We start from the raw sequence: 55905 nt of genomic DNA, 5'->3' as shown, positions 1-55905 counted from the left end.
CTACTCCCCTACTCCCTACTCCCCTAAACATTCAGCAACAAATACTCCCGCTCCCACGGGCTGATCACTTCCATGAAGGTTTCGAACTCGGCCCGCTTGATCGCTGCGTAAGTGGCGGCGAAGGATGTGCCGAGGATAATGCCGAGCTCCTTGTCGGCCTCGAACAAATCGACCGCTTCCAGCAAGCTGCGCGGCAGGTCGATCTCGTCGGCATTGGCCGTGGTCAGAACCGGCGGTTCAGCTTTGATCTTTCTGGTCATGCCGATCAGCCCGCAGGCAAGCGACGCGGCAAGCGCCAGATAAGGGTTGGCGTCGGAAGACGGGATCCGGTTTTCGACGCGCCGTGCTGCCGGATCGGAGCGCGGCACGCGGAAGGCGGTGGTTCGGTTATCGTAGCCCCATTTGTTGTTGACCGGAGCCGAGGCCTGCTGCGTCAGCCGGCGGTAGGAATTGACGTAGGGCGCGAACATCACCAGCGCGTTCGGCACGTGCTTCTGCATGCCGCCGATGAAATGGAAGAAGGCGTCCGTCTCGGAGCCGTCCTCGGCCGAGAAGATGTTCTTGCCGGTCTTCTTCTCGATGACCGACTGGTGGATATGCATGGCCGAGCCCGGCTGCCCCTGGATCGGCTTGGCCATGAAGGTGGCGTAGATCTCATGCTTCAGCGCCGCCTCGCGAATGGTGCGCTTGAACATGAAAACCTGGTCGGCGAGCTCGATCGGATTGCCGTGTCGCAGATTGATCTCGAGCTGGCCGGCGCCTTCCTCATGGATCAGCGTGTCGATCTCCAGGCCCTGACGTTCCGAGAAATGGTAGATGTCGTCGATCAGTTCGTCGAATTCGTTGACGCCGGCGATCGAATAGCCGGCGCCGCCGCCGATCGGTCGGCCCGAGCGCCCGACCGGCGGCGTCAGCGGATAGTCCGGGTCGGGATTCTTGCGCACCAGATAGAATTCGATCTCGGGAGCCACCACCGGCTTCAGGCCGCGCTCGTCATAGGCGGCAAGCACGCGCTTCAGCACGTTGCGCGGCGTGAACTCGACCGAGCGGCCGTCCTGGTGGACGAGGTCGCAAATCACTGCTGCCGTCGGATCTTCTTCCCAAGGCACAGCCGTCAGCGTTGAGAGATCGGGCAAAAGCTTCAGGTCGCCATCGTCCTCGGGATAGTGGAAGCCGTTGCCGTCCTCGGGATAGCCGCCCGAGATCGTCGTCATGAACACGGCCGAAGGCAGCGCCAGCGAGGTGTTGGAGGTGAATTTCTTCGACGGCATCATCTTGCCGCGCGCGACGCCCGCCTGGTCGGGAGTGATGCACTCGATGTCCTCGATGCCGCGCCATTCGAGCCAGGCGCTGGCTTCCTTCCAGTTCTTCACGCCGCGTTCGTTTTTCAGGAATGCAGGCGTGCGGGCGCGTCCCCCCCGGCTTGACGGACGGACTTCCTTTTTTTCAGGCGGCATCATTCACCAGATTGTGTTGCGGATTTCGAACTATAGCCGGGCGCAACGGGGAAAGGGAAGGGGAGGCGCCGGGCGGCTTGCTCAGGGAGCCGCTCTTTGCGAACCGGGCTGCAGCCTCTGCCGGTCGTTTGCGTCGAGCCATCGCAACAGCGCCGCCGCATAGACTTTGCGCCAACCTCGCTGGGGCGTCGACAGGAACCAGGCCTGGCGTATGTCCCAGCTATCGCCGGCCAGATCGCGCAGCTTGGTGTTGATGATGCCTTTTCCTGACAGCGGGTAGACCGAGAACTCGGAAAAATAGATTTCGCCGTCGATCTCGTAGAAGTCGCAGCGCATGTGATCGAACGGTGCCGTCAGCCGCTCCGCTATCTCGCGCATCCGCAGAAACGATGGCGGCAGATCGATCTTCACCCATTGGCTGCCGCTGCCCGGCGGCACGGGTGCGTGATTGCCGTCGCGGTCGAAATGACTTTTCAACTCGTTGCCCCATCTGTCCCGCCGTGCGGCGTAGACGTAAGCCGTCTTCCCGTTCGAGATATGAAATTTATACTCCAGCGGGACCGGCACATCGTCCTCGAGAAGCATCTCCTCAACGAAGATGAGCCGTCTCGCGCCCTTGTAGGCCCATTCACCGAATTTCCTGCCGTAGCGATTGCGCATCCAGCGCGCCGTTCGCCGCCGCAGCTTCGGCCTGTCCACCTCGCCGTTGCGGATCATCATGTTCCAGCGGCAGCCATGATTGGCCTTCACCACGACATTTCCGGTAAGCAGCGCCGGTGGGATCTGCGTGGCGTCGCGGCCGCTCCACAACACTTTCGCGGTTTTGAGTTCCGGGCATGTTGACAGGGCGTAGTCCTTGGACGCCAGCTTGTCGCATGCCGTGGCATAGACGGGATTATGGTCGAAGATCTTCCGCCACAAGAACTTGTCGACGTAAGACCTAGGCCTGGCCGGGTCGGGAAAGACGCCGCTGTGATCATAGGTTCTTTTCCAGATCAGCGGATGGCGAAGCAGGCACCATGCCACGGTTGCGGCCAGGACCGCGCGATCGGCCATGCCCGCTGCCATTAGCCTGCGCTTCCGCGCCCGGCGGCGCCAGGCCGGAAGCGGACGAACACATCACGGGTCATGTTGCGCGATACGCGGGTGCGGCCGACCACTTCCAGCCGCGGGTCGAGCGTCTCTTCCGCGCGCTCCGACCACAAGCGGGCCAACGAATACGGTTCCCATAGAACGAGCTGGAGATCGGGTGGGGCCGTGTCTGCGACGCGCGACACGACAGCTGCTTTGGGCGAGACCATGCTGGCGATATAGACAAGCTGGGCGGCGCGATAGTCATAGTCGCGCCCGTTGCGGAATTCGGCGCGCATTCGGACGTAGCCGAGTTTGGCTGCCAGAATATTCGCTGTCTCGACCGCTTCCGGCACAATATCCAGCCCGACGATCTCGGGAACCGGTGTCTGATCGCAGATACGGAACATGGTGAACGGGCGGCCGCCGCAGCCGACCATCACGGCGCGCGTGCACCGGCTGAAGTCGACATGCTCGAAGACCTCATCCAGGCGCTTGTAGGCGTCTTTCGAGGACATGACGCCGATGGTCGTTTCCTCCGCCGCTATCTGCCCGAACGAGGTTGGATGCTTCAGCTCCAGCATCTGCCTTATTTCGGCGACGTCTTGCGCATGAACCATTTCGATGAAGGCTCGCGTAAGCATGGGTCGGTAGGCAAACAGTTCCGGGTGGCTGTCTAGCAGCGCTTCGCCCGCCTCATGGCCCATGGCGACGCCAATATCGCGGATGCCGTTGATTAGTTCCGTTGGCGTGCGCTCACGAGCGCTCGCCATGAAGCCTTCCAGCTCGTCTTTCCACGAATTCAGCATGCACCCCCGCTTTGCCGATCTCCGGCTAGAGCTAGCAGTGCCCGGCGAACGCGTCTACACCGCGTTCCGAAGGAGGATGACGTGACAATATCCGCTCTTACCACGATCGGTTTCGATGCCGACGACACGTTGTGGCAGAACGAGCAGTTCTTCCGCATGACTGAGAAGCGCTTTGCCGCAATGCTGGCGGAGCACGGAGACCACGACCAAATCGCGGCAAGACTGCTCGAGGCGGAAAGGCGCAATCTCGCCCTCTACGGCTTCGGCATCAAGGGCTTTACCTTGTCGATGATCGAGACAGCGGTCGAGGTTACCGGCGGGGAGGTGCCTGGTTCGATCATCGGCGAGATACTGGCTGCCGGCCGCGAGATGCTCAGCCACCCGATCGAGCCGCTGCCGCACGCGCGCGAGACGATCGAGAAGCTGGCGGGTTCCTACCATCTGGTGCTGATCACCAAGGGCGACCTCTTCGATCAGGAGCGCAAGCTTGCGCAGTCGGGAATGGGTGACCTTTTCGACGCAGTTGAGATCGTCAGCGACAAGAGCACCGCCACCTATGCCCGCATCTTCAGCCGCTATGGCCGTGGTCCGCAGAACAGCATGATGGTTGGCAATTCCCTCAAGTCCGACGTGATTCCCGCTATCGAGGCCGGCAGTTGGGGCATCCATGTGCCGCACGAATTGACCTGGGCGATCGAACAGGCCGAGGCCCCTGTCGCGGCGCCGCGTTTCCGTCAGATTGCAGATCTTGGCGAGTTGCCGAGCCTTGTCGCGGCTATCGCAAAGGCCGAGTGAACGCTCGAGCCTTAGCCGCGCCCGACCAGGCGATCCACCACCGGTTGCAGTCTCTCGGGCGTGATCGGCTTGGCGACCACCGCATCGACCACGCTCGACAGGCCAAGGCTCTCCGGCGTGCCATTCCTGGTTGAAAGCAGTATCACCGCCGGCAGCGGCTTGCCGGAGGCGCGCCGCAGCGCGTCGATTGCCGACATCAGCCGGTCGCAATCCTTGTTGTCTGGGCCGCCGTCCAGGATGACGGCGCAGGGCAACTGGCCGGTGAGCGTCTTCTCGGCGGTTTCGGGCGTTTCCGAGATCGGTTTCAATCCCGATTTCTCGACGATTTTCGATACCACGACTCGGTTGATCGACGATTTTCCGACAACGAGCACCTTGGAAAAATTCGCCTCGATCGCGCCGGTCCAGGCTGCCGGTTTCGGATGTTTTTCGGAGTGGTCGTCACGGTTGGCGGGACACATCGGCGGGCAGGCACTCTGGTTCAATGCAGGGTTGAAACCTGAGGCACAATTGGGTGAGATCGCGGCCGGTGTCAAGCTGAAACGATCGAGGTCGAAAATATAGCAAGAAATTCCGGAATTCAGCGCAAGTCGTACCTCCTGGCGACGAAGGCAAATCGAAAAAATGCGATAGTCTCCCGGACGTATAGCGTACGGAAGACTATCGCCGAGACTGTTGACGTTACGTCAAGTATGACTCTGCTGGGTAACGATCACCGGGATCAAAAGGTCTCCCCAGTTGCCGTCGCCGCCATGGTGCCTGGCCGAACGCACCAGCTCCACCGAGACGCCGGCCTCGACTGCCTTCATGACCGACTGGTTTAGCCTGTGCAGATCGTTGGCGAGCATGCGGATCGTCGCCTGCTGGTCGACGCTCATCGCGCTCGATTGCTCTTCTGCCCTTTCCTTGACGCGGCTTATCGATGCCATCGCTCTTCTCCTCGATGTAGATGCCCTGCGGGCGTTTCCTCTGGTTGTTATCCGTTACTCGGCCGCCGGCCTGAATTGGGCGTGCTCGGTCGATTCATGCATCGCGGTGGTCGACGACTGGCCGCCGCTGATCGCCATCGACACGGCGTCGAAATAGCCGGTGCCGACCTCTCGCTGGTGCTTGGTCGCGGTATAGCCGCGGGCCTCGGCCGCGAACTCGGCCTCCTGCAATTCCGAATAGGCGGCCATCTGACGGTCCCTGTAGCCGCGCGCCAGCTCGAACATGCCGAAGTTCAACTGGTGGAAGCCGGCGAGCGTGATGAACTGGAACTTGTAACCCATCGCGCCGAGCTCCTTCTGGAACTTCGCGATCGTCGCGTCGTCGAGGTTCTTCTTCCAGTTGAAGGACGGCGAGCAATTGTAGGCGAGCAGCTTACCCGGATGGTGCCTGCGCACGCCCTCGGCGAATTTTCTGGCCTGCGCCAGATCCGGCTTCGAGGTCTCGCACCAGATCAGGTCGGCATGCGGCGCATAGGCCACGGCGCGCGCGATGCAAGGCTCGATGCCGTTCCTGACATTGTAGAAGCCCTCGACCGTTCGGCCGGCGTCGTAGTCGACGAAAGGTCTGTCGCGCTCGTCGATATCGGAGGTCAAAAGCTTCGCTGCCTCTGCGTCCGTGCGCGCCACGACCAGCGTCGGCGTGCCCATCACGTCGGCTGCAAGGCGCGCCGCGTTGAGGTTGCGGATATGCGCCGCGGTCGGGATCAGAACCTTGCCGCCGAGATGGCCGCACTTCTTTTCCGACGCCAGCTGGTCCTCATAGTGGACGCCCGCGGCGCCGGCCTCGATGAACGCCTTCATGATCTCGAAGGCGTTGAGCGGCCCGCCGAAGCCGGCTTCCGCGTCGGCCACGATCGGCGCGAACCAGGTCTCGACCGACAGCCCGTTGCCTTCGGATGTCTCGATCTGGTCGGCGCGCTGCAGGGTGCGATTGATGCGCTTGACCAGTTCCGGCGCCGCATTGGCCGGGTAAAGCGACTGGTCTGGGTACATCGCCGAGGCGGTGTTGGCATCGGCCGCCACCTGCCAGCCCGAGAGATAGATCGCCTTCAGGCCGGCCCGAACCTGCTGCATGGCCTGGTTGCCCGACATCGCGCCCAGCGCATTGACGAAATCCTCCTCGTGGATGAGCTTCCACAGCCGGTTCGCACCCATCTCGGCCAGCGTCTGGCGAATCTGCACGGAGCCGCGCAACCGCTTCACATCCTCCGGCGAGTAGGGGCGCTCGATGCCGTCGAAACGGCCTTCCGGCGCGGAAGGGACGAGGTTGTAAAAATCGGTCATTGGTCACTCCGGGTCGTTTTGGGAACTGCGTCAGCGCTGCATCGCAAAGGCATATTCTGCGACGTCTTGCGTATGACATCGTTTACATTGCAGCGCGAAAGGCACCTAGAAAAACCGCAAGATGCCTCGGAAAATAAGGGAAAAGCTGTGTTGCCATTGACAAGTCAGCTCTGTAAATTTGTCACGATTGTAAAAGCGGCGAAGCGCGCACCGCACTCGACGTTCATGTAAATTCTTGTCAAGGATGGCAGGGATGGCCGACCAGAAGATCTTCGCCGGGCCGCGGCTGCGCCGGCTGCGCAACGCCAGGAGCCTGACCCAGACGGCGATGGCCGAGGGGCTGGGCATCTCGCCATCCTATCTCAACCTGATCGAGCGCAACCAGCGACCGCTGACGGTGCAGCTCATCCTCAAGCTTGCCTCCGTCTACAAGGTCGATCCGCATGAATTGCAGGGAGAGACAAAAGGCTCGATCGCGGCCTTGCGCGAGGCCTTCAGCGATCCGCTTCTTGCCGGCGAGCTGCCCGGCGATCAGGAACTGATCGACCTCGCCGAAACAGCGCCGAACGCTTCGGCGGCGATGGTGAAACTCTTTCGCGCCTATCGCGAGCAGGCCGAGCGCCTGTCCGATCTCAACCAGCTTCTGGCGAAGGAGGGCAGGGCAACCGCGCTGTCCGGCACCCGCATGCCTTCCGACGAAGTCCATGACGTGTTTGAGCGCCGGCCGAACCACTTCGCTTCGCTGGAAGAGGAGGCGGAGGCTTTCACATCGGTCCTTGACCCCGGTGATGATCTGTTCGGCGCGCTCAAAGCCTGGCTGAGGCGCGAGCACGGCATCGTCGTCAAGGTGCTGCCGGTCGCCACCATGCCCAACTGGCGCCGCCGCTACGATCGCCATTCGCAGCGTCTCTTCCTGTCCGAGCGGCTGTCGCCTTTCGACCAATTGCGCGAAGTCGCGATGGAGGCGAGCCTCATACGCATGTCGGTGGCCATCGCGGCTGAGATCCAGGCGCTGAAGCTCGGTACCGACGAGGCCCGCCGGCTCGCTCGCTTCGAGCTCGGCCGCTATGCCGCGCATGCGCTGATGATGCCCTATCAGGCTTTCCATGCCGCCGCCGTTCGCGGCCGTTACGACATCGACGTCCTGCGTTCCCGTTTCGGCGTCTCCTTCGAGCAGGCGGCCAATCGACTGACCATGCTGCAGCGGCCGGGCGCGGCGGGCCTGCCGTTCTTCATGCTGGAAGTCGACAATGCCGGCAACCGCTTTCGCAAGGCCGGCAGCCAGGGCTATCCGCAGAGCCGCTTCGGCGGCAGCTGCCCCAAGCTTCCCGTCCATGCGGCGTTCTCGCAGCCCGGCCAGATCCTCGTCGAAGCGGTCGAGATGCCGGACGGCGCCGAATTCCTCTGCATCGCCCGCACGCTGGAAGGCCCGCAGGGCGCTTTCTCCGAACGGCCGCGTCGCACCGCGCTCCTGCTCGGCTGCGATGTCGGCTTCCGCGACGAGATCGTCTATGGCGCGGCGCTGCCGGCCGCAGCCGCCGGCAAGCCCGGTCAAGGCTTCGCTACGCCGGTAGGCCCCGCCTGCAGGCTTTGCGAGCGCGTCGGCTGCCTGGCGCGCGCCGAGCCGCCGGTGACGCGCCCGCTCGGCCTCGACGAGATGGTGACGGGCCTCAGCGCCTTCGATTTTCAAGGCTGACATCGGCGGATGTGTCCTAAGTCTCGCCGGGTGCTGGATCACGCCCGGCCGGCGTCTTTGCGCTACGCGATTGAGGCATAATTCTTTCTGAGGCACAGTTCTGTCGTCTAAGACACAAGTCTTGTTGTCCTTGCTGCATCGAACGCAACTCGCTGACAGTCATGTCCATGACCGATACCGCCTCACCCGGCGCCCCGTCCTCCACTGCCTTGCCGGCCGTCTCGCCGCGCGAGGAGCGGATCGGTATGCTCCTGGTCTTCCTTTCGGCGCTTATGTGGAGCTTCGGCGGCGCCATCGCCCGTTTCATACATGTCGGCGACAGCTGGACCGTGGTGTTCTGGCGTTCGCTGTGGGCCGTGGCCTTTCTGATCGCCTTCATGCTGTGGCGCGACGGCTGGCGCGGCACCCTGAAGCTCTTTCGGCACATGGGACTGCCCGGCCTTGGCGTCGCCTTCTGCTTCGCCACCGCCTCGACCAGCTTCGTGGTGGCGCTTGCCTACACCACGGTCGCCAACATCCTCCTGATGCAGGCCGGCGTGCCGCTGCTTGCGGCGCTCCTTGCCTGGCTGCTGTTTCGCGAACGGGTCGCTCCGGCCACCTGGATCGCCATCGCCGCCGTTATCGCCGGCGTCGCCATCATGGTTTCCGAATCCCTGGGCGGCGCCGTCTCGCCGATCGGCGACGGCCTGGCACTGCTGATCGCGGTGATGTTTTCGCTCGCGACCGTGATCACCCGGCGCTTTGCCCATGTGCGCATGGTGCCGGCCACCTGTCTCGGCGCGTTGCTCGCCGGTGCGTTCGCCGCTTCCCAGGCCTCGGCATTCGCGGTCTCGGGGCGCGACATGGGCTTCCTCTTTGCCTTTGGCGTCATCAACCTTGGCGCCGGCCTCGCCTTTTTCGCCATGGGCGCGCGGCTGGTGCCGGCGGCGATCGCGGCGCTGCTCGGCACCTTCGAGCCGATCCTTGGGCCGATCTGGGTCTGGCTTGTCCATTCCGAAGTGCCGTCGGTGCGCACCATCATCGGCGGTGCGGTCGTCGTCACGGCACTGCTCGTCCACATCGGTCTGGAGTTCAAGCGACAGGCGCGGCCTGCACGTCCCGGCGTAACCGGCCTGCCGTCGCCCAATTGACGTTAACGCATGTCGCCCAAAAGTGCGCAGCGGTTTTGGGAGAGCGACATGCATCAAAACAAAGACTTAAAGCGCTTCGCCTAAATCCCTTTCAGCGTGACGCGCTTTAGGCAGCCTCCCCCATTGACAACCCAGTTGCCGGGCGGGCAGGCTGCAATTACGGCAACAACAAGACAGGCGTATCTTGCCAAGTGTCTCCGCCGGCCCGCTCGGGACCGGACTGCATCGTCATAGCTCTCAATACGCCACGGTGAATGCCGTTGACGCCGCCCGGGTGCCTCGCCGGGAGGCCAAAATGTCTCGAACTCTGATGCCGTTACCGGGCCTTGCGTGGAGAGTTCACGCTTGTCGCTCTCCAGAAAGCTCAATACTCTCAAACCAAAGCCGCCCCGCCATATCGCGACGAGCCGGCAAGGGAACACTCACCAAAGGAGAACACCATGATCCGCAAAGCGCTTTGGCTTTCGGCGACGTCGGCATTTCTGACGCTTTTCACAATAAGCGGCCACGCCGAAGACCGCGTCGTCAACGTCTACAACTGGTCGGACTATATCGACAGCTCGATCATCGACGACTTCACCAAGAAGACGGGCATCAAGGTCGTTTATGACACCTTTGATTCCAACGAGATCCTGGAGACGAAACTGCTTGCCGGCGGCAGCGGTTATGACGTCGTCGTGCCGAGCGCCAACTTCCTGGCGCGCCAGATCCAGGCAGGCGTGTTCCAGAAGCTCGACAAGTCGAAGCTGCCCAACATCTCCAACATGTGGGACGTCATTTCCGAGCGTACCGCCAAATACGATCCGGGCAACGAATATTCGGTCAACTACATGTGGGGCACGGTCGGCCTCGGCTATAACGTCAAGAAGGTGCAGGCCGCACTCGGCACCGACAAGATCGACAGCTGGGACGTCTTCTTCAATCCGGACAAGCTGGCCAAGCTGAAGGATTGCGGCGTCTATGTGCTGGACTCTCCCACCGACGTCATTCCGGCGGCGCTTAAATACCTCGGCCTCGACCCCAACAGCACCTCGCCCGATGACATTTCCAAGGCCGAGGAGGCGTTGCTGAAGGTGCGGCCCTATGTCCGCAAGTTCCATTCGTCCGAATACATCAACGCCTTGGCCAATGGCGACATCTGCCTGGCGATCGGCTGGTCGGGCGACGTCTTCCAGGCGCGTAACCGCGCCGTGGAAGCCAAGCAGGGCGTCGAGATCGGCTATTCGGTGCCCAAGGAAGGCGCCGAGATGTGGTTCGACCAGATGGCGATCCCTGCGGATGCGCCGCATGTCGCCGACGCGCTCGAATTCATCAACTACATGATGACGCCCGAAGTCATCGCCAAATCGTCGAATTACGTGCTCTACGCCAACGGCAACAAAGCCTCGCAGCAATTCGTCGATAAGGCGATCCTGGAAGATCCTTCGGTCTATCCGGACGAAGAGACGATGAAGAAGCTGTATACGATTGCGCCATACGATCCCAAGACGCAGCGCATTATCACGCGCACCTGGACCAAAATCGTCACCGGCCAGTGAGCATTGTGACGCGACCCCGGCAGCCAACTGCCGGGGTCGCTTTCTTTTGGGGATTTCTAAAAAAGTAACGGAGTGGGATCATGAAATCGCTTGGCAGCATCCGCAGGGATTTCGCGCCATGGAACGACCCGAATGCCAAGCCATATATCCAGTTCGACAAGGTGACCAAAAAGTTCGGCGATTTCACCGCCGTCAACAACCTGTCGCTGACCATCTTCGAGCGCGAGTTCTTCGCCCTGCTCGGCGCGTCCGGCTGCGGAAAGTCGACCCTGCTCAGGATGCTCGCCGGCTTCGAGGAGCCGTCGGCGGGCCGCATCCTGCTCGACGGGCAGGATTTGCGCGGCATCCCGCCCTACAAGCGGCCGGTCAACATGATGTTCCAATCCTACGCGCTGTTCCCGCATATGACGGTGGAAAAGAACATCGCCTTCGGCCTCAAGCAGGAGGGCATGCCTGGACCCGATATCGAAAAGCGCGTCGCCGAGATGCTGAAGCTTGTCAAGCTCGAGCAGTTCGCCAAGCGCAAGCCGCACCAGCTCTCGGGCGGCCAGCGCCAGCGCGTGGCGCTTGCCCGCTCGGTCGCCAAGCGCCCGAAGGTTCTGCTCCTCGACGAGCCGCTCGGCGCTTTGGACAAGAAGCTGCGCGAGGAAACGCAGTTCGAGCTGATGGACCTGCAGCAGGAGCTCGGCCTCACCTTCGTCGTCGTCACCCACGACCAGGAGGAGGCCATGACCATGGCCGACCGCATCGCCATCATGGACAAGGGCGAGGTGATGCAGGTCGCGACGCCTGCCGAGATCTACGAGGCGCCGGCCTCGCGCTTCGTTGCGCATTTCGTCGGCAATGTGAACATGTTCGAAGGCAAGGTTGCCGAACATATGACAAGCACCACGCGCATAACCGGCGCGACAGGAGCGCAGATCGTCGTCGACAATGGCAGCAACGCCGCTGCCGGCTCCGACATCGTCTTCGCGATCCGGCCGGAGAAGATCAAGGTCTCCTCGAAAAAGCCGGCCGATGCCGTCAACGCGCTCGAAGGCGAGGTCTACGACGTCGCCTATCTCGGCGACATGACCGTCTATCATATCAAGCTTGACGACGGCCAGATGGTGCGGGCAAGCGCGTTGAACGCTTCACGCATCACCGAGGATCCGCTCACCTGGAACGATCGCGCCTGGGTCTCCTTCCGGCCCGATGCCGGCGTCGTGTTGACCAGGTAGGAGGCTGAGATGACGGACATCGCAGCGACCGCCGCCCCATCGACCGAAACCGCAACACTGCCGGCGAGGCTGGCGACAGGCTTCGTCAACCGCCTGGTCATCATCGTCCCCTATCTCTGGCTGCTGTTCTTCTTCCTTGTTCCCTTCGTCATCGTGTTCAAGATCTCGCTGTCTCAAACGGCGATCTCGATGCCCCCTTATACGCCGGTGCTCGGCTTCAAGGACGGCTTTTCGGGATTTTTCGCCGCCGTCCGCGAGCTCAACTTCAATAACTACACCTGGCTCACCCAGGACGCGCTCTATTTCAACGCCTATGTGACGAGCCTGGTCATCGCGGGAATCTCGACGATACTCACCCTGATCGTCGGCTATCCGATCGCCTATGGCATGGCGCGGGCGCCAGCCACGATCCGCCCGACCTTGCTGATGCTGGTGATCCTGCCCTTCTGGACCTCGTTCCTGATCCGCGTCTATGCCTGGATCGGCATCCTGAAACCCGAGGGCCTGCTCAATCAGGTTCTGCTCGCCACCGGCCTGATCAGCCAGCCGCTGGTGATCCTCAACACCTACACCGCCATCTTCATCGGCATCGTCTATTCCTACCTGCCCTTCATGGTGCTGCCGCTCTATTCCTCGCTGGAGAAGATGGACTATTCGCTGATCGAGGCCGCGCAGGACCTCGGCTGCCCGCCGACCGGCGCCTTCTGGAAGATCACCTTCCCGCTGTCGCTGCCAGGCGTTGTCGCCGGCTGCCTGCTGGTGTTCATCCCGGCCGTCGGCGAGTTCGTCATCCCCGACCTTCTCGGCGGCTCGCAGACGCTGATGATCGGCAAGACGCTCTGGAACGAGTTCTTCTCCAACCGTGATTGGCCGGTCTCGTCGGCGGTGGCCGTCATCCTGCTGCTGGTGCTGACCATCCCGATCATGTTCTTCCAGCAGGCTCAGGCCAAGGCACAGGAGCAGGGCAGATGAACTCCACCTGGAGCCGCTTCAACATCACCTCGATCGTGCTGGGCTTTGCCTTCCTCTATCTGCCGATCGTGCTTCTGATCGTCTTTTCCTTCAACGAATCCAAGCTCGTCACCGTCTGGGGCGGCTTTTCGACCAAATGGTACGTGTCGCTGTTCCACAATCAGGGCCTGATGGACGCCACCTGGGTCACGGCGCGCGTCGGCGTCATCTCCGCGACCGTCGCCACCGTGCTCGGCACGCTTGCCGCCATCACGCTGACGCGCTACACGCGCTTCAAGGGACGTGTGCTCTTCTCGGGCATGGTCTTCGCGCCGCTGGTCATGCCGGAAGTCATAACCGGCCTCTCGCTGCTCTTGCTCTTCGTCGCCGTCGGGCTCGACCGCGGTTTCGTCACGGTGACGCTCGCCCACATCACCTTCACCATGTGCTTCGTCGCCGTCGTCGTGCAGTCGCGGCTGGTCACGTTCGACCGCTCGCTGGAGGAGGCGGCGATGGATCTCGGCGCGCCGCCGGTGAAGACCTTCTTCCAGATCACCTTGCCGGTCATCCTGCCGGCGATCATCTCCGGCTGGATGCTGGCGTTCACGCTCTCGCTGGACGATCTGGTCATCGCGAGCTTCACCTCGGGTCCCGGCGCCACCACGCTGCCGATGAAGATCTACAGCCAGGTGCGCCTCGGCGTGACGCCCGAGATCAACGCCGCCTGCACCATCCTGATCGCGGTGGTGGCGGTCGGCGTCATCATCGCCTCGATCGCCAACAAGCGGCGCGAGATCCAGCGCCAGCTCGATGAGCAGGCCGCGCAGCGCGGTTGAGCGTGACGAGAAGCGGGGACGCTTGCGTCCCTCGCATTTACTGGCCTGAAACGCCGGGAGCGATCGGCGATATGAACGGCGCGCTCCAGTTGCCGCCGACGAAGAACAGCGGCTGGCTCGGCCGCGCGGGAGCCGGGCTGGCCGCCTGACTGTTGGCCTGCTGGGGCTGCTGCGCCGGCTGTCCGTTGGGCACCACTCCGCCCGAGAGCGCCAGCCCGCGGCCGACATAGGAGGCGATGCCGGACAGCCAGATCTTGTATTTCTGCGAATTGATCTCGGCCTTGTCCAGGCGCGCCACGCCCTTCGAAATGCTGGCCTTGATCTCGGCGCCGTCGATCGGCAGCGATCCATTGGCGACGTCGTCGAGCGCGAAGAAACCGCCCTGCTGGTTGCGCTTGAGGAAGGCCGGCAGGTCGAGCCCATTGATAGTGCCCGGACCGAACGTCGCCGAGAACGATCCGTCGGCATTCTCAAAGATGGAATTCCAGGCCTTGCCCGGTCCCTTGAGGATGACCGATACGGTCCCGGTGCTGGCCGGCACCAGCCGCGTCATTCCCGCCGCCGTGGCAAAGGCTCCCGTATCTACGTCCGATGCCAGGAGCCGCATCTCGACCTGCGTGCCTTCCGGCTTGCGGTCGAAGCGCAGGCTGCTCTGGATGTTGCCGTTGAAGGCAGACGCGTCGGATATGTCGAAGACGGCAAGACCGTTCTTGACCTGCGCGGTTGCCGCGACGTCGGCGAGCTGGACCGGCCCCGCCATGGCATGCGCCGCCGACAGCCTGAGGTCGAGATTGATGCGGTCGGCGAAACTGGTGTCGATATCGCCTGGGCCGGCCTCGCCGGTCGGCGCAATAGGCGTGAAAGCCGACAGGAAAGATCTGAGATCCAGCGTGTCGAAGGCGAGCGTGCCGGCAATCACCGGGCTCCCCTCGGCGACGGAGAAATCCAGCGCGCCCATGCCCGGGTTGTTGTTGAACGTGACCGTGGTGTTCTCGAATTTCGCGCGCCCTGCCGAGGCGTTCACCTTGCTGGCGATCGAGACCGCGCCGATCGCAGCACCCGGCGCGATCCCTGCCTGCGACCACTCCAGCACGCGCCGCAGCGACGGGGCGGCAAACTTCGCCTGGCCGTCCAGATAGGCATTGTCCGACATCGAGGCCGTGCCGTCGAAGGAAAACGTCGCGGGCGCGGCCTTGAAGGAGAGGGTGACGGGCGCCGCCCCTCCGCCAAACAGCACCAGCGGTTTCGCCGAGGAGAAATCCAGCTGCATGCTTTCGCCGCGCCAGATTCCGCTCGCGGTCAGCGACGCCTCGCTGTTCATCGCTTCCCAGTTCACCTGGCCGCTCAGGCTGCTCAGGATTTCGATGTCCTTGCCGTCAACCGAAGTCACCACGCGACCATCGCGGAATTCGACGGTGCCGAACGGATCGGACGGCAATTTGCCGAGATCCGGCTTCTGCGGGTTGGCGGTGACCACGCCGCGCGCGGTGTCGATCGAGCGCGTGATGCGCCCGCCGGTCGGAAGCGGCGGCAGATAAAAGCCGCTGGCGGTGCGCTGCACCCTGATAGTCGGGCGCACCAGCCTGGCGGTCGAGAAGGCGACGTTGCCCTGCAAGGCCGCCATGGCGGAGAGATCGACTTCCACGCGATCGGCCTCGACCACCGGCGGCGCTTCGGTCTCGGTCCATTGCGACAGCGTCACGTCGCTGAGGATGGCCCGGAATTTCGGCCACACCTCGATACGCGGCGAGCCGTCGATCGTGACTCTGAAGCCGCTCCAGGCACTCAATTCCCAGGCGATGCGGTCGCGCACGATGCGGGTCGAGGCAATCAGCGGCAGCGCCGCGACCGCGAGCGCGATGACGAGCACGGCAACGCCGATCGCCCACACCCCGCGCCGGATCAGAGATGATCGCATTTCGCCCCGTATGCTTTCGTTGCCAACAAAATCGCCCGACGGGTGTAACCGAGCGCCGACGCTTTTCAAGTCTTTATGGCCTTGCGATGGCATTTGCACAGCGGCCGCCATAGGCCGCCCGAACAAAATCTTGCTCTGCTGCGCCGCAATATGCATAAGCGGTCTGCACGATCCCGATCCGCAATCGCACGCCGTTTCTGGGACGATGGCATATGCGACGTTGGGCTTAACTGGCTCGAAAGCGACGCTTTGGGAGGAGCGATCATGGCCGCCGACACACCTTTGTGGACCCCGACGCAGGAGCGGATCGACGCAGCGCCGATGACCGCGTTTAGGAAGGCCGCGGAGGCAACGGCTGCGCGTTCTTTCTCCGGCTATGCCGAACTGCATCGCTGGTCGACCGACAACCGCGAAGCCTTCTGGGACCTGGTCTGGGATTTCTGCGCGCTTGTCGGCGACAAGGGCGAGCGGCGCCTCGTCGACGGCGAGCGGATGCCCGGCGCAGCTTTCTTTCCCGACGCCAGGCTGAATTTCGCCGAGAACCTTTTGCAGAAAACCGGCGCCGGCGAGGCGATCGTCTTTCGCGGCGAGGACAAGGTCGAGCGGCGGCTCTCCTGGAACGAGCTCCACGCGCTGACCTCGCGCCTGCAGCAGCTCTTCCTGTCGCTCGGCGTCAAGGCCGGCGACCGCATTGCCGCCATGATGCCGAATATGCCCGAAACCATCGCCGCGATGCTGGCGGCAAGCTCGATCGGCGCGGTCTGGTCGTCATGCTCTCCCGATTTCGGCGAGCAGGGCGTGCTCGACCGCTTCGGCCAGATCGAGCCGATCGTCTTCATCGCGCCGGACGGCTATTGGTACAACGGCAAGGCGATCGAGGTGGCCGACAAGATCCGCGCTGTCGCGGACAAGCTGGCAAGCCTGAGCAAGGTGCTGATCGTCGACTATCTCGGCACCTCGAGCGATGTCGCCGCCACCATCGACAAGGCAGCCGCGCTCGAAGACGCGCTCTCGCCTTTTGCCGCAAAGCCCGTCGGCTTCGAGCGGCTGCCCTTCGCGCATCCGCTCTACATCCTGTTTTCCTCGGGCACGACCGGCATCCCGAAATGCATCGTGCATTCGGCGGGCGGCACGCTGATCCAGCACGTCAAGGAGCACCGGCTGCATGCCGGCCTGCTCGACGGCGATCGCCTGTTCTATTTCACCACCTGCGGCTGGATGATGTGGAACTGGCTGGTCTCGGGCCTCGCCTCCGGCGCGACGCTGCTGCTTTATGACGGCTCGCCTTTCTACCCCGACGGCAATGTGCTGTTCGATTTCGCCGATGCCGAGAAGATGACCTATTTCGGCACCTCGGCCAAATTCATCGATTCGGTTCGCAAGGCCGGTCTGAAGCCGATCGCGAGCCACGATCTGTCGCGCGTGCGCACCATCTCCTCGACCGGCTCGCCGCTGTCGCCGGAGGATTTCCGCTTCGTCTATGACGGCATCAAGAAGGACGTGCACCTGGCCTCGATCTCGGGCGGCACCGACATCGTTTCCTGCTTCGTGCTCGGCGTGCCGACCGAGCCGGTCTGGACCGGCGAGATCCAAGGCCCCGGCCTTGGCCTGGCGGTCGACGTCTGGAACGATGACGGCAAGCCTGTGAGGCAGGAGAAGGGCGAGCTTGTCTGCACCAAGGCCTTCCCGTCGATGCCGATCGGCTTCTGGAACGACCCCGAAGGCATGAAATATCACGCGGCCTATTTCGAGCGTTTCGATAATGTCTGGTGCCATGGCGACTTCGCCGAATGGACGGAACATGGCGGCATGATCATCCACGGCCGCTCCGATGCCACGCTCAATCCGGGCGGGGTCCGGATCGGCACGGCCGAGATCTACAACCAGGTCGAGCAGATGCCGGAAATCCTCGAGGCGCTCTGCATTGGCCAGGATTTCGACAATGATGTCCGTGTCGTGCTGTTCGTGCGGCTCGCCCCCGGCGTGAGCTTGGACGAGGATCTGGAAAAGCGCATTCGCGCCAGGATCCGCACCGGCGCCAGCCCGCGCCACGTGCCGACCAGGATCGTCGCCGTCGCCGACATCCCGCGCACCAAGTCCGGCAAGATCACCGAGCTCGCCGTACGCGACGTGGTCCACGGCCGTGCCGTGAAGAACAAGGAAGCGCTCGCCAATCCCGAGGCGCTAGAGCTGTTCCGCGACCTGCCGCAGCTGGCAAGCTGACCGATGTAGTTAACGAAATCTGTCCGGCGAATTTACCTAGATTTCACGGGTGGTACACATTCGTAAATTTTTTCGCGGCCCGGTAAGGACTTGTTAAGAGACGACGCTGATAGTCGCGTGTAACTTGAGGGAGAAATCCCGTTCCTCGTCCCCTGAGGTTCTGCTCAAGCCCCCGTTGTGACAGCATCCCATTTCTCAAGGCGTCCTCTTGGACGCCTTTTTCTTTGGCCGTCGCTGTCGCGTGCATTTTATTCGGCGAGCACGCGCGTGGAGGGGAAGCCGACCTCGACCAGGGTTCCTTCACCTGGCGTCGAGGTGATGGCGAAACGGGCGCGGTTCGCCTCCACCATGGCCTTGGTGAGGGGCAGGCCGAGGCCGGTGCCGTCACCGCGTCCGCGCTTCAGCGCATTGATCTGCTTGAACGGTTTCAACGCCTGCTCGATTTCGGCCTGGGTCATGCCGATGCCGGTGTCGCGTACACGCATGACGACGTCGCCCGAGGCCTCGTAGGCGGTCGAGACGATCACCTGGCCGCCCGCCTGGGTGTAGCGAATGGCGTTGGACAGGATGTTGAGGGCGATCTGGCGCACGCTTCTCAGATCCGCCACCACTTCCGGCAGCCGCGATGCGAAGCTGGAGCGAATGATGACGCGCTCGCGATTGGCCTGCGGCTGCATCATCGCCACCGTCTCGGCCAGCGTGTCGTTGAGCGACACCGCTTCGTAATCCATCTCCTGCTGGCCTGCCTCGATCTTGGAGATGTCGAGCAGGTCGTTGACCAGGTCGAGCACATGGTTGCCCGAGCGGTTGATGTCGCGCAGGTAGTCGCGATAGCGGTCGTTGGTGATCGGACCGAATTTCTCGTCTACCATCAGCTCGGAAAAACCGATGATGGCATTGAGCGGCGTGCGGATCTCGTGGCTGATGCGGGCCAGGAAATCGGTCTTCTGCGAGGAGGCGCGCTCGGCCACTGCGCGTGCCTGCGTCAGGTCTTCCTCGGCCCGCTTCCATTGCGTGATGTCGCGCACCACGGCGCAGAAGCCGCTGTCGTTGGGCAGCCTGCCGATGGTCATGAACAGCGGGATGAAACGCCCCTGCGCCTCGCGGCCGATGACCTCGCGGCCGTCATTGAGCACGCTCGCGACACCCGGCTCCGAAAGCCCGGCCAGATAGTCGCGCGCCGCGCGCTGGCTTTCTATGGCAAACAGCGAGGCAAAGGGCTTGCCCGCGACCTCGTCGCTGTCGAAACCGAACAGCGCTTCCGCCGGACGGCTGATCGAGCGGATGTTGCCGTCACGGCCGATCAGCACGACGCCGTCGGTGGCTGTATCGATGATGGTGCGCATCTCCGCGATGCGCGATTTCAGTTCCGGCACGTCCGGCTGCAGCGCCGGCTCGTCATTCGCGGCGGTGAAATGCGCCGCATCGTCCTCGCCGGAACGCCGCACCACCAGCATCAGCGCCTTGCCGCCGCGCCACGGCACCGAGCGCAGCAGCGCGTCGATCGGGAATTCCAGGCCCTGGCGGGTCTTGAGCTTCAGCGAGTGGTCGCTTTCGTCCGTCGCGGTGTCCTCGGCATAGGAATCGGCGAAGAGCGCGCCCAGGCCGCCTGCATCCGCGAGGTCGTCCAGCGCATCATAGCCGGTGAGTTCGAGGAAGGCGTCATTGGCATAATGCAGCATGTCGCCCGAATGGATGAGCAGCGGCACAGGCAGCCGTGCGAGGATGGATGTGTCGGGTGCCTTGGCTTCCGCTCCGGTCGAAAACGCGGACGGCACAAAACCGGAAAGTTTAAGCGGCGGCACGTCGAGGCGTCGCCGCGTCCCGGCTGTCGCGTCCAGTTCTTCCGACTGTTCTTCCGCGGTCTTGGCGGCATCTGTATCGGAGCCTGCCCAGTCCTCATTGTCCTGCGCATCGCGGAAGTCGTCGGCGGTCATGCTATCGTCCGCCGTCGCATCGGAGGCGGGCTGCCCGGCCGCGACCGGCAGCGCCGCAGGCTCTTCGACGGGCCGCTGCGGCTTCGCGGCAGCAGGTTCGGCGGCCTCCCGGGCGCCCTCTGCTTGCTCGTTCTGGGAAACCGGCGCGACGCCGGCGTCTTCCGTGGGTTTCCCGCCATCGGCAAAGTTGAGCAGCGAGCCGGAAACAGCCGAGGTCTCGGCCAGGCCGGCGTCGTTGATCTCGGCGGCGCCATCGATGCCGTCGAGCCGCGCCAGATCGTCCTGGTCTTCCGCCTCGGTCTCCGCTTCCGCGGCCTTCACGTCGTCGGCTTCCGAGGGCGTGGACAAGGTCGCGCCCTGGGCGGAATCGTCGTGCTCCGCCGCATCGGGTGGAAGCGGCTGGCTTGCGTCGGCCCTTGTTTCGCTGGCCGCTTCCTTCACCTTTGCCGCGTCCACGCTGGCAACAGCGGCATCGGGCCGCTTGTCGGCTTCGGGGGCGCGTTCCTCGGCAGGGGCGGAACTGTCCTTGCGCAGCCGCTCGCCGATCTCGCGGAAGGCGCTGCGCTCGAGGATCGACAGGCCCTTGTGATTTGCCGGCGTGTCGCTTCCCGGTTGCTTGTCGTTGGCCGGTTGGCGATGCTCGGCCAGCCTTATCACCTTGTCGGCAAAGCGTCGCTCCGGCTTCGGCACGATGGTCAGCGCCGGCACTTCGCCCCGGAAGGGGTCTTCGGGCCTTGGCTTTTCCAGAGGCGTCTGCTCTGCCGGCTGATCGCCCGACGCGTCGGGCCCGCCGGGGGTAGCCCCGGCAGGAGCGGCATTCGGCACCAGAGCCATGCCAAGCGCTTCCGGATCGACCACGGCGTCGGCGCTGCGCGCGACGCCAAAGCCGCGAAAACCCTCGAAGGCGCGGCTGCGGCCATAGACGGGCAGGGCCGCCAGATCGACGGGGATCTTCAGACCCGTTCCGGCCACCGGCCACAGCACCGAGCGGCCGGACCAGGTATCGCGCCGGTCGAGCAGGCCGGCGATCTCGCCCGAGGCGTCGAGGCCGAAAGTGGCGGCGACATCCTTGAAGCGGCGGCCGATCACATCGGCGGCAGGCTGGCCGACGATGTCGGCGAATTCGGGCGACAGCGCGCTGAACCGACCTTCGGCGTCGGTGCGCCAGACGAAGCGCAATGGGGCCGCCGACCGGTCGATGTCGCGCGGCAGGCCCGGCAGGGCTGATTTGGCAGTCTCGCGTGCAGCGGCGCCCGCATCTTGGCCTTCGGCTGCGGCGGCACCTTCCGGCTCGTCCTTCGCCGGCGCTGCCGGTTGAGCATGCCCGGCGCCATCGTCGCCGGCGTTGAAATACCAATGGTCGTGCTGGTCGGCGCCGGCGTCGGCGGCCTGATGGTCTGTCCGGGTAGGCCGCTGGCCGGCCAAGGTCCGGCCCTCCGCGTCGGGCTGTGCGTCGCTGTCGGGAGCCTCTGGCGCCGGCTCGTCCTCTTTGCCAGCCGCCACGGTAGGCACTGGGTTGTCCTGGGCAGGCTGAGACTCGGGCTCGATTGCCGCGCTTTCACCTTGGGACGGGGCGCTGACCGCCTCTGGCGCCGCAACTCCCTGATCGCCGGTCCGATCGCCTTGGCCGGCGGCCGCCCGATCGTCCTGGCCGCTATCGGAGTCGTCGAGCTGCGCCTCGTCGATCACCACCAGCAGATGCCGCGTGTCGGTGAGCCGCGCAAAACCGGCCGGGTAGGCGGTGTCGGTGCCCGGCACGAGGCGTTTGACGATACGGTCGCCGCTGCTTGCCACATCCGCAACCAGGGCAGCCAACGTCCGCGGCTCGATGCCGAGCGCCGCAAAGCCGTCCGAGGCTGCCTCGACCTCGCCTTTCGCGTCGACAAAGGCAATGAAATGCCCGGCCTCGGTAAAGCCGCCGATGGCGCGGCCGGCGATCTCGACGGCGCTGCGCGAAGTGGTCTGTGCCGCCGGCACCGCCAGCATGATTGCCGCCTCGCCGTCCGGCATCGTCACGGCGCTGGCCAGAAAGCCGACGGCGCGGCTTTCCATGCCGGTGGCCAGCCTCACCGTGACGGCGCGGTCGCTGCCGATGTCGGGAAAACCGCTGGTCGCCATGATCTGCCGGCGGGCGATCAGCGGCAGCCGCGCCGAGGCGCCGATGATGGCCTCGATATCCGGATAGCCGAAGGCCGACGCCCCCGGACCGTTCGCCCAGATCACCTGTTCGAGGTCGACGGCCAAAATGACCAAAGCATCGCCCGCGGCAAAGCGCTGGCGCACCGCGTCGAGCACGGCAACGTCGAGGAAGGAGTAGTTTTCAGGCGGCATGCGCTGGCCAACCCTCCGGAGCGGGCATTTTTCAGTTAACGCTTTGTTAATAAAAGCCCGCGGCCCGGAGGTCCACAAGCCTAAGCTTGCATCGGTCGAAATCTCTGGGCTCTTGGTTAACGGCTCTCGTGGCTGACGCAGGGGAAAGATTTTATGGTGCGGTGCAGCAAAGATATTGCAATGCACAAAAAAGTCCTTTATATTGCCATCATACATGAACGAGACGGCTTTCTGTCAAAGCCGCTGCCGCGAAAGGTTGGAAAATGTCCAAGACCACTGCCAAATCCGCCGAGACCATCGAAAACGTCGAATTCCCGAGCTTTGATGCTTCCAAGGCCACCGACCAGATCCGCGCCTTCGCCGAGAAGGGCGTCGAGCAGTCGAAGGAAGCCTATGCCAAGCTGAAGACCGGCGCCGAGGAGACCCAGAAGGTTCTGGAGTCGACCTACGAGACCGCCAAGACCGTTTCCAGCGACGTTTCGCTGAAGACCATCGCCGCGCTGCGCGCCAATGCCGAGGCCAGCTTCTCGCACCTCGAAGCCCTGGTCGGCGCCAAGACCCTTTCGGAAGTCGTCGAGCTGCAGACCTCCTTCCTGCGCAAGCGCGTCGAAATGGCCGTTGAGCAGGCCAAGGAGTTCCAGACCGTTGCCACCAAGGCGGTCGAGGACGTCTCTAAGCCGGTCAAGAGCGCCTTCGAGAAGGCGATGAAGGACGTCAAGGCCGCCTGATTTCAGCGCACAACGCTGCGATGCATCAAAACGTCGCATTTCGTCAGACAAATAGTCATGCGATAGGTTGAGCAACCAGATACCCGGAAATGGAACCTCCTCCCTCCGTTTTCGGGGTGACCAGCCAGCACCTCCTCCCGCTGGCTCGTAACAGGAAAAGGCCGGCACCTCCTCCCGCCGGCCTTTTCTTTTGCCTTGACGAAAGGCGAATGAGGAAACCAATCGTTTACCTTATCAAGGCCCTTGAATTAGAATCCGATAGCCCGTATTTGACGCATCGCCGAACGACAGAGCGGATCACGGAGAATGAAGCTTTCACCTCGATCCAGCTCAGGCAGGCAGGCCGTTGTAGCTCAGCTGGTTAGAGCGCCGGATTGTGGATCCGGAGGTCGCTGGTTCGATCCCAGCCAACGGTACCATCACTCTCGATGATCTGAACGTGCACCTTGAACCCTTCCATTCCTTCGGCTCCGCGGACCATGGGCAAGCTCTCTTGTCTCTAGGGCGAGATATATTGTCCCATGGACAAGGTGTCTTGCCGGTCGAGGCCGACTCGGCTCGAATGGAGCATGCATCCTTTGCAGGGATGCGGACGTTCATGACGACCAACCGGCTTTGCCGCTAGGGAAAAAAGCAGTATGAGTGAACATGCGATCGAGTTCTTGCGCGGATGGATTGGCGAGAAAGTCCAATGCCAGCATTTGCCGATCAAGATCGACAAGCAGGCCGAGACCCTTGCCAAGGAATGCTGCGCCAAGGCCGCCGAGGCAGGCATTCTGCTGGAGGACATCCAGGAAGAGGTCGGCGACATCCAGGAATTGATCGCGTCGCGCCTCGAGGAAGCCGTTGAAGAGGGCAGCAGCGAAGTCAACCCGGACAAACCGGAATAAACACCGGCCTGCCACGGGCCGGCGGCGCCGTTTCTCAGCCGAATTTTTCCTCCAGCCATTCCTTCGGCAGCGCCGGCACGAAATTGCCGTCGCGCCCCGTCATATCCGCATTGGCAACCAATGCGTTGAGGATCGCTTCCTCCACGCCTTGCACGACCGCGTCGAAGAACGGGTCGATGTCGACGTCCGGGATGAATTCCGCGCGGGCGATGCGGCCTGAAGGCGCAAGCGCGGCCTCGGCATTGGCGGTCGAGAAGGCGAGAAAAATATCGCCAGAACTGTGATAGCCATAGCCCCCGGTCACGGCAATGCCGAGCGGCACGCGCCGGGCGAGCCGCTTCATCTGATGCGGCAGCAACGGCGCGTCGGTGGCGATGACGGCAATGATGGAACCCTTTTCGGCGCGCGGCGTGCCCTCGCGGATGGCCGGTTGGGCCAATTCCGGGCCGACACGCCGGCCGCGAATGGTGAAATTGTGCCTTTTGCCGAAATTCGCCTGCACGAAGACACCAAGCGTGTAGCGCCGGTCCCGCCATCCGACGATGCGCGAGGCGGTGCCGAATCCGGCCTTGAAGCCGAAGCTTATCATGCCGGTTCCGCCACCGACGCTGCCTTCCTCGATGGCGCCGCCGCTGGCGCTGTCGAGTGCCGTGGTCACATGGTCGACGCTCACATGATGGCCGTTGATGTCGTTGAGGAAGCCGTCATAGGTCTCTGCCGCCACCGGCAGGCCCCAGCCGCTATCGAGCGCAGCCGGCAAGACGCGATGCATCCAGCGCAAGGTGGCATCGCGGGTCACGCCGCAGGAATGCGTGTTGGTGATGGTGACCGGGAAATTGAAGGCGCCGGTTTCCTCGATGATATGCGTTCCGGTCAACTCGCCATTACCGTTCTGGCTGAACACGCCGGCGAACACCGGCGTCGCGAGTTCCTGAGCCGGCCTTGGCAGGATCGCGGTCACGCCGGTGCGCACCGGTCCGGTGCCGACCTGCAGCGGGCCGTCGCCTGAAATGAGCGTCGTGTAGCCCACCGACACGCCCGGCACGTCGGTGATGGCGTTGAAAAGGCCCGGTGTGCCATCGAGCGCGATACCGAACGAGCGCAGGCGCGGCTTGCCCGACGGGGTGCGAAGATGCGGGTCGTGGTCGCTCATTCAGACCTCAGAACAACGAACCCTGATTGCCCGGCTCCTTGGCCTTGGCGGGCGATTTTCCGGCCAGCTTCGGCCGCGCCCCGCCGGAGGTTGCGATGGCCTCGGCAGTGCCGTCGGCGAATTCCAGCTGCAGCGCCGCGCCCGGCGCCAGCTCCGCGACCCGCTTGATGACGGCGCCTTCGGCATCCTTGACCAGCGCGAAGCCGCGCGCCAGCACGGCCTTGTGCGACAATGTTGAAAGCAGCCGGTCCGCCTGGGTAAGAGCCGCGCGCAGCCGGTCGAGGCGCCGCGCCGTCGCCTGATCTTGCCTGCGCGACAGCGCTGCCAGCGTGTCGGCCTGTTGCTTCTGGCGCCGCACGATCGGCGCCGGCGACAGGCGCATCGAATTGCGCTGGAAGCGTGCGCGCCGCTCGCGCACGATGGCGAAGAACGCGGCTCGCGCCCGGGCAATATCGCGACCCGTCAGCGTGCGCGCTTCATTGAGGCGCCGCGACAGGGTTGCCGGCGTCAGCCTTTGCCGCTCCAGTGTCGCCCGCTTGCGCTCGATATTCACCGTCAGCCCTCGGCCGAGGCGGCTGGTCGCATCGTCGAAACGGCGGCGCGGCAGCGCTAGCAACTGGTCGGGCGAGGGGAGCGCGCGCGCCGCGGCGCGCACGGCTTGGCGCTTGCGTTCCAAATGCCGCGAGGCGCAGGCGTTGAGCCGCGCGGCAAGACTGGCCAAGGTAGCCTCCAGATCCGCCCTGACCGGCACGGCGATCTCGGCCGCGCCCGTCGGCGTCGGCGCGCGCATGTCGGCGACGAAGTCGATCAGCGTCGTATCAGTCTCATGGCCGACGGCCGAGATCACCGGGATGGAGGACGCCGCAACGGCACGCGCCAGCCCTTCGTCGTTGAAGCCCCAGAGGTCCTCGAGGCTGCCGCCGCCGCGTGCCACGATCAACAGATCGGGTTGGCGGATGGGTCCATCCCATGTCAGCGCGTTGAAGCCGTTGACGGCCGCGGTCACCTCCCTGGCCGTCGTCTCGCCCTGGACCCTCACCGGCCACACCAGCACATGAAGCGGAAACCGGTCCTTGATGCGGTGGATGATGTCGCGGATCACCGAGCCCGTCGGCGAGGTGACGACGCCGATGACTTTGGGCATGAAAGGCAGCCGCCGCTTGCGGCCGGCATCGAACAGGCCCTCGGCCTGCAGCCGGCGCTTGCGCTCTTCGAGCAGCGCCATCAGCGCGCCGGCGCCCGCCGGCTCCAGATTGTCGATGACGATCTGGTAGTTGGATTTGCCGGGGTAGGTGGTCAGCTTGCCGCTGGCGATCACCTCCATGCCTTCCTCTGGGCGGAACTTCAGCCGCGCCATAGTGGTCTTCCAGACCACAGCATCGATCCGCGCGCGGTCGTCCTTCAACGCGAAGTAAGCATGGCCGGACGAATGCGGGCCGCGATAGCCGGAAATCTCGCCACGCACCCGCACATTGCCGAAGGCGTCCTCGACAGTGCGCTTCAGCGCGCCGGAAATCTCGCTCACCGTGTATTCGGTGGCGTTGCTGCGTGATTCGGTTGCTGTTTCACTCATTACGCGATTGGGGAACGCTTATCGGCCCGCGTCAAGCGCGGCGAAACCGCGCTAATATCATAACGCGATCTTAAGCCCGATTTGCTTTGACAGGCCCAGAAGAGCCGGCCGGGGACCTGATGAGCGCACGCCAAAACAGCAGCCCGTTGACCCGTCAGGTCACGCTGACCGTGCTGACGCTCGCCACTTTCGCTTTAGCCATCGTCGTGGGCTTCGGCTTCTACGCGGCCAGCCAGGCCGATGATGCCTCGCTCGTACGACAAAAGATGTTCATCGCCGATGGTTTGAAGGACCAGATTGCGTCTGTTCAGCGGGAGCAGGAAAGCGTTTCGGTCTGGGATGACGCGATCATCAATGTGAGGGCAGGCAACCAGACCTGGATCGAAGAGAATCTCAGTGTCTGGATGTACACCTATTATGGTCACAACCGGGTCTATATTCTCGACGCCGCCAATCATGCGATCCACGCCATGCGCAAGGGCAAGGTGGTCGACGCTTCCGCCTATGGCGAGGACCAGCCCACGCTTCTTCCAATCATCGAAAAACTGCGTCGCATGCTGGCTGGGCCGCCGCAGACCGATGCGTACGGCCAGCCTGCGAAGATGGTGGCCGAGGATCTGGTGTCCCTCGATGGCGCGCCAGCGATCGTCAGCGTCGCGCCGCTCCTGCCGAGCTCGGACAGGATCAGCCAGGCGCAAGGCACCGAATATCTGCATGTGTCGGTCGAATTCATCAATAACGCGGTGATCGGCAAGATCGCCGGAAAGTACCTGCTTGATGGCGCGCGGCTGGTGCCTTTGTCACAGCCGGCTGGCCCAGCCGCGGTGCCGCTGGTCGATTCGCGCGGCGTCATCCTCGGCTATATCGGCTGGGACCAGCTACGGCCCGGCCTTGCTCTGGTGCGCGAGATCACTCCTGCCTTGGCGATCGCGCTGCTGTTGGCGGGCGGCGTGCTGGTATTCCTGTTGAGCAGGTTGCGTCGGGCCTCGACGGCGCTGCAGACCAGCCAGGACCAGGCGCAATATCTTGCCTTCCACGACACGCTCACCGGCCTCCCCAACCGGGCGCTGTTCGAGGACCGCTTGCGGCGCACGCTGCTGTTCGCCAGCAGGGACAAGACGCGGGTCGCGCTGCTTTACCTCGACCTCGACCGCTTCAAGCATATCAACGACACGCTCGGCCATCCGGCCGGTGACGAGCTCGTGCGCCAGACGGCGGCGCGGCTCAAGCATACGATCCGCGAAGTCGATACCGTCGCGCGGCTGGGCGGTGACGAATTCGCCGTCATCCTGCTTGACGTTCCCGACGTCGGAAGTGCCGAGGACATCGCCGAAAGGCTGCTCTTGAAGCTGCGTGAGCCGTTCCGGCTGATCGACGACCAGGTCTTCGTCAGCGCGAGCGTCGGCATCGCGCTGTCGTCTGGATCGGACATCGACGCGGACGAGCTGTTGCGCAAGGCCGACATCGCGCTTTACGAGGCCAAGAAGAACGGTCGTGGCCGTTACGAGCTGTTTGCCGGCGACATGGACGATCTCTTGTTGCGCAAGCGAAAGGTCGAATCGGAACTCCGTAAGGCGCTTGAGGGCGAAGGTGGCATTAAGCTCGCCTATCAGCCGGTTTTCGCGGCCGACGGCCGCGCGATACTGGGTGCCGAAGCGCTGATCCGCTGGGGCCATGAAGTGCACGGCGCTTTGCCGGCGGCGCAATTCATCGCCATCGCCGAAGAGCGCGGCCTCATCGGCGATTTGGGCAAATGGGCGCTGGGCGAAGCCTGCCGCTTTGCCGCCGGGACCGAATTGCCCTGGATCGCGGTCAACATCTCGCCGATGCAGCTGCGTGACATCGGCTTTGCCGGACAGGTCGCCGATATCCTGAGCGAAACCGGGCTCGATCCCTGTCGCCTGCAGCTTGAGACCACCGAAAGCGTGCTGCTCGAGCACAATGATACGATCGGCACGGTGATTGCCGCGCTGCGTCAATCCGGCATCTGCATCGTGCTCGACGATTTCGGCACCGGCTATTCCTCGCTGAGCTATCTGCGCCGCCAGGCGATCGACAAGTTGAAGATCGACCGCTCTTTCGTGCATCTGCTCGACGAGGACGAAAGCGCGCGCGCAATCGTCAAGACACTGATCGAGCTGGCGCAGGCGCTCAAGGTCGAGGTGACCGCCGAAGGCGTCGAGACCGATGCACAAAAGGCCTTGCTGGTCGGCATGGGCTGCCGCCAGTTGCAGGGCTATCTGCTGTCGCCGCCGCTGGAGCCCGGCCAATTGCTTGCGCTGCCGGGTGTTTCACCTGCCGACCGGGAACGTTCCGCCGCTCGCGCCTGACTCTACCAGCCAGGCATGATCTGGTTCGCCTTGACCCGCTTCATCTTGGCGAAGGCGAGGGCGGCGAAGTCGAAGCTTCCCGCCTCCTCGCCGAGCGGCACGGAAATGTTGTCGAGGCTTTCGGCGATGTGACGGGCCAAAGCGTCGACGATCTCCGGTTGCGAGGTCTGGCCGCGCATAATGCCGATGCGGCAGTCCGGCAACTGGCCGAAGCCGTCGGCCTCGCCGAGCACGCGCATGCCGGGCCGAAGCGCGCATTCCGGCAGCACCGAGACCGCCAGGCCGGAAAGCACGGCCGCGGTGATCACCGTGGCCGAGAAGCTGGAGAACAGCACGCGATACTCGCGGTTCTGCCGGTCGAGCACGTCGACCGCCGCGCGCCGCCAGATGCAGTTCGGCCGGCCGAACGCCATCGGCAGGGTTTCCTGTTCGTGAGTGGCATGGTTGGCGGACGTCACCCACAAAAGCGGCTCGCGCCGCACCACTTCCGACTGGCCGCGCGTATCGTTATGCGTCACCAGCGCCAGGTCGAGATTGCCGCGCTTGATGTGCTCGACCAGCCCTGGCGTCGGCTCGCAGACGACCGTCAGTTCGACGCGCGGGTTGGAGCGCGAGAAACGCGCCATGATCTCGGGCAGGAAGCGATCGGCATAATCGTCCGGGGTGCCGATACGGATCGTGCCTTCGAGCCGCTGGTCGTCGAAGGCGGCCAAAGTCTCGCGGTTGAGATGGATCAGCCGCCGCGCGTAGGCAAGCAGCCTTTCGCCCTCCTCGGTCAGCTTGTTGGTGCGGCCGTCCTTTTCGAACAACGGCTTGCCGATCCGCTCCTCCAGCCGCCGCATCTGCATCGACACTGCCGACTGTGTCCGATGCACCTCCTCGGCCGCGCGGGTGAAGCTGCCGGTGTCGGCGATCGAGATGAAGGTTTGCAACTGATCGAGGTCGAGCGGCGCTTTCATCGGTCAAACCCATCATTGATGTTGATGCTACAGATTAAAAACATTCGTTGGATTAATCAATCTCGCGATGGCAAATTGGCATTGTCCACATGACAGCAGTGCATGTCGCCCAGAAGTCGGTTCCCGGTTCAGGGACGACGACATGCATCACGTCAATGAATGGAAACTGGAACGGCGCTTCTCCCAAGGCGCCGTTTGCCCGGTTTCGTCCGCTCGACTCCTGGAAGGAGAGACTGACATGACCACGATTGAATTCGCTTCCGAGACCCCGCGCATCACCACGCGTCCGGCCGTTGCGACGCGCGTGCTCAATGCTCTCGCCAACGCCTATGTCGCCTGGAAAAACCGCCGTGCCTTCTATCGCCTGGGCGAGATGTCGGACGCCGAGCTTGCCGATATCGGGCTGACGCGCTCCGACCTTCATCTCGCCGTCGCCGTGCCCTTCGGGCGCGATCCGACGGTGAAGCTGCGCGCCATTGCCAGCGAGCGCGCCGACACGATCGAGGATCTTGCTCGTCGGGTGGCCTGAACGGCCGCATTGCCCGGATTTCCGGTCGCGTTGAACCTTTTCACGGCTCGGCGCGACCAAGTTTCATGCAGGCTCCCACACTCCCTGCCGGTTCCCCGCCGGCCAGCCTGCACATTGCCCGGTTCTCCTCCAGGACCGGGCATTTTTTTGACCGCGCCTCTTTCTGGAAGGCGTCTGAGGGGATCAGGCGAAAGCCAATTTTCTCGACGGTCTTGGCACTGACCGGCCAAGTTCATGCGCAGCTCCTATCCAAGCCGCGATGGCATCCTGAACATTCGCGATGGCCTCTTCGGGGGTTTCGCCATCGCTCATGCAGCCGGGAAGATCCGGCACATAAGCGGAGAACCCGCCACCGTCCTCAATCGAGAGTGGTGCGATGACGACAGGATATTCAAGCTTGTCCGTCATGCTTTTTTGCCTCGTCGATAAAGGACACGAGTTTTCGAATATATACGGGCTTGATCGGGCGTTTAAAGGCACCGTCAAAATGTCAGTCATTGCCGTGTGGTAGATTTTGTAATGCGAACCGCCCGATCTCGGTGGCACGCATTGAATGCCGGCCTCGTCGCAAACTGCCTTAACATCTCGCATCGACCAGTCGCCGCGGGGATTGCGGCGCATTTGTTCGAGTCTCCTGCTCACGAAAGTCGTTCCGGGAGGCGTTCGATAACTCACCGCCGGTCCATGTCGCGCTTGAACTGGTCGAAGATCGTCCCGACGCTCTTCTCATATTCGTCGCGCTGCTGGGCACCGGTCTCGAACATCTTGCCGAAGATATCGTCGAACGGGTTTCGCGGCCGGCCGCTCGGATTGGTTTGCGGCTGTTGCGGCGCGCTCTGCTGCGGCTGCGGCGCCGGTTGTGCCCCAGGCATGCCGAAACCGCCGCCGCCCTGGCGCAGCATCTCCTCGAAGATCTTGCCGAGCGGGTTGTCGCCATAGGGGCTTTGCGTCTGCTGTGGTTGAGTCTGCTGCGGCTGCTGCGTCGCGCCGCCGCCGAACATATCCTGCAGCACCTTCCCGAGCGGGTTTTCGCCGTACGGACTGGGGGCCTGCTGGGGCTGACTTTGCGGCAGCTGCGTGCCGCCGCCGAACATGTCCTGCAGCACCTTGCCGAGCGGGTTCTCGCCATAGGGCGCCGGCTGCGGCGCCGGCGCGAGGCCGCCTTGGCGCAACATCTGCTCGATGATCTCGCCGAGCGGATTGCCGCTGCCGCCGAAGCCGGCGGCCTGCATCTGCCCCCCACTCAATTGATTGTTGGTCTGCTTGAACAGCCCGCCCATCATCATCGAGGCCATGGCCGGCAGCATCTGCTGCAGCACCTGCTGGCTCAAACCCGTCGCCTGCGCGGCTTGGGCTGCCACGGCGCGCGACAAATCCTTCGAGCCGAACAGATGGCCGAGTATGCCGTTGCCCTCATCGATGCCTTGCGGCGAAAAGGCCCTCGTGGCGTCCTCGAAATACTTGGCGTGCTGACCGCTCGCCATCGCGGTCATGAACGCACCCATCCCGTAGGGATCGGCGGTGTTGCGCTGCAGCCCTTGCGAGAATGCCGGCAGCAGCGCCTGCACCGCGGCCTGCGCCTGCTGCATCGAAAGCCCATATTGCTGTGCCAGCGCCTGCATGCCGGCGCCGTTCTGGGCCTGGGCGAAAATGTCGAACAGGGAAGGCATTTGGGTTCTCCTCCGAGAATATCCTCATCGGAGAGCCTAGTTCGTTTCCATCACCGATTGAAGCGGCTTTTGGCGCCCAACCGCTCGGCGCATGCCGGACGGTTAATACGCATATTCCATGAACACCGGCTCGATCGAGCCGCCCCAGCGCGTGTGGTAGGCCGACAGCATCTCCTCGGCGCTGGTGGTGCCGCGCGCGACCACTTCGTCGAGCGTGTTGAGAAACGACGTCTCGTCATAGCCGTCGCGGTTCTTCTTGGCCCGATTCTTCAGGCCCATGCGCGAGATGGCGAGCACGTCGCGGGCGACATCGCGCAAGGTGGCGTTGCGGAACGGCGCCGCGATGCCTTGCTCCGGCACGGCGTTGCGCATCGCCAGCGCTTCCTCGTAGGTCCAGCTCGCGGTCAGCGTCTCGGCGGCGTCAAGCGCCTGCTCGTCGTAAAGCAGCCCGACCCAGAAAGCGGGCAGGGCGCAGATGCGCCGCCACGGTCCACCGTCGGCGCCGCGCATTTCGAGGAAACGCTTCAGGCGCACGTCGGGGAACAGGGTCGAGAGATGATTTGCCCAGTCGCCCATCGTCGGCAGGCCGTCAGGGAGTTCATTGCGGGCGGCGCCCGCCATGAACTGTCGGAACGTATAGCGCGTCATGTCGTGATAGTGGCCGTCGCGGATGACGAAATACATCGGCACGTCGAGTGCCCATTCGACATAGTCGGCGAAGCCGAAATCGGGCGAGAAGCAGAATTCGAGCATGCCGGAGCGCTGGTTGTCGGTGTCGCGCCAGATGTCGCCGCGCCAGCTCTGCAGGCCGTTCGGCCGGCTCTCGGTGAAGGGCGAGTTGGCAAACAGCGCCGTCGACAGCGGCTGCAGCTTCAGCGACACCTGCATCTTGCGACGCATGTCGGCTTCGCTCTCGAAGTCGAGATTCACCTGGATCGTGCAGGTGCGGTACATCATGTCGAGGCCCTTGGTGCCGACCTTCGGCATGTAGCGCGTCATGATCTCGTAGCGCGACTTCGGCATTTTCGGCGTATCGGCCAGCGACCATTTCGGGCTGCCGCCGAGGCCGAGGAAGCGGATGCCGAGCGGCTCGGCGATCTCGCGCACCTGCGCCAGATGCGCATTGCCCTCGCGGCAGGTCTGGTGGATCGATTCCAACGGCGCACCGGAAAGCTCGAACTGGCCGCCGGGCTCCAGCGAGATCGCGCCCTGGCCGGTCGGCTCGACCAGGCCGATGATACGGCCGGCATCCATGATCGGATCCCAGCCGAGTTTTTCGCGCATTCCCTCGAGGATGGCGCGGATGCCGCGCTCGCCGCCATAGGGCACCGGCGCGTTGCCGTCGACATAGAAGGGGAACTTCTCATGCTCGGTGCCGATGCGCCATTTGTCGCGCGGCTTGTTGCCGTCGGCCAGATAGCCGACAAGTTCGTCGACGCCTTCGATGAGCTGGGTATCGGTTGTGTCGCGCGCCATTAGAAAGCCCTCCGCAGCCATCAGCTGGCCGCCGGGCGCTAGATGGACGAAATGTCAGTAGCCGATCAAGCGAAAAATCCTGAGCCACGGCTCAACTGGATTTGATCTGCATGGCTTACCTTCCCTTCTCCCCCCTGTGGGAGAAGGTGGATCGGCGCGTAGCGCCGAGACGGATGAAGGGTGTTCCAGCGGAGTGAGAGGCGGGTGTCTTCTGGAACCCCGCTCATCAGTCGCCTTCGGCGACACCTTCTCGCAAAAGGGAAGAAGGCAAGGTCCTACCAGTCGCCGATCGTCGCCTGGATCACAGCCAATGCGGCCACCGCCGCGGTGTCGGCGCGCAGGATGCGCGGCCCGAGCGGGATGGCGGTGACGAAAGGCAGGGCCCTCAGCATCTTGCGCTCGTCCTCGGAAAATCCGCCCTCAGGTCCGACCAGAAGCGCAAGTTTCTTCTCGTTTACCGCCTGCAGGGCCGGCAGCGGATTGTTGGTCGAGGCATCCTCGTCGCAGAAGATCAGCCGCCGCTCCTGGTCCCAACTGGCGAGCAGCCGTTCCAGCTTCTCCGCTTCGCGCACCTCAGGCACTGCCAGGATGCCGCATTGCTCGGCCGCCTCGACGACATTGGCGCGCAGCCGTTCGATGCCGGGCTTCGCCACCTGCGTGTGCTGGGTGATGACAGGCTGCAGCATGCCTGCGCCCATCTCGACCGCTTTCTGCACAAGGTAATCGAGCCGGCCCTGCTTCAGCGGCGCGAAGCAATAGACGAGGTCCGGCAGCGGCGGCTGCGGCCGCTGCAGTTCCAGCACCTTCAGCCGGACCGCCTTCTTGGACTTTGCGGCGACCGACGCCGACCATTCGCCGTCGCGGCCGTTGAAAAGCAGGATTTCGGCGCCTTCGCCGAGCCGCAGCACATGGGCGAGATAATGGCTCTGCTGCTGTCCGGCGTCGAATTCGAGGCCGGGTCCGAGATTGTCAGGCACGAACAGCCGCTGCATTTTGTAGTTGGCGCGCATGGCTCAAGCAGGTTCCGCAAAAGTGTCTCGCGGTTTTGCGATCAGAACCTGCGAAAAACAAGGAAATCTAAGCAGATATTCGTGGGACATCCCACGATATCTGCTTAGGAACGAGCGAGGCCGGCTGCGGCATCAAATATCGGCGGTCGGATGCCAGACCGGCGCAAAGCCTTGCCGCAATACCGCAATGGTGGTCGCCGGCGTCAGCAGGCGCAGCGACCCTCCGGTGAGGCGATCGAAGGCGATAGGACTCGAATAACCCGCGAACGACCATTTGCGTGCCTTGCCGCCGCGCAGCGCATAAGCAGCGTCGCCCTGTGCTACCACCGTTCCATCCGGCAAGCCTCCGAGCTCCGGCGCGGTCACGAGAGGCGGCCGTCCGCCGGAAGCCAGCCGCTCCTTGTGCAGCCGTTTGTCGACCATCGGCGCGCGCGGTTCTTCAATCCCGAACGCCTTACCGAAACGGCTAACGAAGTCGGTCGCCCGTTCACGCCGGCAGAAGAAGCAGGGCCGGTGGCCGGCGGCCAAAGCTGTCACCTCGTCGAGGAAGAACAATTCGGTCCAGCCGGCTTTTCCTCCGGGCCGGTTGCGGCCCATCGGCTCGCGCCGCACGTAGCCGAATTCGCAGACGCAGATGATCCAGGCCGGCAAGGCCCAGCGCTTCCTCAGCAGCGTCTTCGTCTCGGGGTCATGGATGATGCCGCGATTGCCGGTGAACAGGCCGCGTTCCGGCACGGCGTGAATGGCGCCGAAAGGGTCGACCCGGTTCTGCAGTGGCATAGCTTTCTCCGGCACGCATCTTGGCTGAAACACGGGCCGCATGATATCGCTCGCCCCAGCGTTTTCATGTCAGCAGGTTTTCGATGCGGGTTTTGGTCGTCCAGAATTTCGACAATGAGGGCCTTGGCCAGATTGGCGCTGCCCTTGTGGAAGCCGGCGCCGATATCGACCTGCGCAAGCCCTATCGCGGCGATAAGCTGCCCGGCGACAGCACCGGGCACGATGCCATCGTGGTGCTTGGCGGCGCCCAGAATGCGCTCGACGACGAGATCTGTCCCTATTTCCCCGCATTGCTCGACCTGGCACGCGATTTCGCCGACAAGGATCGCTCGGTTCTCGGCATCTGCCTCGGCGGTCAGCTTCTGGCGCGGGCTTTCGGCGGCACCAACCAGATCGGCGGGGCCACCGAGTTCGGCTGGCACAAGGTGTCGCTGACGCCGGCCGCCAAATCGGATCCGGTCATGGCGGCGCTACCCGAGAAATTCCCGATCTTCGAATGGCATGACGACACGTTCGGCCTGCCGGAAAACGCCGTGCGGCTGGCCGGCAGCGCGGTCGCCGAAAACCAGGCCTTCCGCCTCGGCCGCGCCGTCTATGGCTTCCAGTTCCACTTCGAGGCGGATACGCCGATGGTGCGCGACTGGAGCACCTCCTTCGCCGCTATGATCGCCGAGCGTCATCCCGACTGGAACGATCGTCTCGACGACGAACTGGCCCGCAATGGCGCCGACGCCGATAGCGCCGGTCTGGCGATAGCCCGCGCCTGGGTTGCGACGATCTGAATATCCACCCCGATCGGGCGAAGCGTGGCATAATTGGCACGCCTCAGCGCTTCCGTCTGGGGACAACATTCTTCTTTCTTGGTTTGTGTCCGGCCGCTCTTCTAAGAGGGCGCGCTTTGTATCGTCGATGCAACCGCCATGAACCTTTTGTGTGATCCAGCCGACACACCGGCGAAACAGAATCTGCTTAGAAGCGCGAAATCGTCGAAACATTGAGACGCATTTTATCGTTTCAACGCATTGGTAACCGCCTCGTGCCCAGATGCAGAAAGCTTAACCAGAGATGACGTCGGTGAAAGCAGCTCTCCTGTCTTTTGTCATGCTGTCTGCCATCGTGCTCTGCGGCCTGGGCATTTATGCCGCCGACGCAGCGACCAACCACCGCGCCGTCGACGGCTATGGCGTCACCGCCTCGCTGAACTAGGCCCAGTCAAAAATCGCAAGCAGGCCTGCGCCGGGATCGCGCCTAAAACGCTTTCCCCTGCATGGCGAGGATGCGTTTGTCGCCGCCATTGACGGCCAGCGCGCTTAGCGTTCCGGATTTCCAGGCGAGCGTGTCGACATTGACGCGGTTGGCCTTCACCTCGGCTTCCGGGACGGGCGTGTGCCCGTGCACGATCACCTTGGAAAAAAGCCCTGGATGGTCATGGAAGGCGTCACGGATCCAGATCAGATCCTGCTGGTTCTGACGGTCGAGCGGCACACCCGGTCTTATCCCCGCGTGGCAGAAGAAGAAGTCGCCGAAGGTCGCCGAAAACGTCAGCGATTGCAGGAAATCGATATGGCTGTGCGGCACCGCTTTCACCAGGGCCATATGTCCCCGGGCGATCGCTTGCGCCTTGCCGTACCAGTGGCCGTCGCGAAGAAGATCGACGCCATAGGACTGCGCCGTCTGCACGCCGCCGTAATTCACGAACAGGCCGTCCGGCTCTGCCTCGGCCAGGAATTCGAGCATGCCGATGTCGTGGTTGCCGGCGAGCATGATGTTGCGCGGATCGCGCTTGCGCGTCTCGATCAGGAAATCGATGACGCTTCTGGAATCCGGTCCGCGGTCGACATAGTCGCCAAGATGGATGATGCGCCAGTCCGACCCGGGCGCATGTTCCAGTTCGCTCTCGATGTGGCGATGCATGGCGGCGAGCAGGTCGTGGCGTCCGTGCACGTCGCCGATCGCGTAAAGCCGCATGCCGTCCGGACCGCGCGCGTCGAGATAATGGATGCCAGGTTCGGTCAAGGCGTACGTCTTCCCGTGTGGTCCACTACGGGAAACTAGGGCGGATCGGTGAATAAGGCCTAGCGCCGCAACTGGTCCTTGCCCATGTCGGTTACCAAACGCTTACCGCACAGCGCCAGCGTGATGTCCATTTCCTTGCGGATGATTTCGAGCGCCTTGGTGACGCCGTCCTTGCCCATCGCACCGAGGCCGTAGAGGAAGGGTCGGCCGATATAGGTGCCCTTGGCGCCGAGGCAGAGCGCCTTGAGCACGTCCTGGCCGGAGCGGATGCCGCCATCCATATGGACTTCGATCCTTTCGCCGACCGCATCGGCGATTTCTTCCAGCACCGAGATCGAGGACGGCGCGCCGTCGAGCTGCCGTCCGCCGTGATTGGAGACCACGATCGCATCGGCGCCAGTCTCAGCCGCCATCAGCGCGTCCTCCTTGTCGAGGATGCCTTTCAGGATGAGCTTGCCGCCCCAACGGTCCTTGATCCAGGCGACGTCCTTCCACGACAGATGCGGATCGAACTGCTCGTTCGTCCAGGACGACAGCGAAGAGACGTCGCCGACACCCTTGGCGTGGCCGACGATGTTGCGGAAGGTGCGGCGCTTGGTGCCGGCGATTCCCAGGCACCAGCGCGGCTTCAGCGCCAGGTCGATGATGTTGGCGAGCGTCATCTTGGGTGGCGCCGAGAGACCGTTGCGCACATCCTTGTGGCGCTGACCCAGGACCTGCAGATCGAGCGTCAGCACCAGCGCCGAGCATTTCGCCGCCTTGGCCCTGTCGATCAGATTAAGCACGAAGTCCTTGTCGCGCAGCACATAGAGCTGGAACCAGAACGGCTTTTTGGTCACCGAGGCGACATCTTCGATCGAGCAGATGCTCATTGTGGACAGGGTGAACGGCACCCCGAACGCTTCTGCCGCTTGCGCCGCCAGCATCTCGCCGTCGGCATGCTGCATGCCGGTAAGCCCGGTCGGCGCGAGCGCCACCGGCATCGCTACCTTCTCGCCGACCATGGTCGATTCCAGCGAACGGTTGCTCATGTCGACCAGCACGCGCTGGCGGAACTTTATCTTGCCGAAATCCTCTTCGTTGGCCCGGTAGGTGCTTTCCGTCCAGGCGCCGGAATCGGCATAGTCGAAGAACATCTTCGGCACCTTGCGGCGTGCCAGGTCCTTGAGGTCGGCGATGGTGAGGATTTCGCTCATGGTTGTCCCCGCTGCTTAGGAGCGTTTTCGTGTGGGTTCGATGTCGCCGGCGTCCGAGCGCTGTCTGAGGCGCAGCCTAGATACGCGCTGCCAGTCGCCGCTGCGCTCGGCTTCAGCCATCGAGCGCTCGACATAGGTGATGTGGTCCATCGCAGCCTTGCGCGCCGCGATTGGGTCTGCCGCCTTGATCGCGGCGTGGATCGCCCTGTGCTGCTCGAGCAGCGCCTCCCGCGCGCCGGGCACGCCGAACACCAGAAGCCTGTTCTGGAACACGCCTTCCGACAGCAGCCGGTAGCAGGAACGCAGCGTGTGCAAAAGGATGATGTTGTGCGCGCATTCGCAGACGGCGTGGTGGAACTCGACGTCGATTTCCGCCTCATCGTCGAAATCGCCGGTCCGGTGCGCCTCGTCCATCCGTGCCATGATGCGGTCGAGCAGGGCGAGGTCCTCCGGCGTGGCGCGGCGCGCCGCGTATTCGGCCGCCACAGCCTCGATCTCGCGCCGGTATTCCAGATAGTCGGTCACCGCCTTGCGGTGCGTGGAAATGAGATCGGTCACCGGCTTGGTGAAAAGCTGGCCGATGACGTCTGCGACATGCGTGCCGCCGCCGGCCTTGGTCGTCAGCAGCCCGCGGCCTTCCAGCGCCTTCAGCGCGTCGCGCAGGATCGGCCGCGACACGTCGAACTGGCGCGCCAGCTCGCGCTCGCCGGGCAACCGGTCGCCGGTGCGCAGCACGCCTTCGAGGATCAGGCTCTCGATCTGCTGCACCACCTCGTCGGCGGTGCGCGAATGCTCGATCCTGGAGAAGATGTCGCTCAACGGAAGGGTGCCTGGGATGCGGGACGGATGTGGTGCAGATTAAAGCCTCTGTCGCCAACTGGTCAAATTATTTATCCAATTCGTCCAGCCCGTCGCATTGCCGGCCGCGTGCCGCCGGGCCTGGATGCGGATATTTGCTGTTTACGCGTCCCGCCGATTGACGCAAGACGGCAGGGTTTGCACGAAGGTCGAAACCAGGGGGACCAACCGTGTCCGACGAGATGTCCAGTCTCGAATTCCAACCGCGCGCCCAAGGCAGCGTGATGGGCTTTCCGGCGCATGAGGGACGGCCCGGCGCGCTGGGCGAGGTCCATGCCCGCCCGCATCCGTTGATCGAGAAACCGCGCGTGCTGGTCCAGCTCTCCTTCATGACCGAGGGCGGCACCGCGGTCGATCATGCCGTGCTGTCGGAACTGTCGCGGCGGCTGGGCATCGCCGCGCCCGAGCGCAATGCCCGCCATCATGCGATGAAATGGGGCAAGGGCACGCTGCGCTGGGAGCGCCATACGGAATTCTCGACCTATCTCTGGGAAGGGCCGCTGGCCGAAAACGGCCGGGGGCAAGAGGATTCGCCCTTCGGCAATGGCTTCTCGCCGCCCGGCACCGTGATTTCCGGCATCCGTCTGGAAATCCGCAAATGGACGCAGGCGAGCGAAAGGCTGATCGCCGGCTTCGACCCGACCAGCCTGTGCTATTCGCTGGTCGAGCGGGGCGCTGCCGCCATCGTCACCGATTTCCGCCAGGACGGCGACGGCCTGACCCGCATGCTGGTGCTCGATCGCGGCCTGACGCCGGCCAGCACCGGCGCCCTGTCGCAGCGGCTGATCGACATCGAGACCTATCGGACGCTGGCCATGCTTGGCCTGCCGATGGCATTGACGCTGTCAGGCCGCGCCCGTCGCATCGAAGACCGCCTGGCGCAGACCACGCTGGAAATGAAGGCGGTCGAGACCCGCGACAGCCAGACCTTGCTCGCCGACCTCACCGAACTCGCCGCCGAGCTCGAGGCCGACGCCGCGTCCAGCCTCTATCGCTTCGGCGCCAGCCGCGCCTATGACGGCATCGTCACAGCGAGGCTGGAAGCGCTGGATGAAGAGCCGGTGCAAGGCTACGACACCTGGGCGGGCTTTCTCTTGCGGCGCATGGCGCCCGCCATGCGTACCTGCCGCTCGGTCGAGGAGCGCCAGGCCAACCTGTCGCGAAAACTCACCCGCGCCACGACGCTGCTGCGCACCTGGGTGGATGTCGATGTGGAGAAGCAGAACCGCGATCTACTGGCCTCGATGAACAACCGCGCCCGGCTGCAACTGCGCCTGCAGCAGACTGTCGAAGGCCTGTCGGTCGCCGCCGTATCCTATTATGTCGTCGGCCTCATCGGCTATTTGGCCAAGGGCGCCTCGGTCTTCGGTCACGCTTTCGCGCCCGAAGTGATCACCGCGGCCTCCGTGCCGGTCGCCATCCTGCTCGTCTGGTGGGGCGTGCGCCGGGTGCGCAAGATGCATTCCGAGCCGGCAAAGCATCCGGGCGAGTAGCGGACAACCATCTTCATGCGCGGGTCTGTCCGCAGCGGCAGATTGCCGCTGCGGAAGCTTGGCGTCACGCTCGCCGCCGAATGCAAGCAAAGCAGCATTTGCAACAAAACCGTCGGGCTGGTAAAAGATTTTGACCAGTCAAGAGCGGATGAGGCTGCCCGATGTCCGGCTTAGCCATGCCCAAGCCAGATGCCGAAACGATGCGCCGGCGCGCCGAGATCGTCGCCGACATGCGCATCATCGTGCCGGGCGAGGGCGTCGTCGACGCGGCTAATGAAATGCGCGCCTTCGAGAGCGACGGCCTGACCGCCTACCGGCAGCTGCCGCTGGTCGTGGTGTTGCCGCAAACGGTCGCCCAGGTCTCGCGCGTGCTGAAATACTGCAACGAGCGCAACATCCGCGTCGTGCCGCGTGGCTCCGGCACCTCGCTGTCCGGCGGCGCGCTGCCGCTCGAGGATGCGGTGCTGCTGGTGATGAGCCGCTTCAACCGCATTCTTCAAATCGACTATCCTAATCGCGTTGTCGTGGCCCAACCGGGCGTCACCAATCTCGGCATCACCACCGCCGTCGAGCAGGAGGGCTTTTATTACGCCCCCGATCCATCCTCCCAGATCGCCTGCTCGATCGGCGGCAATGTCGCCGAGAATTCCGGCGGTGTGCACTGCCTGAAATACGGGCTCACCGCAAACAATGTGCTGGGCATCGAGATGGTGCTGATGAACGGCGAGGTGGTGCGCCTCGGCGGCAGCCATCTTGATCAGGAAGGCTATGATCTGCTCGGCGTCATGACCGGTTCCGAGGGCCTGCTCGGCGTCGTCACCGAGGTGACCGTGCGCATATTGAAGAAGCCGGAGACGGCGCGCGCACTCTTGATCGGCTTCCCGACCAGCGAACAGGGCGGCCAGTGCGTCGCCGACATCATCGGCGCCGGTATCATCCCCGGCGGCATGGAGATGATGGACCGCCCGGCGATCCACGCGGCCGAGGATTTCGTCCATGCCGGCTATCCGCTCGACGTCGAGGCGCTGCTCATCGTCGAGCTCGACGGACCGAGTGTCGAGGTCGACCACCTGATCGGCCTCGTCGAGGCGATCGCCTACAGGAACGGCTCGACCACTTGCCGCATCTCGCAATCCGAGCAGGAGCGGCTGAGCTTCTGGGCCGGCCGCAAGGCGGCTTTCCCGGCGGTCGGCCGTATCTCGCCGGATTATTACTGCATGGACGGCACCATCCCGCGCAAGGAACTGCCGCGCGTGCTCGCCGGCATGCGTGATCTCTCCGACAAATACGGCCTCGGCGTCGCCAATGTCTTCCACGCCGGGGATGGCAATCTGCACCCGCTTATCCTCTATGACGCCAATGTGCCGGGCGAGCTGGACAAGGCCGAGAGCTTCGGCGCCGACATTTTGCGCCTTTGCGTCCAGGTCGGCGGCGTCCTGACCGGCGAGCATGGCGTCGGCGTCGAGAAGCGCGACCTGATGCCGGAAATGTTCAACCAGATCGACCTCGACCAGCAGATGCGCGTCAAATGCGCCTTCGACCCCAACCACCTGCTCAACCCGGGAAAAGTATTTCCGCAGCTGCGACGCTGCGCGGAGCTTGGGAGGATGCATGTGCATCGCGGGCAGGTGGCGTTTCCGGATATTCCGAGGTTTTGAGTGGCAAGGTTGGCGCTTGAACACCCCCCTCTGTCCTGCCGGACATCTCCCCCGCAAGGGGGGAGATTAGCAGCTTCGGCGCACCGCCTTTCTGCCGGCGTTGGAGATTGGCGAAAGCCCAGGCGACATCTGATCTCCCCCCTTGCGGGGGAGATGTCCGGCAGGACAGAGGGGGGTGCGAAGGAACTCGACGTATCCTCTTTTGGGAGCTTGGCGTCGTCATGACCACCTTCACCCCCTCCACACTCACCGAAACCCTCTCCACCATCCAATGGGCAGCCGCCGAGGAAACGCCGCTCGAAATCCTCGGCCATGGCTCGAAGCGCGGCATCGGCCGCCCATTACAGACCGAACACACACTCGACTTGTCGCACCTCATCGGCGTAACCCTCTACGAACCGGCCGAGCTCGTGCTCTCGGCCAGGGCCGGCACGCCGCTCGCCGAGATCGAAAAATTGCTTGCCGAGAACGGCCAGCAATTCGCGTTTGAGCCGATGGACTATGGCCCGTTGCTCGGCGGTGAACCAGGCAAGGGCACGATCGGTGGCGTGCTGGCTTCGAACCTCTCCGGCCCGCGTCGCCTCAAGGCGGGCGCCGCGCGCGACCATATCCTCGGCGTCGCCGCCGTCTCCGGCCGTGGCGAGGCTTTCAAGTCGGGCGGCCGCGTGGTCAAGAACGTGACCGGCTACGACCTCTCCAAGCTGATGGCCAACAGCTGGGGCACGCTCGCCGTCTTGACCGACGTCACCTTCAAGGTCCTGCCGGCCGCGGAAACGGAAGTGACCTTGGCCATACGCGGCCTGCTCGACGATGCCGCCGTGGCCGCAATGGCGCTGGCGCTCGGCTCCAGCGCCGAGGTGTCGAGCGCCGCGCACCTGCCGGAGCGCATCGCCGCGAAGGTCGCCGGCGGCAAGCACGGCAGCGATGCCGCCACGCTGCTGCGCGTCGAGGGATTCGGGCCTTCGGTCGTCTATCGCATCGAGGCCCTGAAGCGGCTGCTCGGCAAGGCCGGCCCGCTCGAAGAAATCGCCGGCGAGGCCTCGAAGGCGATCTGGCGCGACATTCGCGACTGCGTGCCTTTCGCCGACGGCGGCGCGCGGCCGGTCTGGCGCGTCTCGATGGCGCCATCCGCGGCGCATCACATGGTGATGGCGCTGCGCATGCAGGCGGCGGTCGATGCCTTCTATGACTGGCAGGGCGGTCTGGTGTGGCTGTCGATGCGCGAGAACGACCCGGAGGCCGGGCTGCTGCGTGGACTGATCCGCAAGCATGGCGGCGGCCACGCGACGCTGGTACGCGCATCCGCACCGCATCGCGCGGCGCTGCCGGTGTTCGAGCCGCAGCCGCCGCATCTGGCCGCGCTTTCGGCGCGGCTCAAGGCCGAGTTCGACCCGAAGCAGATTCTCAACCCCGGCCGCATGGCCTAAAGCAATTCCAGGAAAAATGTGAAACGGTTTTCCGTCCGGAATTGCGTCTAACAGAGACGGCGATATGCAGACCAATTTCTCCGCCGCGCAGCTTGCCGACCCGCATGTCGCGGAATCGGAAAAGATCCTGCGCAAGTGCGTGCATTGCGGCTTCTGCACCGCCACCTGCCCGACCTATGTGACATTGGGCAACGAGCTCGATTCGCCGCGCGGCCGCATCTACCTCATCAAGGACATGTTGGAGAACGGCCGGCCGGCCGACAAGGAGATCGTCACCCATATCGACCGCTGCCTGTCCTGCCTTGCCTGCATGACGACCTGCCCCTCGGGCGTGAACTACATGCATCTGGTCGACCATGCCCGCGCTCATATCCAGGAAACCTACAAGCGCCCGCTGCTCGACCGGCTGACGCGCGCCATGCTAGCCTTCGTGCTGCCTTACCCGAACCGCTTCCGCGCCGCGCTGAAGCTCGCCGGGTTCGGCCGGCCGTTCATCGGCCTGTTCGAGAAATTGCCGGCGCTGAGGCCGGTGGCGGCGATGCTGAAGCTCGCGCCATCGGCGATCCCGCCGGCATCGCCGATGGCTTCGGCCGGCACACATGCCGGGAAAGGCGCAAGGCGCGGCCGCGTCGCGATCCTCACCGGCTGCGCGCAGTCCGTGCTCGATCCGGCGATCAACGAGGCGACCATCTCTTTGCTGACCAGGCTCGGCGTTGAGGTCGTGGTGCCGGAGGGCGAGGGCTGCTGCGGCGCGCTCGTCCATCACATGGGCCGCGAGCATCAGGCCCTTGCCTCGGCCAGACAGAATGTCGACGCCTGGATGCGCGCCATTGAGCAGGGCGGGCTCGACGCTATTATCATCACCGCGTCCGGCTGCGGCACGACCATCAAGGATTATGGCTTCATGCTCCGCCTCGATCCCGCCTATGCCGAAAAGGCGGCGCGGGTATCGTCACTGGCCAAGGACATCACCGAATATCTCGCCGCGCTCGACCTTCCCGAGCCAGTGCGCAAGCCGGGCACGGTCGTCGCTTACCATTCGGCCTGTTCCATGCAGCACGGCCAGAAGATCACGCGTCAGCCGAAGGAGCTGCTGGCCAAGGCCGGCTTCGTTGTCCGCGAGCCGCGCGAGGGGCATCTGTGCTGCGGCTCGGCCGGCACCTACAACATCCTGCAGCCCGACATTTCGGCTAGATTGCGCGACCGCAAGGTCAAAAACATCGAAGCGACGGGCGCTTCAGTCGTCGCCACCGGCAACATCGGCTGCATCACGCAGATCGCGTCCGCGGCGAAGCTGCCGGTCGTGCATACGATCAAGCTACTCGACTGGGCTTATGGCGGCCCGAAGCCGGAAGGCGTTTCCGACAGCGGTTTGATCGCTGCCGAATAATTATTCCGCCGCGAGCTGGTCCGGCACGCCATAGGTCGCGCGGTAAAGCGCGCGCTGGCGGTTGAGCGCGACCATGGTGTTGCGCAACAGGATCGCCACGGTGAGTGGGCCGACGCCGCCCGGCACCGGCGTGATCCAGGAGGCCACGTCCTTGACGCTGTCCGTGTCGACGTCGCCGACGATGCGGGTTTCGCCGTCGGATCCGACCTCGGAATTGATGCCGATGTCGATGACGGCAGCGCCCGGCTTCACCATGTCGGCCTTGATCAGCCTGGGCTTGCCGACGGCGACGAACAGCGCGTCCGCGCGCCGCGCATGCGCCGCCACCGATCGCGTCATGTGATGGCAGACCGTCACCGTCGCGCCTTCGCTCATCAGCAGGAAGGCAATCGGTTTGCCGACGATCTCGGAATGGCCGACGACGACCACTTCGAGCCCCTGGAGCTCGAGGCCGGTTTCCTTGAGCAGCTCAACCGAGGCAGCCGCGGTGCAGGGCGCCAGGTCGAGCTGGTTGTAGACGATGTTGCCGATCGAGGCCGGATGCATGCCCTCGACGTCCTTCAGCGGATGCACCGCCGCCTGCAGCGTCTTGATCGGGATATGCGCCGGCACCGGCCGCTGGATGATGATTCCGGTGACGCGCGGGTCGGCGTTGAGGCCGTGGATCGCAGCTTCAAGTTCGCCGGCGGTGATGTCGGCGGCAAAGCGCCGCTCCTCGAAGGAGATGCCGGCAAGGGCTGCCTTGGCGCGCTGGTTGCGCACATAGACATCGACCGCTGCGGTATCGCCGACGGTGATCGAGACAAGCTTCGGCGGGAAACCTTCGGCCGTGGCGATCGCTGCGTCCTCGCGCACCGAAGCGATGATGCGCTGGGCGACCGGGCCGCCTTTCAGGTAGCGGCTGTCGTCGGTCCGGGTCATGGCTGGCACCTCTGCCTTCTGAGGCAATTCAAGGAAAGGCGCACTGCCCTCCGGAATTGCGTGACTATCAAGATTTGTGCACTGCAATAGCAGAGGAGCGCCGGGAAATCAGCCCCGGAAACGAAATGCCCTGCTTTCGGGGCGACTTGCCACCTCATGCATGGAAAAAACAAAAAACGAAAAAGGCAGCGCGGTTTCCCTGCGCTGCCTTTTCGCGACTGGCCGTATCCCCACACGGCCCGTCCCCCATAAACCCCTTCGCTGGTTAAAGCACATCCCGCAGGATGGCACTATGACTTGGCTGCAACAGCATCAGACAAAAAGTGCTGCGCCGTCTAACCAGCTGATTCGCTGTGACTATATCACCTCGACCGTGGTTCCGACATTTACGCGCTCATAGAGATCGACGACATCTTCGTTGCGCATGCGGATGCAGCCGGAAGACACCGCGCCGCCGATCGTCCAGGGCTGGTTGGTGCCGTGGATGCGGTATTCGGTGGTGCCGAGATAGAGTGCGCGCGCGCCGAGCGGGTTCTCGATGCCGCCGGCAAGATAGGTCGGCAGGTAGCGGCCCTTGGCAGCTTCGCGCTTGATCATCTCCGCGGGCGGACGCCAGTCCGGCCAGACCTTCTTGTCGGTGATCTTGTGGGTGCCGGACCATTCGAAGCCGGGCTTGCCGGTGCCGACGCCGTAGCGCCGCGCCTTGCCGTTCTTCTCGACCAGATAGAGGAAATTCTGGTGCGTATCGATGACGATGGTGCCCGGCTTCGCAGGGCCGTCATAGGCGACTTCCTGCGGCAGGTAGACCGGATTGATCTGCGGCCGCATCACCATGCGCTTGGCCGGCTGCTGCACGGCCGCCGTCTTCTGCCGGTCGGGCTGCGCCTGGAACAGGCGCTGCAGCGGCTGCTGTACCGCCTGCCGGGTTGGGCGCACGATGCCCGGCGCATGGCCGAGCTGCAGCACCCAGGGCGCCGAAAGGTCGGGGCTCACCATCACCGGCGGCACGTCGGCATAGCGGTCATTGGCAAGGGAAGTCGTGGCGCCGGCGGCAAGAATGGCCACCGCGCCGAGCAGGGAACAAAACGCTGTCTTCATCGGAACGCACCTTGATCGAACTCATCCGGGGCGTAGGGAGCCCGCGGTTTCGCGATCCTTGGCGCGGAGCGGCAAGCAAAACATGAATCGGAATGCGTAAAATGCCGCTTTGTCAGTAAACCTTTTGGTGTGGTTACCGGCCGGTTCAGGAATCTGGTAAAGCCACGGTAAAAGCTGCGCTGAGGCGCGTTAACGAATGGATTTGCTGACGATGGCGATTGAAAATGCCGGCATTCTCGACGGGCCCGACGGCAAGGCGCGCTGTTTCTGGCACGGCAATTTGCCGGACTATCTCCACTACCACGATCACGAATGGGGCCGGCCAGTGACGGATGATCGCCGGCTGTTCGAAAAGATCTGCCTCGAAGGCTTCCAATCGGGCCTGTCGTGGCTGACCATCCTGCGCAAGCGCGAGAATTTCCGCGAGGCCTTCGCCGGTTTCGACTTCGAAAAGGTGGCGGCGTTCACAGACGCGGATGTCGAGCGCCTGCTCGGCAATGCCGGCATCATCCGCCACCGCGGCAAGATCGTTTCGACCATCAACAACGCCAAACGCGCCCGCGAGATGGTCGACGAGTTCGGCTCGCTTGCCGCCTGGTTCTGGAAGTTCGAGCCGGGTCCGGGCGAGCGGCCCGAAATCGTCGACCTGGCGCATCTGCGCGCCAACCCGACGACGGCGGTGTCGGTCAGGATATCGAAGGAATTGAAGAAGCGCGGCTGGAGCTTTGTCGGCCCGACCACGGTCTATGCCTTCATGCAGGCGATGGGCCTGGTCAACGACCATCTCGAAGGCTGCTACTGCCGGGCAGAGGTGGAGAAAGAGCGCAAGACGTTCAAGCGGCCGAAGTAGGGGTGCTTTCTTCCTTCTCCCCTTGTGGGAGAAGGTGGCCGCGAAGCGGCCGGATGAGGGGTGTTCCAGGGAAAGCCAGCGTCTCACACCGCCGGAGGAGACGGCAAGATTGCCAGCGGCTCACTTCGCTGGAGCACCCCTCATCCGTCTCGGCGCTAACGCGCCGATCCACCGTCTCCGACAGGGGGAGAAGGAAAAGAGGCGCGCTACTTCTCGAATCTGCCCTTATGGCCGCTGCCGTTGATGTCCCACACCAGACTGGAGCCGGACACCGTCAGCACCAGTCCGCTGAAGCCGCTGTCGTCGGGCGTATGATGCGTGGAGGCGGAGCTGCGGCCTGCCGGGATGACCTCGACAGTCGAGCCCTTCCGCACCCAGCAGCCCTTGCCGTACTGGTCGTTGGCGCCATAGGCGAGCGCGAATTCAAAGCTGCCGTCTTTCTTCAACAGCAGTTCTGAACCGACCTCCATGACGCCGTTCAGGTAATAATGGCCGGCAAGACGGGCATCACCCGCCTGGCAGGCGTTGGCGGCAACGGGCATGCTACAGAAAAGCGCGCCGGCAAGCGCGTACGCGAATTGCAGATGCATGATGATCCCCCGATCGTTGAGTGAAAGTCAGACGCTGCCGGCGCCGGCCAGGAACAGTCCGGCAATGATCGCCGCCACCGCCGCGAAGGCCGGATAGATCACCAGCAGGCCAGTCACCAGCGCGTCGCGCACGGTGGGCTCGCGCGCCTCGGCCGCGACCTCGAACGGCCCGGCCGGCTGCTGGGCCGGCTTGAGCATAAAGCCGCCGGCAGGCCGCAGCCTGGCCGATGTGCCGCTCTCGGTAATCTCGTTAGCCGTCGTCATGCCCCGAACCCCTTGTTTCGACTTGCTTTATGGTCGCCGATTGTGTCGGTAGCATGCCGCGCCGACGGCGGAATTGTTTCGTTTTTGGCGCTGTTTGTTTCAGTTTTCCTTCTCCCCTTGTGGGAGAAGATGGCCGCGAAGCGGCCGGATGAGGGTGCTTCAGGAAAAGCCGACGTCTCGCTCCGCTGGAACACCCCTCATCCGTTTCGGCGCTATCGCGCCGATCCACCTTCTCCCACAAGGGGAAGGCGAGGCGCTAACCCTTGCCGCTCCAAGCGGCATCGTTTAGGAAACGCGCGCCCATTGACCAGAAAGACCGATCCCATGGCCGACAAATCGGAAAAGACGAAAGCGCGGCTGCCGCGCGGATTTGCCGACCGCAGCGCCGAGGATATTCGTGCCGTCGAGAAGATGATGGCGACCATCCGCTCGGTCTACGAGCTCTACGGTTTCGAGCCGGCCGACCAGCCGATGATCGAATACACCGATGCTCTCGGCAAATTCCTGCCCGACCAGGACCGGCCGAATGAAGGCGTGTTCTCCTTCCAGGATGATGACGACCAGTGGCTGTCGCTGCGTTACGACCTGACCGCGCCGACGGCGCGTTTCGTCGCCGAGAATTACGACAGGTTGCCAAAACCCTATCGCAGCTACCGCTCCGGCTGGGTGTTCCGCAACGAGAAGCCTGGTCCCGGCCGCTTCCGCCAGTTCATGCAGTTCGACGCCGACACCATCGGTACGCCGGGTGTCGCCGCCGATGCCGAGATGGCGATGATGATGGCTGACGTGATGGAAGCGCTCGGCATCAAGCGCGGCGACTACGTCATTCGCGTCAACAACCGCAAGGTGTTGGACGGCGTGCTGGAAGCAATTGGCCTTGGCGGCGAGGAAAATGCCGGCCGCCGGCTGACGGTGCTGCGCGCCATCGACAAGCTCGACAAGCTCGGGCCGGAAGGCGTCAGGCTCCTGCTTGGTCCCGGCCGTTGGGATGGCGGCAAGGAAGGCGAGGGCGACTTCGCCAAGGGCGCCGGATTGAACGACACGCAAGGTGAGGCGGTTCTTCTGGCAACGGCAAGAAACGGGCAGGCCGCCCAGGATGCAAGCGTCAATGCCAACGCTGTCTATCAGGAAGGCGTCGGCGAACTGGCAACGATCGAGGCGCTGGTTAGAGCCGCTGGCTATGGCGAAGACCGCATTGTGATGGATCGCTCCGTCGTGCGCGGCCTCGAATACTACACCGGCCCGGTCTTCGAGGCCGAGTTGCTGGCCGAGATCCCCAATGACGAAGGCCAGATCGTGCGTTTCGGCTCGGTCGGCGGGGGCGGGCGCTATGACGGGCTGGTCTCGCGTTTCCGCGGCGAGCCGGTGCCGGCGACCGGCTTCTCCATCGGCGTCTCCCGGCTGATGACGGCGCTCAAGAACCTCGGCAAGCTCGACGCCTCCGATGTCATCGCGCCGGTCGTGGTGCTGGTCATGGACAAGGACACCGAAAGCCTCGGCCGCTACCAGAAGATGGTTGCCGACCTGCGCGCCGCCGGCATCCGCTCCGAAATGTATCTCGGCGGCGCCGGCATGAAGGCGCAGCTGAAATATGCCGACCGTCGCGGCAGCCCGGTCGCTATCATCCAGGGTGGCGACGAGCGCGCCAAAGGCGAGGTGCAGATCAAGGACCTGATCGAAGGCGCGCGCCTGTCGGCCGAGATCGCCGACAATGCCGAATGGCGCGCCGCAAGGCCGGCGCAAGTGACGGTGGCGGAGAGCGAGCTGGTTGGCGAGGTGAAGAAGATCCTGGCGGCGCAGGCTGAGGAGCGCGCACGTGGCCGATAGGGCGCCGACCTCCCCTTCTCCCCTTGTGGGAGAAGGTGGCCGAGCGAAGCTCGGTCGGATGAGGGGTGTTCCAGGGAACGCCGGCGTCTCATTCCTTCCAACACCCCTCATCCGTCTCGGCGCTGCGCGCCGATCCACCTTCTCCCACAAGGGGAGAAGGGGAAGGGGCGCCGCATGACCACCCGTCCCGCCATCGCCGCCGACATCGTCGAACTATTCGCCGCCCGCGACACCCACGCCGTGGAAGTCGCCGTGCTGCAGCCTGCCGATCCGTTCCTCGACATGGCCGGCGAAGACCTGCGTCGCCGCATCTTCCTGACCGAAAGCGAGACCGGCAAGACGCTGTGCCTGCGGCCCGAATTCACCATTCCCGTCTGCCTCGACCACATCTCCAGCCAGGCCGGCACGCCGCGCCGCTATTCTTATCTCGGCGAAGTGTTCCGCCAGCGCCGCGACGGCGGCAACGAGTTCTTCCAGGCCGGCATCGAGGATCTCGGCGACCGCGACACGGCCGCCGCCGATGCCCGCTCGCTGGCCGACGCGCATGCGCTGCTGTCACTGGTGCTGCCTGGCTGGAAGCTCGCCGTCACGCTTGGTGACCAGACCTTGTTCGAGGCGGTGCTGGCGGCGCTCGGCCTGCCGCGCGGCTGGCGCATGCGCCTGGCGCGCGCCTTCGGCTCCGCGCCGATGCTGGAGGCCGCCCTTGCCGATCTCGCCAATCCGCCGCGCAACAGTCAGCTTTCCGGTCCGGTCGCGCTGCTGGTGCTCGACGGCGATGTGGAAGGCCTTGCCGCGCATATTGCCGACGGCATGGAGGAAGCCGGGCTGTCGGCGTCATCCGGCCGCGCGCCTGCCGACATTGCGCGCCGGCTGATCGAGAAAGCGCAACTGCGCAGCGTGCGGCTGTCCGACGAGGCCTTCTCGGCGTTGAAGGGCTTTCTCGAGATCGACGTCGCGCTCAGCGACGCGACCGCGGCGCTGGAAAAATTCGCCGCCGATGCCGGCCTGTCGCTGGGACCGGCGCTGGAGAATTTCGCCGCCCGCGCCAAGGCGATCGAGGCGCATGGGCTGTCGGCGGCGCAAATCCGCTATGACGCCGCCTTCGGTCGCCCGCTGGATTACTACACCGGCCTGGTCTTCGAGATCGCGGTCCGGGATGGCGATCGGCCGCTGGTCGGCGGCGGTCGCTACGACCGGCTGCTGACGCTGCTGGGTGCAAAAAAGCCGATTCCAGGGGTCGGCTTCTCGGTCTGGCTCGACCGTATCGAAGCCTTGCGGGAGAGCGCCAAATGATCACGCTGGCGATCCCCTCGAAGGGCCGTCTCAAGGAGCAGTCGCTCGAAGTGCTGGCCAGGGCCGGCCTGGCCGTGAGCCTGCCTGAAGACGACCGCAAGTACCGCGCCCGCATCGACGGTCTCGACAATGTCGAGGTGGCCTTCCTGTCCGCGTCCGAGATCGCCGGCGAGATCGGCCAGGGCGCGGTCGATCTCGGCATCACCGGCGAGGACCTTTTGCGCGAGAACCTCGCCGACTGGGAAGCGTGCGCGGAGATCGTCGCCCGCCTTGGCTTCGGCCATGCCGATGTCGTGGTGGCGGTGCCCGACATCTGGCTGGACGTCGACAGCATGGCCGACCTCGATGACGTCGCCGCTGATTTTCGCCAACGCCACGGCCGGAGGCTCAGGATCGCCACCAAATACTGGCGGCTGACGCAGCAGTTCTTTTCGCTCAAGCATGGCATCCAGGTCTACCGCATCGTCGAAAGCCTCGGCGCCACCGAAGGCGCGCCGGCCGCCGGCCTTGCGGACGTCATCGTCGACATCACCACCACCGGCTCGACGCTGCGCGCCAACCACCTCAAGGTGCTGGGCGATGGCACGATCCTGAAGTCGCAGGCCTGTCTGGTGGCGTCGAAGAAGCGGCGCGATGCGGCCGACGAAGCGATCCTGCGCGACATCGCCGCGAAGATGAGCGTCCTCCCTCCTCGCTGAGGGGCCTCAAGCAAAGGGGGACCTTTGAAGGATTTCCACCATCTCCATCGGCTGATAGGCTGGCCTATCCCGGGAGGAGAACGGCGATGGCGATCAAACTCGACGAGCTCATGAACGCCACCAATCTGCGCAAAACGCGCAACAGCTTCATTGCTCCGGTTGGCGGCAAGGCGCATGTGTCGGGCGACCGCTCGGTGCCTCTGCTCGACAAGACCATTCCGGAATTGTTTTCCGATACGGTGAGCAGATACGCGACGCTCGACGCCGCCGTTTTCGTCGGCCAGGACAAGCGTTTCACCTGGAGCGAGCTGTCGGATGCGGTCGACGCCTTGGCCGCCGGTTTCCTGGCGCTCGGCCTCGAAAAAGGCGACCGCGTCGGCATCTGGTCGCCGAACCGCTGGGAATGGCTGGTGACGCAGTTCGCCACCGCCCGCATCGGCCTGATTCTGGTCAACATCAACCCGGCCTACCGGCTGACCGAGCTCGAATACGCGCTGAACAAAGTCAGCTGCAAGGCATTGGTCACCGCCGCGCAGTTCAAGACCTCCGACTATCTCGGCATGATCGAGACATTGGCGCCGGAGATCGCCAAGGCGGAGTCCGGCAAGCTCAAGGCTAAGAAACTGCCGGCGCTGGAAATAGTCATCCGGATGGGCGACGACAACTCGCCCGGCATGTTCAATTTCGGCGACGTGCTCGCGATGGCCGGTCGCGACGAGCATGACAGCCTCGACCGCATCTCCGAAGGGCTGAAGCCCGGCGAGGCCATCAACATCCAGTTCACCTCAGGCACGACCGGCGCGCCGAAAGGCGCGACGCTGACGCATTCCAACATCGTCAACAACGGCAATTTCGTCACCTCGGCCATAAAACTCACCACCGAAGACCGGCTCTGCATTCCGGTGCCGCTCTATCACTGCTTCGGCATGTCGATGGGTACGATGGGCTGCGTGTCGAAAGGCGCGACCATGGTCTTCCCGGGCGAAGGCTTCGATGCCGGCGCGACGCTGAAAGCGGTCGCGCAGGAGCGTTGCACCGGGCTATACGGCGTGCCGACAATGTTCGTCGCCATGCTCGATCACGCGGATTTTGCCAGCTTCGATCTCTCCAGCCTGCGCACCGGCATCATGGCCGGCTCGCCTTGCCCGATCGAGGTGATGAAGAAGGTGGTGTCGCTGATGCATATGAGCCAGGTGACCATCGCCTATGGCATGACGGAGACCAGTCCCGTCTCCTTCCAGAGCAGCGTCGACGATCCGCTGGAAAAGCGTGTCTCAACCGTCGGCCGCATCCACCCCCATGTCGAGGTCAAGGCGATCGGCGCCGACGGCGGCACCGTCGCGGTCGGCGAGCCGGGCGAGCTCTGCACGCGCGGCTATTCGGTGATGAAGGGCTATTGGGACGACGCCGAAAAGACCCGTGAGGCGATCGACGTCGACGGCTGGATGCACACAGGCGACCTCGCCACGATCGACGCCGAGGGCTATTGCAACATCGTCGGCCGGGTGAAGGACATGGTCATCCGCGGCGGCGAGAACGTCTACCCTCGCGAGGTCGAGGAATTCCTCTACCGCCATCCGAAAATAAAGGAAGTGCAGGTCTTCGGCATCCCGGACGACAAATATGGCGAGGAGCTCTGCGCCTGGATCGTGCTGAAGCCCGATCAGATCGCCACCGCCGAGGAGATCAAGGCCTTCTGCGCCGGCCAGATCGCGCATTACAAGGTGCCGCGCTACATCCGCTTCCGCGCCGAGCTGCCGATGACGGTGACCGGCAAGCCGCAGAAGTTCCTGATGCGCGAGGCGATGGTGGAGGAGCTCGGGCTGGTGGCGCAGAAGACGGCGTGAAACGGCATCTATGGACAACGAGTTTCCAAATTTCGCGGCGCTGAGAGCCGCCAAAATTGAAAACGTGGATTATCGCATCGTCGTCCGGCGGGGCGCGCGAACCGGAAGTGCCATCGTCATGGCCCCGCATGGCGGCAAAATCGAGCCTCGCACCTCCCTGATCACCGAGACGATAGCAGGGGCCGATCTCGATATGTATTGCTTTGAAGGGCTCATGCCGGAAAGCAACCGGGAGCTGCACATAACGTCCAGGAACTTTGACGAGGCAACCGCGCTCGAACTGTTGCGGACGAAGTCCACCGTCGTCGCTATCCACGGCCGTCAGGATCGCGACGATTTTTCGACAGTCTATCTGGGCGGCAAGGACGCCGCGTTGGTTTCAGAGATAGCCGGGCGTCTGCAGGAGGCCCGTTTCCAGACAAAAAGAGACAATCATCCCTTTCCCGGTATCCAGGATTCGAACATCGTGAATCGCGGGCTGACGGGGAAGGGAGCGCAGCTGGAAGTGCCTTTCTCGCTGCGCCGCCGACTGGGCAACGAGCCGGAACTTCTGGAAAAATTCTGTGGGGCAGTTCGTAACGCCATCGAGACATTCGACGCCATAAACGGCGCCCAGTCCCCGATCATGTTTTGAATGCTGCAACGATGCCCGTGATGCTCCCCAGGCGCTTTTCCGCTAAGCTCGGGCAAACGCCTGGCATTCGGGGGCTTCGATGACTGGTTATGCGCGATCGGTGACGTCCTACACGATGCCGTTGGTGGCGCTGGCAATGGCTTTCGCGGTCAGGGCCAGCGGCCTTTCGGTCGACGAAGGGTCGCTGAATACCAGGATCCTCATTGGGGTGCTGTCGAGCGCCATCATGTTCACCACCATTTTCGTCGTGCTCGACCACGCCGAGGGAGTCGCCTCGCGCGTGGGCGAGCCCTATGGAACTTTGGTGCTGACATTTGCGGTGACGGCAATCGAAGTGACGATCATCGTCTCCATGATGCTGCATGGAGAAAACAACCCGACGCTGGCGCGCGAGTCCGTTTTCTCGACGGTGATGATCACCTCCACCGGCGTCGTCGGCATCTGTCTCACGCTTGGCGGCTGGCGCTACCGCAAGCAGGCGATCCTGCGGCAAGGAACCAGCGCATACCTGTCGGTTCTGATCGCGCTGACCGTGATGACGCTTATTCTTCCGACCTACACC

The 55905-nt window shown here is 63.9% G+C and carries 48 protein-coding genes and 1 tRNA gene (1 of these 49 cut by a window edge); 26 read left to right on the top strand and 23 right to left on the bottom strand.

The genetic code is table 11. The annotated features are described in order from the left end of the window. Positions 1–23 precede the first annotated feature (23 nt). From FJ423_RS04415 to FJ423_RS04405, 3 genes are all read right to left on the bottom strand, one after another. On the bottom strand, positions 24–1457 hold the full coding sequence (locus FJ423_RS04415) for a glutamine synthetase family protein (protein WP_140839482.1): 1434 nt from the start codon (positions 1455–1457) through the stop codon (positions 24–26). 81 nt (positions 1458–1538) lie between these two features. After that, positions 1539–2513, bottom strand: coding sequence for an ATP-grasp fold amidoligase family protein (locus FJ423_RS04410; RefSeq protein ID WP_181174711.1), 975 nt, complete (start codon positions 2511–2513; stop codon positions 1539–1541). An 11-nt stretch (positions 2514–2524) separates the two neighbouring features. Continuing rightward, the gene (locus FJ423_RS04405) at positions 2525–3301 is read right to left on the bottom strand and encodes a hypothetical protein (protein ID WP_140839478.1); all 777 of its coding nucleotides are present in this window, start codon (positions 3299–3301) and stop codon (positions 2525–2527) included. A 123-nt stretch (positions 3302–3424) separates the two neighbouring features. Here FJ423_RS04405 and FJ423_RS04400 point away from each other — a divergent pair, with 123 nt between their 5' ends. Further along, positions 3425–4132: an HAD family hydrolase gene (locus tag FJ423_RS04400; RefSeq protein ID WP_181174721.1), complete on the top strand. Its 708-nt coding sequence runs from the start codon at positions 3425–3427 to the stop codon at positions 4130–4132. An 11-nt stretch (positions 4133–4143) separates the two neighbouring features. On the opposite strand, the gene FJ423_RS04395 is transcribed toward FJ423_RS04400, so the two are convergent. From FJ423_RS04395 to aceA, 3 genes are all read right to left on the bottom strand, one after another. Then, the gene (locus FJ423_RS04395) at positions 4144–4593 is read right to left on the bottom strand and encodes a response regulator (RefSeq protein ID WP_140839547.1); all 450 of its coding nucleotides are present in this window, start codon (positions 4591–4593) and stop codon (positions 4144–4146) included. Between the two features lie 225 nt (positions 4594–4818). Beyond that, positions 4819–5061: a hypothetical protein gene (locus FJ423_RS04390; RefSeq protein ID WP_027168360.1), complete on the bottom strand. Its 243-nt coding sequence runs from the start codon at positions 5059–5061 to the stop codon at positions 4819–4821. A gap of 54 nt (positions 5062–5115) precedes the next feature. After that, positions 5116–6405: an isocitrate lyase gene (aceA, locus tag FJ423_RS04385; RefSeq protein WP_140839474.1), complete on the bottom strand. Its 1290-nt coding sequence runs from the start codon at positions 6403–6405 to the stop codon at positions 5116–5118. 253 nt (positions 6406–6658) lie between these two features. On the opposite strand from aceA, the gene FJ423_RS04380 reads away from it, so the two are divergent. The 6 genes from FJ423_RS04380 (at position 6659) to FJ423_RS04355 (ending at position 13776) form a co-directional block, all read left to right on the top strand. Further along, a complete protein-coding gene (locus FJ423_RS04380; RefSeq protein WP_140839472.1) occupies positions 6659–8101 on the top strand; it encodes an XRE family transcriptional regulator in 1443 nt (480 codons plus the stop codon). A gap of 167 nt (positions 8102–8268) precedes the next feature. After that, positions 8269–9231, top strand: coding sequence for a DMT family transporter (locus tag FJ423_RS04375; protein ID WP_140839545.1), 963 nt, complete (start codon positions 8269–8271; stop codon positions 9229–9231). A 440-nt stretch (positions 9232–9671) separates the two neighbouring features. Further along, entirely contained in the window at positions 9672–10769 is a 1098-nt protein-coding gene (locus tag FJ423_RS04370; protein WP_140839470.1) for a polyamine ABC transporter substrate-binding protein, read from the top strand. An 80-nt stretch (positions 10770–10849) separates the two neighbouring features. Further along, positions 10850–11989 (top strand): ABC transporter ATP-binding protein, encoded by a 1140-nt coding sequence (locus FJ423_RS04365; protein WP_140839468.1) that lies wholly within the window; start codon positions 10850–10852, stop codon positions 11987–11989. Between the two features lie 9 nt (positions 11990–11998). Then, positions 11999–12961 carry an ABC transporter permease subunit gene (locus FJ423_RS04360; RefSeq protein ID WP_140839466.1) on the top strand — a complete coding sequence of 321 codons (963 nt, stop codon included), beginning with the start codon at positions 11999–12001 and terminating at the stop codon, positions 12959–12961. Next, positions 12958–13776 (top strand): ABC transporter permease subunit, encoded by an 819-nt coding sequence (locus FJ423_RS04355; RefSeq protein ID WP_140543466.1) that lies wholly within the window; start codon positions 12958–12960, stop codon positions 13774–13776. The genes FJ423_RS04360 and FJ423_RS04355 overlap by 4 nt, the downstream gene beginning before the upstream one ends. A 37-nt stretch (positions 13777–13813) precedes the next feature. On the opposite strand, the gene FJ423_RS04350 is transcribed toward FJ423_RS04355, so the two are convergent. Continuing rightward, a complete protein-coding gene (locus tag FJ423_RS04350; RefSeq protein ID WP_140839464.1) occupies positions 13814–15694 on the bottom strand; it encodes an AsmA family protein in 1881 nt (626 codons plus the stop codon). Positions 15695–15958: 264 nt separating this feature from the next. Between FJ423_RS04350 and FJ423_RS04345 the strand changes: the two genes are divergently transcribed. Beyond that, positions 15959–17917, top strand: a complete 1959-nt coding sequence (locus FJ423_RS04345; protein WP_140839462.1) for an acetoacetate--CoA ligase — start codon at positions 15959–15961, stop codon at positions 17915–17917. 248 nt (positions 17918–18165) lie between these two features. Here FJ423_RS04345 and FJ423_RS04340 read toward each other — a convergent pair whose 3' ends face one another. After that, positions 18166–22185 carry a PAS domain S-box protein gene (locus tag FJ423_RS04340; RefSeq protein WP_140839460.1) on the bottom strand — a complete coding sequence of 1340 codons (4020 nt, stop codon included), beginning with the start codon at positions 22183–22185 and terminating at the stop codon, positions 18166–18168. 263 nt (positions 22186–22448) lie between these two features. On the opposite strand from FJ423_RS04340, the gene FJ423_RS04335 reads away from it, so the two are divergent. The 3 genes from FJ423_RS04335 (at position 22449) to FJ423_RS04325 (ending at position 23803) form a co-directional block, all read left to right on the top strand. Next, complete coding sequence (locus tag FJ423_RS04335) at positions 22449–22913, top strand: phasin (protein WP_095769951.1); 465 nt, start codon at positions 22449–22451, stop codon at positions 22911–22913. 342 nt (positions 22914–23255) lie between these two features. Further along, a tRNA-His gene (locus FJ423_RS04330) sits at positions 23256–23332 on the top strand. Between the two features lie 219 nt (positions 23333–23551). Further along, positions 23552–23803, top strand: a complete 252-nt coding sequence (locus FJ423_RS04325) for a DUF768 domain-containing protein (RefSeq protein ID WP_095769952.1) — start codon at positions 23552–23554, stop codon at positions 23801–23803. 34 nt (positions 23804–23837) lie between these two features. Here the strand turns inward: FJ423_RS04325 and FJ423_RS04320 are convergent, their stop codons facing one another. Next, complete coding sequence (locus tag FJ423_RS04320; protein WP_140839458.1) at positions 23838–24956, bottom strand: P1 family peptidase; 1119 nt, start codon at positions 24954–24956, stop codon at positions 23838–23840. Between the two features lie 7 nt (positions 24957–24963). Continuing rightward, positions 24964–26529, bottom strand: coding sequence for an exodeoxyribonuclease VII large subunit (gene xseA, locus FJ423_RS04315; RefSeq protein WP_140839456.1), 1566 nt, complete (start codon positions 26527–26529; stop codon positions 24964–24966). Between the two features lie 119 nt (positions 26530–26648). Here xseA and FJ423_RS04310 point away from each other — a divergent pair, with 119 nt between their 5' ends. Continuing rightward, positions 26649–28859 (top strand): EAL domain-containing protein, encoded by a 2211-nt coding sequence (locus FJ423_RS04310; RefSeq protein ID WP_140839454.1) that lies wholly within the window; start codon positions 26649–26651, stop codon positions 28857–28859. A gap of 2 nt (positions 28860–28861) precedes the next feature. On the opposite strand, the gene FJ423_RS04305 is transcribed toward FJ423_RS04310, so the two are convergent. Continuing rightward, entirely contained in the window at positions 28862–29818 is a 957-nt protein-coding gene (locus FJ423_RS04305) for a LysR substrate-binding domain-containing protein (RefSeq protein WP_140839452.1), read from the bottom strand. 238 nt (positions 29819–30056) lie between these two features. On the opposite strand from FJ423_RS04305, the gene FJ423_RS04300 reads away from it, so the two are divergent. Next, positions 30057–30347 (top strand): DUF1127 domain-containing protein, encoded by a 291-nt coding sequence (locus tag FJ423_RS04300; RefSeq protein ID WP_140839450.1) that lies wholly within the window; start codon positions 30057–30059, stop codon positions 30345–30347. 183 nt (positions 30348–30530) lie between these two features. Here the strand turns inward: FJ423_RS04300 and FJ423_RS34745 are convergent, their stop codons facing one another. From FJ423_RS34745 to FJ423_RS04270, 5 genes are all read right to left on the bottom strand, one after another. Then, entirely contained in the window at positions 30531–30968 is a 438-nt protein-coding gene (locus FJ423_RS34745) for a type II toxin-antitoxin system HicB family antitoxin (protein WP_318012611.1), read from the bottom strand. A gap of 50 nt (positions 30969–31018) precedes the next feature. Next, positions 31019–32017 (bottom strand): DUF937 domain-containing protein, encoded by a 999-nt coding sequence (locus tag FJ423_RS04285; protein WP_140839446.1) that lies wholly within the window; start codon positions 32015–32017, stop codon positions 31019–31021. Positions 32018–32119: 102 nt separating this feature from the next. Next, a complete protein-coding gene (locus tag FJ423_RS04280; protein WP_095769961.1) occupies positions 32120–33493 on the bottom strand; it encodes a glutamate--cysteine ligase in 1374 nt (457 codons plus the stop codon). Positions 33494–33768: 275 nt separating this feature from the next. Next, positions 33769–34503, bottom strand: coding sequence for a 16S rRNA (uracil(1498)-N(3))-methyltransferase (locus tag FJ423_RS04275; protein ID WP_140839444.1), 735 nt, complete (start codon positions 34501–34503; stop codon positions 33769–33771). Between the two features lie 132 nt (positions 34504–34635). Then, the gene (locus FJ423_RS04270) at positions 34636–35283 is read right to left on the bottom strand and encodes a hypothetical protein (protein ID WP_140839442.1); all 648 of its coding nucleotides are present in this window, start codon (positions 35281–35283) and stop codon (positions 34636–34638) included. A gap of 83 nt (positions 35284–35366) precedes the next feature. On the opposite strand from FJ423_RS04270, the gene FJ423_RS04265 reads away from it, so the two are divergent. Then, positions 35367–36065, top strand: a complete 699-nt coding sequence (locus tag FJ423_RS04265; protein ID WP_140839440.1) for a type 1 glutamine amidotransferase — start codon at positions 35367–35369, stop codon at positions 36063–36065. A gap of 292 nt (positions 36066–36357) precedes the next feature. Next, on the top strand, positions 36358–36489 hold the full coding sequence (locus tag FJ423_RS34575) for a hypothetical protein (RefSeq protein WP_263481599.1): 132 nt from the start codon (positions 36358–36360) through the stop codon (positions 36487–36489). A gap of 42 nt (positions 36490–36531) precedes the next feature. Here FJ423_RS34575 and FJ423_RS04255 read toward each other — a convergent pair whose 3' ends face one another. Genes FJ423_RS04255 through FJ423_RS04245 form a run of 3 tightly spaced genes read right to left on the bottom strand, consistent with a single transcriptional unit; the run spans position 36532 to position 39314 of the window. Beyond that, positions 36532–37299 (bottom strand): metallophosphoesterase, encoded by a 768-nt coding sequence (locus tag FJ423_RS04255; protein WP_140839439.1) that lies wholly within the window; start codon positions 37297–37299, stop codon positions 36532–36534. A 59-nt stretch (positions 37300–37358) separates the two neighbouring features. Continuing rightward, positions 37359–38495 carry an alpha-hydroxy acid oxidase gene (locus FJ423_RS04250; protein ID WP_140839436.1) on the bottom strand — a complete coding sequence of 379 codons (1137 nt, stop codon included), beginning with the start codon at positions 38493–38495 and terminating at the stop codon, positions 37359–37361. A 15-nt stretch (positions 38496–38510) separates the two neighbouring features. Beyond that, complete coding sequence (locus FJ423_RS04245; RefSeq protein WP_095769968.1) at positions 38511–39314, bottom strand: FCD domain-containing protein; 804 nt, start codon at positions 39312–39314, stop codon at positions 38511–38513. 209 nt (positions 39315–39523) lie between these two features. Between FJ423_RS04245 and FJ423_RS04240 the strand changes: the two genes are divergently transcribed. The 4 genes from FJ423_RS04240 (at position 39524) to glcF (ending at position 45321) form a co-directional block, all read left to right on the top strand. Next, the gene (locus FJ423_RS04240) at positions 39524–40846 is read left to right on the top strand and encodes a DUF3422 family protein (RefSeq protein WP_140839434.1); all 1323 of its coding nucleotides are present in this window, start codon (positions 39524–39526) and stop codon (positions 40844–40846) included. 161 nt (positions 40847–41007) lie between these two features. Beyond that, positions 41008–42504, top strand: coding sequence for an FAD-linked oxidase C-terminal domain-containing protein (locus tag FJ423_RS04235; protein ID WP_140839432.1), 1497 nt, complete (start codon positions 41008–41010; stop codon positions 42502–42504). A 221-nt stretch (positions 42505–42725) separates the two neighbouring features. Then, complete coding sequence (glcE, locus tag FJ423_RS04225) at positions 42726–43931, top strand: glycolate oxidase subunit GlcE (protein ID WP_140839430.1); 1206 nt, start codon at positions 42726–42728, stop codon at positions 43929–43931. A gap of 64 nt (positions 43932–43995) precedes the next feature. Beyond that, positions 43996–45321: a glycolate oxidase subunit GlcF gene (glcF, locus tag FJ423_RS04220; RefSeq protein ID WP_140839428.1), complete on the top strand. Its 1326-nt coding sequence runs from the start codon at positions 43996–43998 to the stop codon at positions 45319–45321. On the opposite strand, the gene FJ423_RS04215 is transcribed toward glcF, so the two are convergent. Both FJ423_RS04215 and FJ423_RS04210 read right to left on the bottom strand, forming a co-directional pair. After that, a complete protein-coding gene (locus tag FJ423_RS04215; protein ID WP_140839426.1) occupies positions 45322–46242 on the bottom strand; it encodes a bifunctional 5,10-methylenetetrahydrofolate dehydrogenase/5,10-methenyltetrahydrofolate cyclohydrolase in 921 nt (306 codons plus the stop codon). It abuts the gene before it with no gap. Positions 46243–46599: 357 nt separating this feature from the next. After that, entirely contained in the window at positions 46600–47340 is a 741-nt protein-coding gene (locus tag FJ423_RS04210) for a L,D-transpeptidase (protein ID WP_140839424.1), read from the bottom strand. A gap of 211 nt (positions 47341–47551) precedes the next feature. Between FJ423_RS04210 and FJ423_RS04205 the strand changes: the two genes are divergently transcribed. After that, positions 47552–48190: a DNA-3-methyladenine glycosylase I gene (locus FJ423_RS04205; protein WP_140839543.1), complete on the top strand. Its 639-nt coding sequence runs from the start codon at positions 47552–47554 to the stop codon at positions 48188–48190. A gap of 206 nt (positions 48191–48396) precedes the next feature. Here the strand turns inward: FJ423_RS04205 and FJ423_RS04200 are convergent, their stop codons facing one another. After that, entirely contained in the window at positions 48397–48780 is a 384-nt protein-coding gene (locus FJ423_RS04200) for a hypothetical protein (RefSeq protein ID WP_140839422.1), read from the bottom strand. A gap of 27 nt (positions 48781–48807) precedes the next feature. Further along, entirely contained in the window at positions 48808–49044 is a 237-nt protein-coding gene (locus FJ423_RS04195; RefSeq protein ID WP_140839420.1) for a hypothetical protein, read from the bottom strand. A gap of 324 nt (positions 49045–49368) precedes the next feature. On the opposite strand from FJ423_RS04195, the gene hisS reads away from it, so the two are divergent. The 6 genes from hisS to FJ423_RS04165 all read left to right on the top strand — a co-directional run. Next, complete coding sequence (gene hisS, locus FJ423_RS04190) at positions 49369–50871, top strand: histidine--tRNA ligase (protein ID WP_140839541.1); 1503 nt, start codon at positions 49369–49371, stop codon at positions 50869–50871. 174 nt (positions 50872–51045) lie between these two features. Beyond that, positions 51046–52164, top strand: a complete 1119-nt coding sequence (locus tag FJ423_RS04185) for an ATP phosphoribosyltransferase regulatory subunit (RefSeq protein ID WP_140839418.1) — start codon at positions 51046–51048, stop codon at positions 52162–52164. Continuing rightward, positions 52161–52862: an ATP phosphoribosyltransferase gene (gene hisG / locus FJ423_RS04180; RefSeq protein WP_140839416.1), complete on the top strand. Its 702-nt coding sequence runs from the start codon at positions 52161–52163 to the stop codon at positions 52860–52862. The genes FJ423_RS04185 and hisG overlap by 4 nt, the downstream gene beginning before the upstream one ends. Positions 52863–52948: 86 nt before the next feature. Continuing rightward, positions 52949–54709 carry an AMP-binding protein gene (locus FJ423_RS04175; protein WP_140839414.1) on the top strand — a complete coding sequence of 587 codons (1761 nt, stop codon included), beginning with the start codon at positions 52949–52951 and terminating at the stop codon, positions 54707–54709. 10 nt (positions 54710–54719) lie between these two features. Further along, complete coding sequence (locus FJ423_RS04170) at positions 54720–55343, top strand: poly-gamma-glutamate hydrolase family protein (RefSeq protein ID WP_140839412.1); 624 nt, start codon at positions 54720–54722, stop codon at positions 55341–55343. 226 nt (positions 55344–55569) lie between these two features. After that, positions 55570–55905: the beginning of a calcium:proton antiporter gene (locus FJ423_RS04165; protein WP_246680083.1), read on the top strand. Its footprint extends 621 nt past the window's final position; the window shows 336 of its 957 coding nt (coding positions 1–336); it begins with the start codon at positions 55570–55572; the stop codon falls past the right edge of the window.

The sequence above is a fragment of the Mesorhizobium sp. B2-8-9 genome, assembly GCF_006439475.1.
Taxonomy (GTDB): Bacteria; Pseudomonadota; Alphaproteobacteria; order Rhizobiales; family Rhizobiaceae; genus Mesorhizobium.
Note: the sequence above shows the minus strand (reverse complement) of the source record. Positions and strands in the feature narration are given on the sequence as shown.

Excerpts from the sequence above, each read along its gene's own strand:
- FJ423_RS04340 (WP_140839460.1), bottom strand. The coding sequence starts at position 22,185 with ATGCCGCCTGAAAACTACTCCTTCCTCGACGTTGCCGTGCTCGACGCG.
- FJ423_RS04270 (WP_140839442.1), bottom strand. The coding sequence starts at position 35,283 with ATGCCACTGCAGAACCGGGTCGACCCTTTCGGCGCCATTCACGCCGTG.
- FJ423_RS04325 (WP_095769952.1), top strand. The coding sequence starts at position 23,552 with ATGAGTGAACATGCGATCGAGTTCTTGCGCGGATGGATTGGCGAGAAA.
- FJ423_RS04370 (WP_140839470.1), top strand. The coding sequence starts at position 9,672 with ATGATCCGCAAAGCGCTTTGGCTTTCGGCGACGTCGGCATTTCTGACG.
- FJ423_RS04415 (WP_140839482.1), bottom strand. The coding sequence starts at position 1,457 with ATGCCGCCTGAAAAAAAGGAAGTCCGTCCGTCAAGCCGGGGGGGACGC.
- aceA (WP_140839474.1), bottom strand. The coding sequence starts at position 6,405 with ATGACCGATTTTTACAACCTCGTCCCTTCCGCGCCGGAAGGCCGTTTC.
- FJ423_RS04355 (WP_140543466.1), top strand. The coding sequence starts at position 12,958 with ATGAACTCCACCTGGAGCCGCTTCAACATCACCTCGATCGTGCTGGGC.
- glcE (WP_140839430.1), top strand. The coding sequence starts at position 42,726 with ATGACCACCTTCACCCCCTCCACACTCACCGAAACCCTCTCCACCATC.
- FJ423_RS04285 (WP_140839446.1), bottom strand. The coding sequence starts at position 32,017 with ATGCCTTCCCTGTTCGACATTTTCGCCCAGGCCCAGAACGGCGCCGGC.
- FJ423_RS04410 (WP_181174711.1), bottom strand. The coding sequence starts at position 2,513 with ATGGCCGATCGCGCGGTCCTGGCCGCAACCGTGGCATGGTGCCTGCTT.
- FJ423_RS04345 (WP_140839462.1), top strand. The coding sequence starts at position 15,959 with ATGGCCGCCGACACACCTTTGTGGACCCCGACGCAGGAGCGGATCGAC.
- FJ423_RS04395 (WP_140839547.1), bottom strand. The coding sequence starts at position 4,593 with ATGTGTCCCGCCAACCGTGACGACCACTCCGAAAAACATCCGAAACCG.
- FJ423_RS04215 (WP_140839426.1), bottom strand. The coding sequence starts at position 46,242 with ATGACCCGGACCGACGACAGCCGCTACCTGAAAGGCGGCCCGGTCGCC.
- FJ423_RS04380 (WP_140839472.1), top strand. The coding sequence starts at position 6,659 with ATGGCCGACCAGAAGATCTTCGCCGGGCCGCGGCTGCGCCGGCTGCGC.
- FJ423_RS34745 (WP_318012611.1), bottom strand. The coding sequence starts at position 30,968 with ATGCGCCGCAATCCCCGCGGCGACTGGTCGATGCGAGATGTTAAGGCA.
- hisG (WP_140839416.1), top strand. The coding sequence starts at position 52,161 with ATGATCACGCTGGCGATCCCCTCGAAGGGCCGTCTCAAGGAGCAGTCG.
- hisS (WP_140839541.1), top strand. The coding sequence starts at position 49,369 with ATGGCCGACAAATCGGAAAAGACGAAAGCGCGGCTGCCGCGCGGATTT.
- glcF (WP_140839428.1), top strand. The coding sequence starts at position 43,996 with ATGCAGACCAATTTCTCCGCCGCGCAGCTTGCCGACCCGCATGTCGCG.
- FJ423_RS04195 (WP_140839420.1), bottom strand. The coding sequence starts at position 49,044 with ATGACGACGGCTAACGAGATTACCGAGAGCGGCACATCGGCCAGGCTG.
- FJ423_RS04335 (WP_095769951.1), top strand. The coding sequence starts at position 22,449 with ATGTCCAAGACCACTGCCAAATCCGCCGAGACCATCGAAAACGTCGAA.
- FJ423_RS04275 (WP_140839444.1), bottom strand. The coding sequence starts at position 34,503 with ATGCGCGCCAACTACAAAATGCAGCGGCTGTTCGTGCCTGACAATCTC.
- FJ423_RS04390 (WP_027168360.1), bottom strand. The coding sequence starts at position 5,061 with ATGGCATCGATAAGCCGCGTCAAGGAAAGGGCAGAAGAGCAATCGAGC.
- xseA (WP_140839456.1), bottom strand. The coding sequence starts at position 26,529 with ATGAGTGAAACAGCAACCGAATCACGCAGCAACGCCACCGAATACACG.
- FJ423_RS04200 (WP_140839422.1), bottom strand. The coding sequence starts at position 48,780 with ATGCATCTGCAATTCGCGTACGCGCTTGCCGGCGCGCTTTTCTGTAGC.
- FJ423_RS04170 (WP_140839412.1), top strand. The coding sequence starts at position 54,720 with ATGGACAACGAGTTTCCAAATTTCGCGGCGCTGAGAGCCGCCAAAATT.
- FJ423_RS04350 (WP_140839464.1), bottom strand. The coding sequence starts at position 15,694 with ATGCGATCATCTCTGATCCGGCGCGGGGTGTGGGCGATCGGCGTTGCC.
- FJ423_RS04250 (WP_140839436.1), bottom strand. The coding sequence starts at position 38,495 with ATGAGCGAAATCCTCACCATCGCCGACCTCAAGGACCTGGCACGCCGC.
- FJ423_RS04300 (WP_140839450.1), top strand. The coding sequence starts at position 30,057 with ATGACCACGATTGAATTCGCTTCCGAGACCCCGCGCATCACCACGCGT.
- FJ423_RS04320 (WP_140839458.1), bottom strand. The coding sequence starts at position 24,956 with ATGAGCGACCACGACCCGCATCTTCGCACCCCGTCGGGCAAGCCGCGC.
- FJ423_RS04280 (WP_095769961.1), bottom strand. The coding sequence starts at position 33,493 with ATGGCGCGCGACACAACCGATACCCAGCTCATCGAAGGCGTCGACGAA.
- FJ423_RS04205 (WP_140839543.1), top strand. The coding sequence starts at position 47,552 with ATGGCGATTGAAAATGCCGGCATTCTCGACGGGCCCGACGGCAAGGCG.
- FJ423_RS04310 (WP_140839454.1), top strand. The coding sequence starts at position 26,649 with ATGAGCGCACGCCAAAACAGCAGCCCGTTGACCCGTCAGGTCACGCTG.
- FJ423_RS04175 (WP_140839414.1), top strand. The coding sequence starts at position 52,949 with ATGGCGATCAAACTCGACGAGCTCATGAACGCCACCAATCTGCGCAAA.
- FJ423_RS04375 (WP_140839545.1), top strand. The coding sequence starts at position 8,269 with ATGACCGATACCGCCTCACCCGGCGCCCCGTCCTCCACTGCCTTGCCG.
- FJ423_RS04405 (WP_140839478.1), bottom strand. The coding sequence starts at position 3,301 with ATGGCGAGCGCTCGTGAGCGCACGCCAACGGAACTAATCAACGGCATC.
- FJ423_RS04360 (WP_140839466.1), top strand. The coding sequence starts at position 11,999 with ATGACGGACATCGCAGCGACCGCCGCCCCATCGACCGAAACCGCAACA.
- FJ423_RS04265 (WP_140839440.1), top strand. The coding sequence starts at position 35,367 with ATGCGGGTTTTGGTCGTCCAGAATTTCGACAATGAGGGCCTTGGCCAG.
- FJ423_RS04185 (WP_140839418.1), top strand. The coding sequence starts at position 51,046 with ATGACCACCCGTCCCGCCATCGCCGCCGACATCGTCGAACTATTCGCC.
- FJ423_RS04305 (WP_140839452.1), bottom strand. The coding sequence starts at position 29,818 with ATGAAAGCGCCGCTCGACCTCGATCAGTTGCAAACCTTCATCTCGATC.
- FJ423_RS04365 (WP_140839468.1), top strand. The coding sequence starts at position 10,850 with ATGAAATCGCTTGGCAGCATCCGCAGGGATTTCGCGCCATGGAACGAC.
- FJ423_RS04235 (WP_140839432.1), top strand. The coding sequence starts at position 41,008 with ATGTCCGGCTTAGCCATGCCCAAGCCAGATGCCGAAACGATGCGCCGG.
- FJ423_RS04210 (WP_140839424.1), bottom strand. The coding sequence starts at position 47,340 with ATGAAGACAGCGTTTTGTTCCCTGCTCGGCGCGGTGGCCATTCTTGCC.